The organism is Eubacteriales bacterium (genome assembly GCA_041390245.1).
GTDB lineage: Bacteria > Bacillota > Clostridia > Christensenellales > JAWKQI01 > JAWKQI01.
This window is the reverse complement of record JAWKQI010000001.1, coordinates 461,373-519,043: the sequence shown is the minus strand read 5'-3', so window position 1 is coordinate 519,043 and position 57,671 is coordinate 461,373. Positions and strand designations below refer to the sequence as shown.

The 57,671-nt window shown below is 36.7% G+C and carries 53 protein-coding genes, 2 tRNA genes and 2 pseudogenes (2 of these 57 cut by a window edge); 30 read left to right on the top strand and 27 right to left on the bottom strand.

All coding sequences use genetic code 11. The features are described 5' to 3' along the window. The 6 genes and pseudogenes from R2876_02660 to R2876_02635 form a co-directional block, all read left to right on the top strand. Nucleotides 1-1,049, top strand: partial view of a glutamine synthetase family protein gene (locus R2876_02660; GenBank protein MEZ4357517.1) — the 3' portion only. It extends 211 nt beyond the left edge of the window; 1,049 of the gene's 1,260 nt are visible here — the last part of the coding sequence; its start codon lies off the left edge, out of view; the stop codon is at nucleotides 1,047-1,049. Between the two features lie 35 nt (nucleotides 1,050-1,084). Further along, nucleotides 1,085-1,654, top strand: coding sequence for an ANTAR domain-containing protein (locus R2876_02655; protein ID MEZ4357516.1), 570 nt, complete (start codon nucleotides 1,085-1,087; stop codon nucleotides 1,652-1,654). A gap of 87 nt (nucleotides 1,655-1,741) precedes the next feature. After that, nucleotides 1,742-3,055: pseudogene (locus R2876_02650) on the top strand (pyridine nucleotide-disulfide oxidoreductase). A 66-nt stretch (nucleotides 3,056-3,121) separates the two neighbouring features. Then, the gene (locus tag R2876_02645; protein ID MEZ4357515.1) at nucleotides 3,122-3,625 is read left to right on the top strand and encodes a dUTP diphosphatase; all 504 of its coding nucleotides are present in this window, start codon (nucleotides 3,122-3,124) and stop codon (nucleotides 3,623-3,625) included. Nucleotides 3,626-3,654: 29 nt separating this feature from the next. Continuing rightward, the gene (gene srtB, locus R2876_02640; GenBank protein ID MEZ4357514.1) at nucleotides 3,655-4,500 is read left to right on the top strand and encodes a class B sortase; all 846 of its coding nucleotides are present in this window, start codon (nucleotides 3,655-3,657) and stop codon (nucleotides 4,498-4,500) included. A 126-nt stretch (nucleotides 4,501-4,626) separates the two neighbouring features. Then, nucleotides 4,627-5,991, top strand: coding sequence for an MATE family efflux transporter (locus tag R2876_02635; GenBank protein ID MEZ4357513.1), 1,365 nt, complete (start codon nucleotides 4,627-4,629; stop codon nucleotides 5,989-5,991). A gap of 24 nt (nucleotides 5,992-6,015) precedes the next feature. Here R2876_02635 and R2876_02630 read toward each other — a convergent pair whose 3' ends face one another. The 3 genes from R2876_02630 to R2876_02620 all read right to left on the bottom strand — a co-directional run bounded on the left by R2876_02630 (nucleotide 6,016) and on the right by R2876_02620 (nucleotide 8,611). Continuing rightward, complete coding sequence (locus R2876_02630; GenBank protein MEZ4357512.1) at nucleotides 6,016-6,207, bottom strand: hypothetical protein; 192 nt, start codon at nucleotides 6,205-6,207, stop codon at nucleotides 6,016-6,018. A gap of 11 nt (nucleotides 6,208-6,218) precedes the next feature. Beyond that, nucleotides 6,219-7,301 (bottom strand): phosphodiester glycosidase family protein, encoded by a 1,083-nt coding sequence (locus R2876_02625; GenBank protein ID MEZ4357511.1) that lies wholly within the window; start codon nucleotides 7,299-7,301, stop codon nucleotides 6,219-6,221. Nucleotides 7,302-7,384: 83 nt separating this feature from the next. Next, nucleotides 7,385-8,611, bottom strand: coding sequence for an HAD family hydrolase (locus R2876_02620; GenBank protein ID MEZ4357510.1), 1,227 nt, complete (start codon nucleotides 8,609-8,611; stop codon nucleotides 7,385-7,387). A 589-nt stretch (nucleotides 8,612-9,200) separates the two neighbouring features. Here R2876_02620 and leuS point away from each other — a divergent pair. Then, on the top strand, nucleotides 9,201-11,651 hold the full coding sequence (gene leuS / locus R2876_02615) for a leucine--tRNA ligase (protein MEZ4357509.1): 2,451 nt from the start codon (nucleotides 9,201-9,203) through the stop codon (nucleotides 11,649-11,651). Nucleotides 11,652-11,672: 21 nt separating this feature from the next. On the opposite strand, the gene R2876_02610 is transcribed toward leuS, so the two are convergent. Beyond that, on the bottom strand, nucleotides 11,673-12,191 hold the full coding sequence (locus tag R2876_02610) for a DNA-deoxyinosine glycosylase (protein ID MEZ4357508.1): 519 nt from the start codon (nucleotides 12,189-12,191) through the stop codon (nucleotides 11,673-11,675). 111 nt (nucleotides 12,192-12,302) lie between these two features. On the opposite strand from R2876_02610, the gene R2876_02605 reads away from it, so the two are divergent. Continuing rightward, the gene (locus R2876_02605) at nucleotides 12,303-12,470 is read left to right on the top strand and encodes a DUF1540 domain-containing protein (protein ID MEZ4357507.1); all 168 of its coding nucleotides are present in this window, start codon (nucleotides 12,303-12,305) and stop codon (nucleotides 12,468-12,470) included. Then, the gene (locus tag R2876_02600; GenBank protein ID MEZ4357506.1) at nucleotides 12,470-12,853 is read left to right on the top strand and encodes a DUF1540 domain-containing protein; all 384 of its coding nucleotides are present in this window, start codon (nucleotides 12,470-12,472) and stop codon (nucleotides 12,851-12,853) included. Before R2876_02605 ends, R2876_02600 begins: the two co-directional genes overlap by 1 nt. 119 nt (nucleotides 12,854-12,972) lie before the next feature. Here the strand turns inward: R2876_02600 and pepF are convergent, their stop codons facing one another. The 5 genes from pepF to R2876_02575 form a co-directional block, all read right to left on the bottom strand. Further along, nucleotides 12,973-14,781 carry an oligoendopeptidase F gene (gene pepF, locus R2876_02595; protein ID MEZ4357505.1) on the bottom strand — a complete coding sequence of 603 codons (1,809 nt, stop codon included), beginning with the start codon at nucleotides 14,779-14,781 and terminating at the stop codon, nucleotides 12,973-12,975. A 73-nt stretch (nucleotides 14,782-14,854) separates the two neighbouring features. Continuing rightward, nucleotides 14,855-16,198 carry a PFL family protein gene (locus R2876_02590; GenBank protein MEZ4357504.1) on the bottom strand — a complete coding sequence of 448 codons (1,344 nt, stop codon included), beginning with the start codon at nucleotides 16,196-16,198 and terminating at the stop codon, nucleotides 14,855-14,857. A 19-nt stretch (nucleotides 16,199-16,217) separates the two neighbouring features. Then, a complete protein-coding gene (locus R2876_02585) occupies nucleotides 16,218-16,487 on the bottom strand; it encodes an ACT domain-containing protein (GenBank protein MEZ4357503.1) in 270 nt (89 codons plus the stop codon). A gap of 14 nt (nucleotides 16,488-16,501) precedes the next feature. Then, a complete protein-coding gene (locus R2876_02580; GenBank protein ID MEZ4357502.1) occupies nucleotides 16,502-17,098 on the bottom strand; it encodes a TIGR00730 family Rossman fold protein in 597 nt (198 codons plus the stop codon). 6 nt (nucleotides 17,099-17,104) lie between these two features. After that, nucleotides 17,105-17,581, bottom strand: coding sequence for a QueT transporter family protein (locus R2876_02575; GenBank protein MEZ4357501.1), 477 nt, complete (start codon nucleotides 17,579-17,581; stop codon nucleotides 17,105-17,107). 113 nt (nucleotides 17,582-17,694) lie between these two features. Here R2876_02575 and R2876_02570 point away from each other — a divergent pair. From R2876_02570 to R2876_02560, 3 genes and pseudogenes are all read left to right on the top strand, one after another. Beyond that, nucleotides 17,695-17,770: transfer RNA gene (locus tag R2876_02570), tRNA-Ala, on the top strand. A gap of 513 nt (nucleotides 17,771-18,283) precedes the next feature. Then, nucleotides 18,284-18,769, top strand: coding sequence for a ferritin family protein (locus R2876_02565; GenBank protein MEZ4357500.1), 486 nt, complete (start codon nucleotides 18,284-18,286; stop codon nucleotides 18,767-18,769). 287 nt (nucleotides 18,770-19,056) lie between these two features. Beyond that, a pseudogene (locus tag R2876_02560) lies at nucleotides 19,057-20,144 on the top strand (nitronate monooxygenase family protein). A gap of 214 nt (nucleotides 20,145-20,358) precedes the next feature. On the opposite strand, the gene R2876_02555 reads toward R2876_02560, so the two are convergent. From R2876_02555 to R2876_02525, 7 genes are all read right to left on the bottom strand, one after another. Further along, nucleotides 20,359-22,044 (bottom strand): ammonium transporter, encoded by a 1,686-nt coding sequence (locus tag R2876_02555; protein ID MEZ4357499.1) that lies wholly within the window; start codon nucleotides 22,042-22,044, stop codon nucleotides 20,359-20,361. A gap of 369 nt (nucleotides 22,045-22,413) precedes the next feature. After that, on the bottom strand, nucleotides 22,414-22,869 hold the full coding sequence (locus R2876_02550) for a spore coat protein (GenBank protein ID MEZ4357498.1): 456 nt from the start codon (nucleotides 22,867-22,869) through the stop codon (nucleotides 22,414-22,416). A gap of 305 nt (nucleotides 22,870-23,174) precedes the next feature. After that, complete coding sequence (locus R2876_02545; GenBank protein ID MEZ4357497.1) at nucleotides 23,175-23,465, bottom strand: hypothetical protein; 291 nt, start codon at nucleotides 23,463-23,465, stop codon at nucleotides 23,175-23,177. Between the two features lie 4 nt (nucleotides 23,466-23,469). Beyond that, on the bottom strand, nucleotides 23,470-23,910 hold the full coding sequence (locus tag R2876_02540; GenBank protein MEZ4357496.1) for a hypothetical protein: 441 nt from the start codon (nucleotides 23,908-23,910) through the stop codon (nucleotides 23,470-23,472). Between the two features lie 579 nt (nucleotides 23,911-24,489). Beyond that, nucleotides 24,490-24,963, bottom strand: a complete 474-nt coding sequence (locus R2876_02535) for a hypothetical protein (protein ID MEZ4357495.1) — start codon at nucleotides 24,961-24,963, stop codon at nucleotides 24,490-24,492. A gap of 120 nt (nucleotides 24,964-25,083) precedes the next feature. After that, a complete protein-coding gene (locus R2876_02530) occupies nucleotides 25,084-25,797 on the bottom strand; it encodes a DUF4367 domain-containing protein (protein ID MEZ4357494.1) in 714 nt (237 codons plus the stop codon). Continuing rightward, nucleotides 25,775-26,338, bottom strand: coding sequence for a sigma-70 family RNA polymerase sigma factor (locus R2876_02525; protein ID MEZ4357493.1), 564 nt, complete (start codon nucleotides 26,336-26,338; stop codon nucleotides 25,775-25,777). The genes R2876_02530 and R2876_02525 overlap by 23 nt, the downstream gene beginning before the upstream one ends. Before the next feature lie 272 nt (nucleotides 26,339-26,610). On the opposite strand from R2876_02525, the gene R2876_02520 reads away from it, so the two are divergent. Next, nucleotides 26,611-26,946 (top strand): hypothetical protein, encoded by a 336-nt coding sequence (locus R2876_02520; GenBank protein ID MEZ4357492.1) that lies wholly within the window; start codon nucleotides 26,611-26,613, stop codon nucleotides 26,944-26,946. A gap of 6 nt (nucleotides 26,947-26,952) precedes the next feature. Then, complete coding sequence (locus tag R2876_02515; GenBank protein ID MEZ4357491.1) at nucleotides 26,953-28,194, top strand: cation:proton antiporter; 1,242 nt, start codon at nucleotides 26,953-26,955, stop codon at nucleotides 28,192-28,194. A 141-nt stretch (nucleotides 28,195-28,335) separates the two neighbouring features. Here the strand turns inward: R2876_02515 and R2876_02510 are convergent, their stop codons facing one another. After that, a complete protein-coding gene (locus tag R2876_02510; GenBank protein ID MEZ4357490.1) occupies nucleotides 28,336-28,890 on the bottom strand; it encodes a carboxypeptidase-like regulatory domain-containing protein in 555 nt (184 codons plus the stop codon). Nucleotides 28,891-29,220: 330 nt separating this feature from the next. On the opposite strand from R2876_02510, the gene R2876_02505 reads away from it, so the two are divergent. After that, on the top strand, nucleotides 29,221-29,898 hold the full coding sequence (locus R2876_02505; protein ID MEZ4357489.1) for a response regulator transcription factor: 678 nt from the start codon (nucleotides 29,221-29,223) through the stop codon (nucleotides 29,896-29,898). Next, entirely contained in the window at nucleotides 29,895-31,106 is a 1,212-nt protein-coding gene (locus tag R2876_02500) for a HAMP domain-containing sensor histidine kinase (GenBank protein MEZ4357488.1), read from the top strand. Before R2876_02505 ends, R2876_02500 begins: the two co-directional genes overlap by 4 nt. Nucleotides 31,107-31,255: 149 nt before the next feature. On the opposite strand, the gene R2876_02495 is transcribed toward R2876_02500, so the two are convergent. The 5 genes from R2876_02495 to R2876_02475 all read right to left on the bottom strand — a co-directional run bounded on the left by R2876_02495 (nucleotide 31,256) and on the right by R2876_02475 (nucleotide 36,558). Then, on the bottom strand, nucleotides 31,256-32,416 hold the full coding sequence (locus R2876_02495) for an ABC transporter permease (GenBank protein MEZ4357487.1): 1,161 nt from the start codon (nucleotides 32,414-32,416) through the stop codon (nucleotides 31,256-31,258). 17 nt (nucleotides 32,417-32,433) lie between these two features. Then, a complete protein-coding gene (locus tag R2876_02490; GenBank protein ID MEZ4357486.1) occupies nucleotides 32,434-33,093 on the bottom strand; it encodes an ABC transporter ATP-binding protein in 660 nt (219 codons plus the stop codon). Continuing rightward, on the bottom strand, nucleotides 33,090-34,793 hold the full coding sequence (locus R2876_02485; protein ID MEZ4357485.1) for an HlyD family efflux transporter periplasmic adaptor subunit: 1,704 nt from the start codon (nucleotides 34,791-34,793) through the stop codon (nucleotides 33,090-33,092). Before R2876_02485 ends, R2876_02490 begins: the two co-directional genes overlap by 4 nt. A 217-nt stretch (nucleotides 34,794-35,010) precedes the next feature. Continuing rightward, nucleotides 35,011-35,985: a biotin--[acetyl-CoA-carboxylase] ligase gene (locus R2876_02480; GenBank protein MEZ4357484.1), complete on the bottom strand. Its 975-nt coding sequence runs from the start codon at nucleotides 35,983-35,985 to the stop codon at nucleotides 35,011-35,013. 21 nt (nucleotides 35,986-36,006) lie between these two features. Further along, nucleotides 36,007-36,558: a biotin transporter BioY gene (locus tag R2876_02475; GenBank protein MEZ4357483.1), complete on the bottom strand. Its 552-nt coding sequence runs from the start codon at nucleotides 36,556-36,558 to the stop codon at nucleotides 36,007-36,009. 228 nt (nucleotides 36,559-36,786) lie between these two features. On the opposite strand from R2876_02475, the gene R2876_02470 reads away from it, so the two are divergent. From R2876_02470 to R2876_02460, 3 genes are all read left to right on the top strand, one after another. Continuing rightward, the gene (locus R2876_02470) at nucleotides 36,787-37,293 is read left to right on the top strand and encodes a hypothetical protein (GenBank protein ID MEZ4357482.1); all 507 of its coding nucleotides are present in this window, start codon (nucleotides 36,787-36,789) and stop codon (nucleotides 37,291-37,293) included. Between the two features lie 181 nt (nucleotides 37,294-37,474). Next, nucleotides 37,475-37,963, top strand: a complete 489-nt coding sequence (locus tag R2876_02465) for a hypothetical protein (protein ID MEZ4357481.1) — start codon at nucleotides 37,475-37,477, stop codon at nucleotides 37,961-37,963. Nucleotides 37,964-38,129: 166 nt separating this feature from the next. Beyond that, on the top strand, nucleotides 38,130-38,513 hold the full coding sequence (locus R2876_02460; protein MEZ4357480.1) for a desulfoferrodoxin family protein: 384 nt from the start codon (nucleotides 38,130-38,132) through the stop codon (nucleotides 38,511-38,513). Between the two features lie 44 nt (nucleotides 38,514-38,557). On the opposite strand, the gene R2876_02455 is transcribed toward R2876_02460, so the two are convergent. The 4 genes from R2876_02455 to murA all read right to left on the bottom strand — a co-directional run bounded on the left by R2876_02455 (nucleotide 38,558) and on the right by murA (nucleotide 42,725). Next, on the bottom strand, nucleotides 38,558-39,499 hold the full coding sequence (locus tag R2876_02455; protein ID MEZ4357479.1) for a GtrA family protein: 942 nt from the start codon (nucleotides 39,497-39,499) through the stop codon (nucleotides 38,558-38,560). Nucleotides 39,500-39,616: 117 nt separating this feature from the next. After that, nucleotides 39,617-40,315 (bottom strand): M23 family metallopeptidase, encoded by a 699-nt coding sequence (locus tag R2876_02450; protein ID MEZ4357478.1) that lies wholly within the window; start codon nucleotides 40,313-40,315, stop codon nucleotides 39,617-39,619. An 82-nt stretch (nucleotides 40,316-40,397) separates the two neighbouring features. Then, entirely contained in the window at nucleotides 40,398-41,426 is a 1,029-nt protein-coding gene (gene spoIID / locus R2876_02445) for a stage II sporulation protein D (GenBank protein MEZ4357477.1), read from the bottom strand. Nucleotides 41,427-41,477: 51 nt separating this feature from the next. After that, the gene (gene murA / locus R2876_02440) at nucleotides 41,478-42,725 is read right to left on the bottom strand and encodes a UDP-N-acetylglucosamine 1-carboxyvinyltransferase (GenBank protein MEZ4357476.1); all 1,248 of its coding nucleotides are present in this window, start codon (nucleotides 42,723-42,725) and stop codon (nucleotides 41,478-41,480) included. A gap of 162 nt (nucleotides 42,726-42,887) precedes the next feature. On the opposite strand from murA, the gene R2876_02435 reads away from it, so the two are divergent. The 10 genes from R2876_02435 (at nucleotide 42,888) to R2876_02390 (ending at nucleotide 55,515) form a co-directional block, all read left to right on the top strand. Beyond that, nucleotides 42,888-44,789 carry a hypothetical protein gene (locus R2876_02435; protein ID MEZ4357475.1) on the top strand — a complete coding sequence of 634 codons (1,902 nt, stop codon included), beginning with the start codon at nucleotides 42,888-42,890 and terminating at the stop codon, nucleotides 44,787-44,789. A gap of 284 nt (nucleotides 44,790-45,073) precedes the next feature. Beyond that, nucleotides 45,074-46,048: an SH3 domain-containing protein gene (locus tag R2876_02430; GenBank protein MEZ4357474.1), complete on the top strand. Its 975-nt coding sequence runs from the start codon at nucleotides 45,074-45,076 to the stop codon at nucleotides 46,046-46,048. A 251-nt stretch (nucleotides 46,049-46,299) separates the two neighbouring features. Continuing rightward, nucleotides 46,300-46,374 (top strand) — tRNA-Glu (locus R2876_02425). Between the two features lie 242 nt (nucleotides 46,375-46,616). After that, entirely contained in the window at nucleotides 46,617-48,956 is a 2,340-nt protein-coding gene (spoIIE, locus tag R2876_02420) for a stage II sporulation protein E (protein MEZ4357473.1), read from the top strand. 104 nt (nucleotides 48,957-49,060) lie between these two features. After that, complete coding sequence (gene tilS / locus R2876_02415) at nucleotides 49,061-50,443, top strand: tRNA lysidine(34) synthetase TilS (protein MEZ4357472.1); 1,383 nt, start codon at nucleotides 49,061-49,063, stop codon at nucleotides 50,441-50,443. A 26-nt stretch (nucleotides 50,444-50,469) separates the two neighbouring features. Beyond that, on the top strand, nucleotides 50,470-51,006 hold the full coding sequence (hpt, locus tag R2876_02410) for a hypoxanthine phosphoribosyltransferase (GenBank protein ID MEZ4357471.1): 537 nt from the start codon (nucleotides 50,470-50,472) through the stop codon (nucleotides 51,004-51,006). 16 nt (nucleotides 51,007-51,022) lie between these two features. Next, the gene (gene hpt / locus R2876_02405) at nucleotides 51,023-51,574 is read left to right on the top strand and encodes a hypoxanthine phosphoribosyltransferase (GenBank protein ID MEZ4357470.1); all 552 of its coding nucleotides are present in this window, start codon (nucleotides 51,023-51,025) and stop codon (nucleotides 51,572-51,574) included. Nucleotides 51,575-51,642: 68 nt separating this feature from the next. After that, nucleotides 51,643-53,505: an ATP-dependent zinc metalloprotease FtsH gene (gene ftsH / locus R2876_02400; GenBank protein ID MEZ4357469.1), complete on the top strand. Its 1,863-nt coding sequence runs from the start codon at nucleotides 51,643-51,645 to the stop codon at nucleotides 53,503-53,505. A 63-nt stretch (nucleotides 53,506-53,568) separates the two neighbouring features. Beyond that, nucleotides 53,569-54,393, top strand: a complete 825-nt coding sequence (locus tag R2876_02395; protein ID MEZ4357468.1) for a PHP domain-containing protein — start codon at nucleotides 53,569-53,571, stop codon at nucleotides 54,391-54,393. A gap of 120 nt (nucleotides 54,394-54,513) precedes the next feature. Continuing rightward, a complete protein-coding gene (locus R2876_02390; GenBank protein MEZ4357467.1) occupies nucleotides 54,514-55,515 on the top strand; it encodes a ribose-phosphate diphosphokinase in 1,002 nt (333 codons plus the stop codon). A gap of 50 nt (nucleotides 55,516-55,565) precedes the next feature. Here R2876_02390 and murC read toward each other — a convergent pair whose 3' ends face one another. Further along, nucleotides 55,566-56,945 (bottom strand): UDP-N-acetylmuramate--L-alanine ligase, encoded by a 1,380-nt coding sequence (murC, locus tag R2876_02385; protein ID MEZ4357466.1) that lies wholly within the window; start codon nucleotides 56,943-56,945, stop codon nucleotides 55,566-55,568. A 142-nt stretch (nucleotides 56,946-57,087) separates the two neighbouring features. Between murC and purR the strand changes: the two genes are divergently transcribed. After that, on the top strand, nucleotides 57,088-57,671 hold the 5' portion of the coding sequence (purR, locus tag R2876_02380; GenBank protein MEZ4357465.1) for a pur operon repressor. The gene runs 250 nt beyond the window's last position; the window shows 584 of its 834 coding nt (coding positions 1-584); the start codon lies at nucleotides 57,088-57,090; its stop codon lies beyond the right edge, outside the window.

The following is a 57,671-nucleotide window of genomic DNA, read 5'->3' as shown; positions in this document are numbered from 1 at the left end:
CAGACCCTCAGACGTTGGTAGTTTTACCATGGAGGCCACAGCACGGGCGTGTCGTACGTTTTTACTGTGATGTACGGCTTGCAAACGGGCAGCCGTTTGACGGAGATGGCCGGCATATACTAAAAAAGGTAATAGACCGGTCTTTTGACATGGGGTATAATTGCAAAATAGGCACGGAATGTGAGTTTTATCTGTTTTCCGAAGATGAAAACGGAGTAAAGAAGCCTCATGACAATGCTGGTTATTTAGATGTTGCACCGCTTGACAAAGGTGAAAATGTACGCCGTGAAATATGTCTTACATTAGAGCAGATGGGAATATCGCCCGAATCTTCTGCACACAGGCAGGGCCCCGGGCAAAACGAAATAGATTTTAAGTATAGCGATGCGCTTGGCGCAGCAGATAATTTGATTACTTTTAAAACAGTTGTGGACACCGTTGCCGCAAGGCAGGGCTTAACAGCTTCATTTATGCCATGCCCGATAAAAGGTACAGCGGGAAGCGGGCTGCATGTAAACATGTCACTTTATAAAAACGGATTCAATATATTCAAAAATGACAGCAAAAAGCAAAGTGCCGAAGCAGAGAGTTTTATGGCGGGCATTATGAAACACATTTCCTGTATGACGGTTTTTTTAAATCCCGTAGTAAATTCGTATGAACGCCTTGGGATTTTTAATGCTCCTAAATATATAACGTGGTCTGATCAAAACAGGTCGCAGCTTATACGTATACCTAAAACCTCTTCTGTTGATTATTCACGGATGGAAGTTAGGTCTCCTGATCCTTGCTGCAATCCTTATCTGGCATTTGCGTTGCTTTTAAGCGCAGGCCTTGATGGAATTGAAGAAAACATGAAATTAGACAGTCCTATTGATTTTGATGTTAATAAAGCTTCTGAGAAGGAGCTTGAAAAGATAGAGGTTTTGCCGGGCAATTTAATCGATGCAATAGATGCTGCGGCAAAAAGTGAATTTATAAAAAAAGTTCTCCCACAAAAGACACTGGATAAATATTTGTTTGAAAAGAAAGCAGAGGCGGGGCGATAAAAAACAAGGGAAGTTTATAAGATGGTGGTGTTATAGTGGAGAATATACTGATTGTTTCAAGCTCTGATAAAGAGACTGATGCAATTACAAAGATTATTAAAACAATAGATAGACCGTTGTTTTTTACGTCGAGGAATGGCAAAGAGGCCAGGCACATTTTAACCGAAATTGATTTTGACGTTATAGTGGTAAATACGCCGCTGCAGGATGAGTTTGGGCACGAATTTGCTCTGGTGGCGATGGAAACTACTTCATCCGGGATTGTGATGCTTGTCAGCACTGAGATCTATGATGAAGTGGAGGCAAGGATGCAGCCGGAGGGTATTCTTTTAACGCCTAAACCGATAAACCGTGATAATTTCTTCAGTATGTTAAAGCTGGCGCAAACGATGCATAAACGTATTTCCTCGTTTAAAACGGAAAACGTAAAGCTGCAGAAAAAGCTTGAAGACAACCGTTTGATTGGTAGGGCAAAACTCGTACTTATACAGTCTTTAGGTTTAAATGAGCCTCAGGCGCATAGATACATAGAAAAGCAGGCCATGGATATGCGTATAACGAAGAAAGAAGTTGCTAAGGCAATAATTAAGACATATGAAAATTGACAATAATATCAAAGAGTGAGCGTTCATATAAAACATGCGTTTGCTCTTAAATTATATAAAGATTAAAAAAATAAATTGGAGGGTATTATGCAAGCATTGGAATTAAAAAAAGGATTTTACTGGACGGGCATTTTAGACCCTAACCTTCGCATATTTGACATTATAATGGAAACCGAATTCGGAACGACGTATAATTCATATGTTTTGACCGGAAGCGAAAAAGTAGCATTGTTTGAAACGGCAAAACTTAAGTTTTACGATGAATATATAAAGATTTTAACCGAGATAGTAGACGTAGGGAAAATAGACTACATTATAGTTGACCATACGGAGCCTGACCACGCAGGCAGCATAGAAAACCTGATTGGTTTAAACCCGGATATTGTAGTTGTCGGTACTACCAGCGCAATCAACTTTTTAAAGCAAATAATAAATAAAGATTTTAAGAGCCTTATTGTCAAGGAAAACGATACACTTTCGTTAGGAAATAAGACCCTTCGTTTTATGGCACTGCCTAACCTTCATTGGCCGGATACCATGTTTACATACATTGAAGAAGACAAGGTTCTAGTAACATGCGACTCTTTTGGTGCACATTACAGCCATGAAGGGATATTAAGAAGTAAGGTTACAGATGAAGAAGGGTATCTTCGTGCTGCTAAATACTATTTTGATAATATAATAGGTCCTTTTAAGCAACCATTTATGTTAAATGCGCTTAACCGCATAAAGGATCTTGATATAGACATGATATGTACAGGCCACGGCCCGGTATTAGACAGCCATGTAGACGAAATAATAAAACTTTATACTGAGTGGACTTCAGTTAAAAACCCAAATACCAAAAAGACGGTAATAATACCTTATGTCAGCGCTTATGGCTATACAAAGCAACTTGCTGATTATATAGAAAAAGGGATAAAGGCAGCAGGCGACATAGACGTAAAGAGCTTTGATATGGTGGTAACCGATAAAGGGCAGGTTTTAAACGAAATCACGTTTGCAGACGGTGTTTTATTCGGTACGCCGACTATGGTGGGAGAAGCGCTTTATCCTATATACGATTTGACTATATCGATGTTTGCACAGATCCATGGAGGAAAGCTCGCAAGCGCATTTGGAAGCTACGGCTGGAGCGGAGAAGGCGTTCCGCACATAATAGAGCGTTTAAAACAGCTTAGGTTAAAAGTTATAGATGGGTATCGTATCCGCTTAAAGCCAAGCGAAAGCGAACTTAAAGGTGCATACGACTTTGGATATAATTTTGGGCTTAATTTACTTGGAAAAGAAAACGAGACTAAAGAGGGAAAAAAGAAACTTGTAAAGTGCCCAATTTGTGGCAAAGTTTTTGAAGAAGGCCCGAAGAACTGCCCTGTCTGCGGTGCGCCAAGCGAGTTTTTTAAACCAGTTACAGAGTAAAATACTTAAGAATTTATAATTTATTTACATATAAGTAGCGGGGTAAATATGAAAAGGATAGCTAAGTTTGAAAAGGTATCCAAAAGCCGGTTTGCTTTAGACTGGAAAGATGCCTTTGGTGATAAAAAAAATATTTACGATGAAATAAAAATGCCTAAAAGGGCTACGAGCGGCTCTGCGGGGTATGATTTCTTTTCACCCATTGATTTTATACTAAAACCTGGGGAAACTATAAAGATACCGACTGGTTTAAGGGTTAAGATAGACGATGGGTGGGTACTTAAAATGTACCCGAGGAGCGGGCTTGGATTTAAGTTCAGGCTGCAGCTTAATAATACTGTCGGTATAATTGACAGCGACTATTACTTTTCAGACAATGAGGGACATATATTTATCAAGATAACTAACGATTCTAACGAAGGAAAGACCTTAGATATAAAAAAAGGCGATGGTTTTGCGCAGGGCATTTTTGTCGAGTATGGAATAACTGTCGATGACGATGTCAAAGATATTAGAAACGGCGGCTTTGGAAGCACAGACTCGCCTAAATAAAACTATAAAGTGTTTTTTGGAGAAAAAGTGTGAAGGAAGCAAAAAAAAAGAAAAAGAATATAATTTTAAATGTAATTATAATTATTGCAGTAATCGGTGCGCTTATCAGTGGATATATGATTTATACTGACGTATCTGAATACCAAGAGGGAGACAATGTATATAAAGATATAGCAAGCGATTATGTAACAATTACAGACGAAAACCAGGACAGCGAAACGCAAAGCCCAGAGCCAAGCCAGAGCGCGGACAACGATGGAGAAGACGGCAATGGAAGCAGTGGAAGCAGTGGCTCCTCTTCTAAATACGTAGTGGATTTTAACAAACTGAAGAAGATAAATTCAGATATTATAGCGTGGATAATAAATGACGGCACCGTTATAAATTACCCTATAGTTCAGGGCGATGACAACACTTATTATTTGACTCATCTCCCAAACGGAACAAAAAACAAGCTAGGTTCACTGTTTATGGATTATAGAAACAGCAGTGATTTCAGCATGCGCAATACTATTATTTACGGGCATCATATGAAAAGCGGGGCTATGTTTGCAAGCATTGTCAACTATAAAAAGCAAAGTTATTATGACAAGCACCCGACTATGTATTTAATCACGCCCGACACGAAATATAGGATAGACTTATTCAGCGGGTATGTAAGCAGCGTAGATGAAGACAGTTTTACAATTAATTTTATAGACGACTATGCTTTTGAAACATTTGTTAAGGAAAGAAAAGAAAAATCGGATTTTGAGTCTGATGTTCAAGTAACAGCAAGCGACAGGATAATCACGCTTGCCACGTGCACGTATGAGTTTTCAAATGCAAGATATGTCTTATATGGGAAGCTTACTCCAATAGACAGCTTAAGCTAAACTAAGTTTTAGAATTTTATGATAGAGCATATAAAAATGTCCGCTTTAAAAGTGGATATTTTTTTGACAATTTTATTATAAAAAGATAATATATTTAAAGGTTTAACAACTAAAGGCAGATTTTTAATGAGAGAAAAGATTTTCGAAGAGTATTCAATTCCAAAAGCAATTTTTACACTTGCAGCACCTACGATTTTGGGTATGCTTGTTACTGTCGTTTACAATATGGCGGATACATATTTTGTCGGGAAGACGAATGATCCTAATATGGTAGCCGCGGTCGCGCTAATCCTTCCAATTTATTATGTCATTATGGCTTTAGGAAATATATTCGGCGTTGGCGGCGGGACGCTTATATCGCGTTTGCTGGGATTAAAAGAAGATGAAAAAGTAAAGAATGTATCGGCGTTTTGTTTTTACGGCTCACTTGTAACTGGCATTGCCTTTGCCATAATCCTTTTGACTGTAAAACCGCTTGTTTTGCAAATTTTAGGGACCAGCCAAAATACTTATGATTTCGCAGATGGGTATTTAACTGCATTTACATTAGGGGTCCCGGCTGTAATGCTGCAATTCACTTTAGGGCAAATAATACGTGCAGAAGGGGCTGCCCGCCAATCTATGATCGGAATGATCATAGGTACAGTACTTAATATAATATTAGATCCTATAATGATTTTAAATTTAGGATGGGGCGTTGCCGGCGCAGCAGTTGCAACAGTAATAGGAAATATTTCAAGCGTCATATATTATATATGGTTCCTTTATGGAAAGAATACCGTCCTTTCTATTGAGAGGAAGTTTTTTAAAGCCAGCAGGGAGATAGTTTCGTATGTATTCAAAATAGGGTTTTCTGCATCTCTTAATACTTTTCTTATCTGCGTTTCAAATGTAATTTTAAATAACTATGCTGCATCATACAGTGACAACATAGTTGCAGCAGTTGGTATTTCAAGCCGTATCGCACAGGTGCCGAAACTTTTAATAATCGGGCTTGGGCAGGGGATACAGCCGTTTGTAGGCTATAATTATGCCGCTAAAAACTATTCTAGGATGAATGGCATTTTAAAATTTTCTTCAGTTATCGGGATAGTATTTGGCATAGTCTGTTATGCTTTTATATTCTTAACATCCGGTACGCTTATAAGGGCATTTTTAGATTCAAAGGAAGTTATCGATTTGGGTTCAGCATTTTTAAGGGCATACATATCATCTTTGCCGGTGCTGGTATTCTTATTTATTTTCATGTTTTCTATCCAGGCCTTTGGGAAGGCTATTGCGGCAACGATCCTCTCGGTTTGCAGGGATGCTTTAGCTTTTATACCTTTGATAATCGTTTTAAATACTGTTTTCGGATATGACGGCCTTGCATGGGCACAGCCTATTGCAGACATTGTATCTTGCATTTTAGCTGCTATACTGTTCTTTAAAATCAGGCAAAAAGACAAGAATGAAATGCAGTTAATAAAAGAAGTTGGATTAGGTGAGTAAGAAAAAAAGAGTAAGTGTGTAAGCTTACTCTTTTCTTAATTTTGCTATATATAAAATGCTTAATAGTATAACTAAAATGCACTGTATAAACATAAGTGTTTTAGTTATATTATTATTGACAAACGCCATCGGGGCATTAAATATATCTACTACCAGAAATACTAAAAACATCGTAGACAAGATTATCAAAATATGGGGAAGTACTTTTTTAAACATGGGTTTTTCTCCTAATTATCTGCAATATATATTATATCGCTTGCTTTACGTCCGCCGTTATACGGGCTATTCACCAAAGAATCTGAAAATGTCATGGAAGCTGTCTGGCCGCCATCTAGATTATAGGCGGTTTTACAGCCGAGCTCTTTAAATAGCGCTGATAATTCTTTAAGCGACATACCCGAAGAGTAACCAGGCTGCCTTCCATCTACTAATACGAAACAATAATGCCCTGGTTCAAAGTAACCTATTGCGCTTCGCGGGTTTTTAGGGTTTACTGAGCTGTTGAATTCTTCCATTGCCTCTTCGTTTTCAAGAAGCATCGGGCCAAAGGACCATACCTGCCAGGCGCCCTCGCTTTTGAGTTTCTCAAGGTCAAAACTGCTTGCTTCGTAAGTTTCCATAGTCCCGTCATAATTAATTTTACATACATCTTCGAAAAGCGATTCGCGGTATAAAACGCCATTTCTGACTACGACGCCGTTTGTTAAAAAGCCATAGGAATCTCCTGTTATAGCGGATATCGCATCGTTTTTTTCTGCCATATCAAGTACCCACTCGCTTTGGCCTCTCTCATACTCTCCGCCGGCAAAGGCCGCCTTTAGGTATTTTATATTTTTTACGTATATGTCTTCAACATAATAAGTTATATCGTCTTCTTGATATTTAGTTACTGTGACGTTTACGTTCTTGCCTTTATAGCTATTGTCGGTTATTTCCGGATCCCCGGCAGTAAATTTATCCGCCCACTTTTGGCTGAAATCCCCTTCTTCTAAAGTATTGTCTTCGTCATTGCCAGTATCTGTATTAGAGTTATCACTGTTATCGGCAGTTTGTGAGACGGCAGGGCTTGGTTTAGGCAAGTCTTGTCCGGAGGAGGAAGCATTGAGCGGCCGCACATGATGAAAATAGGCAAAGGTACAAAGAGCTATGCCAAATACGATAACATCTGTAATTATCATTTTTGGTATGCTCATGTGTTTTTTCTTATTTTTAGCGTTTGGCTTATATTTTAATGACTTTTGTTTAGTATTTTCGTTATCATCGCTGAATATGTTGTAGCTGCTATTTGGGGTTCTTCTCTTGCCGTTCATTAAACGCCCTCCGGTTAGATTTTAAATTAGTTTATATCAATTAATATTATAATAAATAGAAGCTTTAGGCAAATAATATTTTTCTAATTCTTTGATGCCATAAATGAAATAAGCATTGTAAATACGACAATGATAGAGTCTAAAAGTATTGCTGCGAAGAGGGGAATATAGCCAAATACGCCAAGTAGTGTAACCAAAGCTTTAAAGAAAAGAGACATGAAAATATTTTGCCATACTATGTTTATAGTTTTATTAGCTATATTTACTGCAGTTTTTATTTTTTTAAGGTCACTATCAAGGATAACAGCATCGGCAGAATTAAGGGCGGTGCCTTTTAATTCTCCTATATATATTCCTACATCTGCGCGTTTTAAAGCTTTTAAATCGTCTTCATTTCCGCTGGCATAGGCTATTTTCCCAAACGTATCACGCTGTTTTAATATGCTCTCTAAAACGCCTGCTTTTTGTTCGGGAAAAATCCCGGAATAGATTTCTCTTACTCTTGTTTGTTCTGCAAGCTCATTAGCTGAAAAGATATTTTCTTCGGTTAGTATTGCGGTTTTTATACCCATATCATTTAACTCATAGATAGCATCGGCGGAAGGCCTTTTTATTTCGTCTTTTATATTTAAGATGCCAGCCAAAATACCATTTACTGCAACGTATATAAGTATTCCGCCGGCTTTAATATCAGGAACTTCGATACTTAATTTTTGCATAAGGCGCATATCCCCAACGGCAACATCTTTACCGTCCACATCGGCAATAAGCCCGAGAGAGGGCAACTTCTTTATATTTAAAGCTTTAGCTATTCTCCCAGAATAAGCGGATGATATGGTATCCGCTATGCGGCCTTTTTCCAGGCTTTCAATAGCTGATACAAAATATAACACTTCTTCTCTTGAGTACCCGTTTTTAAGTATTACATCTTTTAAAACAAGCCTTTTAGTCGTTATTGTACTTGAATAATCGAAGGCGGCTGCTCCGATATTATTAAAAGTGTCTAAGTATTTGGTTCCTTTAAGGATAATGCCGTTTTCAAAAGCAGCTATCATACCGGAATAATAGCTGCTTTTAACAGAATACAAAAGTGCAGCCGGAAAAGAAACAGCTAACAGTATAACTGCCCTATCTATAAACAAAGGGAAATCTTTAGGCCTTCCAATTATATAGGGTAAAAGTGCTATTAATACCGCACCCGCTATTACTGTAAGCATATATATCTTTGAAAAACGGGTTACCCGGATTTCGTTTTTAGACTTATTAAAAGATGTGTTGTCGATAAAATCCTTTAGATTTGTTTCAGTCAAATTGGAATAAATTTTAGTTTGTTTTTTAAATCTTTTAGTAATTAGGGCTCTTAATAACAGCCCAAGATTAAAAAGCAGCATGCCAGAGGCTGCTTCAAAATAGCTACCGACAATAAAAGCACATAATGTGGCAGCAGATATAATTAGGCTTTCATTAAAAAATTGCCCTTTAATTAAACCTTTTATTGAACTAAAAAGAATATCAAAACCACAGATAAGGTAAGCTAATAAAAGTAAAATTAGTTTTAAATCAGTTGGTATATTTAAAATTAAACAGATTAAAAGAATTAAAAATGATATTAATAGCCGGATTATAATAAATACCAAGCTGCTTTTATTATAGTCATACCCATAAAAACAGTTGTTGATTAAATTTAGGTAGTTATGTGAGTTTAACTCTCCCATAAAAACCCCCTTGCCTGAGAAGTTTTTAAAACCTTAAATTATTATATAACTTTGAAATTATGAAAGCAACGTTTAAGGATTTATTAGCTTTATAGCAGAGCAAAATACCGCTTAACATAAGTGGTATATAATTGACTTTTATCAGTAATTAGTATATATTCTTAATTATTGAAAAAAAGAAAAAATGGAGAATTTTAAAGTGGATTTGCTAGCTGTAGAGAAAAAATGGCAGAAAAAATGGGATGAAACACAGATATATAAATTTGACAGAAATAATATGGAAAACAAACAGTATATCCTTGAAATGTTTTCATATCCGTCCGGAGCTAATTTACATATCGGGCATTGGTATAATTATGGTTTAACAGACACCTATGCACGGTTTGTACGTATGAGCGGAAAAAATGTCTTTCACCCGATGGGGTTTGACGCATTTGGGCTTCCGGCGGAAAATTATGCTATAAAAACCGGAATACACCCTTATGATTCCACTATAAAAAATATAGAGACGATGGAGCGCCAGTTAAAAGAGATGGGCGCTACGTTTAATTGGGACTATGAAATAAAAACCTGCATGCCGGATTATTACAGGTGGACGCAGTGGTTCTTTTTAAAGCTCTATGAAAAGGGCCTTGCTTACAGAAAGAAATCTCCGGTAAACTGGTGTCCTAAATGCAATACGGTACTTGCAAACGAGCAGGTACAAGACGGCGGATGCGAACGCTGCGGAACAACGGTAATAAGAAAAAACTTAACGCAGTGGTTCTTTAAGATAACGGATTACGCAGATAGGCTGCTTGAAGGCCTTAATAAGATAGACTGGCCTGAAAAAACAAAGTTAATGCAGAGGAACTGGATAGGCAAGTCCGTTGGCGCACAGGTTAAGTTTAAAATTGTAGGCGGCGGTGATTTTACAGTGTTTACTACCCGTGTAGATACATTGTTCGGATGTACTTACGTTGTATTAGCTCCTGAAAATGAACTTGTCGATAAAATAACGACGGACGAATGCCGCGATGCAGTTAATAAGTATATAGATGATGCTGCTAAAGCGACAGAAATAGACAGATTGTCTACTACGAGGGAAAAAACGGGCGTATTTACGGGGTCTTATGCTATTAACCCTATAAATGGACGCAAGGTTCCTATTTGGATTGCAGACTATGTTTTAAACACATACGGTACCGGATGTGTTATGGCAGTTCCTGCTCATGATGAAAGGGACTTTGAATTTGCAACAAAATACGGCCTTCCGATAGAGAGGGTTATAAAAGCTAAAGAACCAGATGAAGACGATACTCTTCCTTATGTAGGATATGGGGTTTTGGTAAACAGCGGAGAGCTTGACGGGCAAACCGTTGAAAAGGCCAAGGAAGAGATGATAAAGCTGCTTCAGAAAACCGGCTCCGGCGAAGCAAAGATAAACTATCGTTTAAGGGATTGGCTGATTTCCCGCCAGCGTTACTGGGGAGCTCCGATACCAATAGTCTATTGTGAAAAGTGCGGGGAAGTCCCAATACCGGAAGACCAGCTGCCGGTAACGCTTCCATACGACGTTGATTTTTCGCCGCACGGTGATTCACCGCTTTTAAAACACGAAGGATTTATGAACACCACTTGCCCTATATGCGGAGGTAAGGCAAAAAGGGACCCGGATACTATGGATACATTCGTCTGTTCTTCGTGGTACTTTTTAAGATATCCTGATAATAAAAACGACAAGATGGCTTTTAATCCTGAAATAATAAACAAAATGCTTCCGGTAGACGTATATGTTGGCGGCGTAGAGCACGCATGTATGCACCTGCTTTATGCAAGATTTTTCACAAAGGCATTTTACGACATGGGATACTTGAATTTTGAGGAGCCGTTTTTACGATTGATACATCAGGGAGTAATACTGGGGCCAGACGGCGAAAAGATGAGCAAGTCAAGGGGAAATGTCATTTCTCCGGATAAATATATAAGCCAGTATGGGTCGGACGTGCTCCGAATGTATTTAGGGTTTGGGTTTTCTTATATAGAGGGCGGCCCCTGGAACGACGATGGAATAAAGGCTATAAACAGGTTTTTAGAAAGAGTTGAAAGATTCGTTGTCCGCTTTAAAGATTTAAGGCCGGCAGAGAAGCCTTACACAAAAGAGGATAAAGAACTCAATTACGTTTTAAATTACGCAATTAAGAAGGTTTCAGAAGATATAGAGACGTTTTCATTCAACACGGCAATAGCCCGCATAATGGAACTCGTAAACTCAATGTATAAATATGCAGAAGATGAGAGTAAGATAAACGCTGAACTGTTGTTACAAGCGACATCTAAACTGATTTTGATTTTAGCGCCTTTTGCACCGCATTTTGCAGAAGAGCTTTGGGAGAAAACAGGAAAACCTTATTCGGTGTTTAACCAGAGGTTCCCGAAATACAGTGAAGATGCACTTAAAAAAGACACTATAAATATGGCATTTCAGGTTAACGGTAAAGTTAGGCAGACATTTGATATAAATTCGGATGCTACACGTGAGGAAATAGATAAATACGTACGCGGAAATGAAGATTTCAAACAGTATTTAGGCGGAAAAGAAATACGAAAAGTAATTATCGTTCCGGGAAGATTAGTAAACGTAGTAGTAGCTTAAAAGATATGAAATAAAAACAGGCTAATTAGCCTGTTTTTTTATATAGTTTTTTAAAACTATCCATCTATTATATAGATCTTTAAAATTTCTTATATCCTTTCTTGGTATCGGGCTTGTTGAAGGAAGTTTTATATAGGGGATACTTACCTTATCTTTAAAATTTTTTTCAAATAGTTTGGCAGCGGTGGAGCCGTTTAAAACTATTAAGGAAATAGCGGGATAGCTTTTTAAAAGCCCCAAAATATCATTTAGTTCATATTCACGTATATTTAGGTCAAGGCTTCCGTTCCTTAAACAAGAATTTATAACGTCGAATAAAGCGATATGGTTCTTGTGTAAAAAATCTATTTTTTTATCATAGTCTAAAGTTAACTCTTCATCGAATAGGGAAAAGATCACTTTCCAAAACCTGTTTAGAGGGTTTGCATAGTATTCTCTTTTCTCTATAGATTTTACACTGGGCATACTCCCTAATATCAAAATTTTTGAAGTACTGTCTATAATAGGCGGATTGCAATTAATTTTTTCATAGTTTTTCATAAATTAAATTTATTTTCTTTTATAACAAATTTTTGTGTATTTTATTATAGCATATTTGAAGTTTAACGTGGAAAAATAATCTTGTAGTTTTTTAAAAGGAGGCTTTTTAATATGAGTGACAGAAAAAATCCTATTACGTGCTCGGTTGATACGTGTAAATATAATGTGAAAGGTTCTGTCTGCAATCTAGACACGATACAGGTTTCTTCCTGTGCGGATGCACCAAATGTTGATTCGGCAGAACAAAGCATGTGCGCAAGTTTTGAAAAGGGAAAATAATGCCATTACCTACGTTGCACTGTAGTGCTACTAATTGTATACATAACTATTATGAACGTTGTACAGCAACGCATATAAGGGTTTCCGGAGGCGATACAGTTAACGAATATAAGACTAATTGCGAAACATATAGAAAAGGAAAACGCACTAACCCTGAAGATACACATTCAGATACGTGGCTTGATCCGGCTAGGCTGGAACCTCATGTTGAGATGGCTGATTTAAATACGGACAGAGCTGCGCCGCAAATCTTATGTGATGCTCAAAACTGTAATTACAACAATAATTTTATATGCAGAGCAAGGACGGTTATGATACGTTTGCCTAGGAACAAACGCTGTAATTGTATGACGTTTATGACAGGAAATGATACACAAGAATAGAAAATTGATAAATAGGGCCAGCAAAGTGCACATGGTAAGCAAGCGGCCGGGCATTTAAAAAACTATTTATAAAAAGGAGCCACAGGCCAATTGGTCTGCGGCTCCTTTTAAAATATTTTTTAAGAATTTATATTTAGTATATTTTTAAACTCATCTATAGTTTTACTGAAAACATTCATACATATCTCTATTGGAGCACCGGAAGATAGATCTATTCCCGCTTTTTTAAGCTGGTTCAAAGGATAATCTGATCCACCGCTCTTTAAAAAATCTATATACTGGTTTCTTGCCTTTTCACCTCTTGTAAGAAGATTTTCTACTATTGATACGGCACTTGAAAAACCTGTTGCATATTTATACACATAAAATGCATTATAAAAATGCGGAATACGGGACCACTCTAGCTTTATCTGTTCGTCGTTTGTTACTTCGCTGCCATAGTATTTGGCATTTAATTCGCCATATGCGCTGCTTAGGGAATCTGCTGTAAGCGGGGTGCCCAGTTCGCTCATTTTATGAGATATCTTTTCAAATTCTGCAAACATAACTTGCCTGAATACCGTAGTCCTGAACTGATCTAAGTAATGGTTTAAAATGTATTTTTTAAAGTTTAAGTCTTTAACTGTCTTTAAAAGATGAAGCGTCAACAATATTTCGTTTACCGTAGACGCTACCTCGGCCACAAAAATTGTATAGCCGCTCTTTGGATACGCTTGTGTTTTATTGGAGTAAAAAGAGTGCATCGCGTGCCCCATTTCATGTGCTATTGTAAATACGCTGTCTAGGTCGTCTCTATGGTTTAGAAGAACGAACGGATGTACTCCGTAAACACCCCACGAATATGCGCCGGAAGTTTTGCCTTTTGTTTCAACTACATCTATCCAGCCCTCTTTAAACGCACCGTTTAATGTAGACAAGTATTCATCTCCTAAAATAGATAACCCTTCAACAACCATTTTACAGGACTGCTCATAGCTGAATTTTGTTTCAGGGGTTTTAACAAGCGGGGCATATACGTCGTACATATGAAGGGCTGGAACGCTTAAAATTTCCTTTCTTAAAGAGATATACTTATACATTGCCGGCAAGTTTTTATGTATTATCGAAATCAACCGGTCGTATAGTGATACGGGAACGTTATCTGAAAACAAAGAGCGTTCTATTGCAGAATTAAAGTTTTTTGCCTGCGCATAAAACACATCTTTTTTAACGCTTGTCGCGTATGTGGTTGCGAGTGTATTTTTAAATTTTTCAAATGTCTTATAATACGTTTCAAAGGTATTTTTGCGTATAAACCTATTAGAAGAATGCATTAAGGTTATAAAACGCCCGTGAGTTAATTCAATTTCTTCGCCCTTGTCATCTGTGATGCTGCCAAAGCTTAAATCGGCGTTATTGAGCATTGTAAAAATATCTCTTGCTCCGGAAGAAAAATCTGCGCTTTTTGAAAGCAGGAGTTCTTCTTTATCTGAAAGTACATGCTTTTTTCGCCTTATCAAATCCAGGATATAAAAATCGTGTTTTTCTTTGAGTTCGCTATTCTCTTCCAAATAAGATAAAAGAAGCTTTTCATCGGCAGACAAAAGAGTTGGATTGATAAAAGAAGCAGCTCCGGATAGTTTGACATATGTAGAGTATGCCTGATCTGTAAGAGCCTGGAATTTAGGATCTGTATTATCTTCGTCCCTTTTCATTTTGGAATAGGTATATAATCGCTCGGCTAAAAGCGATAGTTCATCTATTTTGCTTAATGCTGCTAGCAGGTCATTTGCGCTATTTAGCATCGTATCTTTGAGTTTGCCAACAGAAGGTATAGAATTTTTTAAAAGCTCTAAATCGCTTTTAAATTTATCGACAGAAGGATAGATGTCTTCAAGTGACCATTTATATTTTTTATCTACATCTTTTCGCATAACTTGTTCTTGCATAAGAAATTTCTAACTCCGTTTCTAAAAAGTATATTGATTAGTATTTATTAAAATCAAAGAAAATATAAGCAAATTAGTTTTTAAGGCTATGTATCGGCGGCGGTATATGGCCGCCTCTTTTTATAAATTCAGCAGGCGAGCTTAAATTATACGGCATAACGGGCGCACGGCCGAGAAGCCCACCAAACTCTACAAAATCGCCAACTTTTTTGCCTATAGCAGGGATTACCCTTACTGCAGTAGTCTTATTATTTATCATTCCTATAGCAGCTTCATCTGCTATTATTGCAGAGATAACTTCTGCTGGTATATCGCCGGGCAATGCTATCATATCAAGGCCGACGGAGCAAACGCATGTCATGGCCTCGAGTTTTTCTAATGTTATAGTGCCTTTTTCTGCCGCTTCTATCATTCCTGCATCTTCACTTACGGGTATAAAAGCACCCGATAAACCGCCTACGTGAGAAGAAGCCATTACACCGCCTTTTTTAACGGCATCGTTTAATATGGCAAGAGCTGCCGTTGTTCCATGCGAACCGCAGGATGAAAGCCCCATCTCCTCAAGTATGTAAGCAACACTGTCTCCTCTTGCCGGGGTTGGTGCCAGGGATAAATCTACTATGCCAAAACGCGTGTTTAGCCTGCTTGCAGCAGTCTGTGCTACTAGCTGGCCTATGCGCGTTATTTTAAATGCTGTTTTTTTAATGGTATCTGCAACGACGTCAAAACTTTCGCCTTTTACTTTTTCAAGAGCTGCTTTAACAACACCGGGGCCGGATACGCCGACATTTATGACGCTTTCACCTTCGCCTACGCCATGAAAAGCGCCCGCCATAAACGGGTTGTCGTTGACTGCATTGCAAAATACGACCAGTTTGGCACAACCGGTTAAGTCCTTCTTTGCAGTTTCAAGTATTATGTTTCCCATAATCTTAACTGCATCCATATTGATACCGGAGCGCGTTGTCCCGATGTTAATTGATGAACAAACTAAATCCGTTGAAGAAAGCGCTTCTGGAATAGAGGATATAAGTTTTTCATCGCCTTTTGTCAAGCCGTTCTCTACTAAGGCGCTAAACCCGCCGATGAAATATACACCGGTTTCTTTGGCTGCTTCGTTTAATGCCTGCGCGAACATAGTGTAATTGCTTGCATCAGTTGCGCTTGCAATTAAGGAAATTGGGGTTACTGCCAGCCTTTTATGTATGATTGGTATGCCGAATTCGCTTTCTATGTCTTCTCCTGTTTTTACAAGGTCTTTTGCCAGGGTGCAAATTTTATTTTTTATATTATCGCACGTTGTTTTCGCATCCGAAGTGATACAATCTATAAGCGAAATACCCATAGTAATAGTCCGAACGTCTAAATGCTCGGATTCTATCATGTTTATGGTTTCAATGATTTCATGTTTATTAATCAAAGAATTCACCCCTCAACTATATTCTATGCATTGCGTTAAAGATCTCTTCACGCTGAATCCTGATTTGAACACCGATTTTTTCGCCTAGAGTTTTAAGTTGTTCTTTAAGCGATTCAAAAGATATATTAAGTTCAGTTAAGTCGACTAACATAATCATTGCAAAATATTCTTCTAGAATAGTTTGGCTTATATCTAGTATATTTACGTTAGATTTAAAAAGCGTATCTGAAACATTAGCTATAATTCCGGCTTTATCAGTACCTAAAACAGTAACGATGGCTCTCATAAAATTCTCTCCTTTTATTGAACTAAATTGTTATTTAAACATTTACTACGCATTTTAAATAATGATTTTTCTTTATAATCTAGTATATATGATATAACTGAGGCGGCATCTGGCGCAAAGTAGAATGTATCTTTAAAAGAAATATCGGCAAACTTTTCTTCAAATATATACGTAAATGCCTCTTTTAATTTGTTATAGTAGCCGCCGGAGTTTAAAATAACTATTGGTTTTCCATGTCTGCACAAAAGTTTTAAAGTTATGACTTCCAAAAGTTCTTCAAATGTGCCGAAACCTCCCGGAAGTGCTATAAACGCATCAGACATATCCTCCATTATCTGTTTTCTTTCATCAATTGTTTTTGTGACGATTGTTTTATCTATATCATTATAACAAACGCCGGGTGCAATTAAAAATTCTGGTATTACGCCAATCAATTTGCCGCCTGCGCTTTTAATTCCTTTTGCACACTGCCCCATAAGGCCAGTACCTCCTGCACCAAATACCATAACCATGCCGTTTTCAGCAAGCTTTGCGCCGAGTTCAAAAGCGTTTTTGTTATAAACTTCATTTTCAGTGTCAAGAGCACTGGCAAAAATACAAACTTTTTTCATAATTTTTTAATTAAGCAAGAATATATGCTTTTCATATTTTTTTAGTAAAAGCAGTAGAGGCAAACCGATTATATAGCAGGAAATAGTTTGCCCCAATGCGATATAACCCATAGTTTCTAAAACGGGGACATTTATAAGATAGTGAAGCATTACTGATATCGTTATGGCATTTACTACTACTGCCGGCAGAGGTGCCAAATATTTGTTCTTTATCTTATATGTAAGCCAAGCCGCAAGTAAAGTCGATAAAGAACCGACTATTACATCAACTAAACCGTTACCCCCGAATACATTTGCTATAGCGCACCCGATGAACAAGCCGGGTACTGCGCTTGGAGTAAAGAACGGAAGCACACAGAGTGCTTCTGATATACGAACTTGTATAGCACCATAGCTTATGGGTGCTAATAAAACTGTTATTGCAAAATAAAGTGCTGCGATTATACCAGCCTCACAGATGTACCTGATTTTTGAAGTCCTCATTTAAAATCTCCTGATAAAAATATATATAAAAGTATAGCATAATTTTTAAATCAAGTACATTTAAAAGGTATTGAAGTTGAAAAAATTTAGTTGTATAATTAACAAAGTAATTTGGGGCATTGGCTCAGCTGGTAGAGCGTCGCGTTCGCAATGCGAAGGCCAGCGGTTCGAATCCGCTATGCTCCACCAAATCAAATACTTAAATAATAAAGATGCATCATTAATGATGCATCTTTTGTCGATTGTATTTTTTTAATTAATATTGTAAAATAAGACATAGTTGCATATACCATAATCATTACAAAGCATAATTGATCTCATGAAAAACAAGCCTTATTCTAAAATTAACCGAACTTGAGATCATTCGTCATATTAAATCGGATAAGCTCATATGAAAAACATGTCTTTCTTTCATTTTAGAAGGAATATGAAATTGAGCTTGTTTAGAACGTAAATATAGCATTATATCTTATTACATCATATCACCATTTTATATAGATACTGATTTTAGCATTAATATTGAAATTATATATGAGTGATTTGCCATGAGTGATTTGCCTTAAGTTCATTGTTATTCTATAGTAATGGGTTTTTAAGATTATTATCTCGATTATCGTTTTGACTAAATCAACCACGTAAACGAAATTTTATGGAAAATTTGAGTGACAAAAGATTTACGGATTTTCAGATAGGGGGTATATTATGAACATTTTGGAATATGCAATTAATATGGAAATTGATGCGGAAAAATATTATACGAAACAAGCAGAAATAAATAGGAATAATAGTTTATATGTAGTTTGTTCTATGCTGGCAAAGGATGAGAATAATCACGCCCGGATACTAAAAAACAGGCTTGGTAACCTTCCATATGAATTAACTGATTCAGACATGCAATTAAACATTAAAAATGTATTTAAGGATATCGATAACTTCAAAAGTGAAATAAAAAAAATACCCAGTCAGTTGGATTTTTACAGAATGGTCTTGGAAAAAGAAAAAGAAAGCATTGATCTATATACAGACTTTTTATCTAAAGCAATTGATGAACCTGAAAAAACATTGTTTTCATATCTAATCAAACAAGAAACGAAGCATTATGAAATTATTTATGAGTTAGTCTTAATGTTACGTCACACTGAAGATTGGGTTGAAAGCGCGGAATTTGGTATTAGAGGGGAATATTAATATAATTCTAAGGGCGTTAAGATAGATAAAATAAAACGAGATAATAGGAGTATTCATATAGTACTAGAACGATTTTATGACTTATAGCATATGATAAATGATTAAATTTGCCCAACTTGTACGTTTTCAAAGATCTTTTCCCGAGATTGTTAATTTTTTAATAAATACCACAGTAAACTATATCCTTAAGTACTGGAGTATGCTATGCTGAAATGAAAAGCTAGTAATACTTTTTAGATAAATTTTGATTACTAAATAAACAAGACAAGGAAGAAAGATTTGTGACTATAAAGATGAAAGACCTTATTATAGGTAATTTAAAAGCAAAGCTACCAATCATACAAGGAGGCATGGGTGTAGGGATATCGCTGTCCGGCCTTGCAGCAGCTGTTGCAAACCAGGGGGAATTGGTGTCATCGCAACCGCTGGTATTGGAATGCATGAGAAAGATTTTAGAAAGAATTTTGAGCAGTCCAATATCAGGGCGCTCATTGAGCAGATAAGAACCGCGAGAAGCATTTCAAAAAAAGGTATCATTGGTGTAAACATCATGGTTGCGCTTTCAAACTTTTCAGACATGGTAAAAACGGCGATCGATGAAAAGATAGATGTTATATTTTCCGGCGCAGGGCTTCCGATAAACCTGCCTGGCTTTTTGAAAGGAAGCAAAAAGACGAAGCTTGTTCCAATAGTGTCTTCAGGCAAGGCAGCAAGGATCATAACGCGTAAATGGATAAGTGACTATAATTACGTTCCCGACGCATTTGTTGTTGAAGGACCGAAGGCGGGTGGGCATTTAGGGTTTAAGCCTGAACAGATCGATGATTCTGATTATGCTTTGGAGAATCTTGTCTCCGATGTTATAAAAGAGGCACAGGCTACCGGAGAGCAGAGCGGCAAGAAGATACCGGTTATAGCCGCAGGGGGAATCTATACTGGAAAAGATATATATAACATAATAAAGCAAGGCGCTGATGGCGTACAAATGGGGACACGCTTTGTAACCACACTGGAATGTGATGCTTCCGAGGCTTTTAAAAAGAGCTATATTGATGCAAAGTTTGAAGATATAGGCATCATTAAAAGCCCAGTGGGGCTTCCTGGACGTGCCATTATAAACGAATTTTTGCGGAGCTCTATGGCGGGCAGTAAAAAGCCGTATAGCTGTCCCTACCATTGTATCAAGACGTGCCAACATAAAGACAGCCCTTACTGTATCGCGCTGGCGCTTATGAACGCAAAAAAAGGCAACTTAAAAAACGGCTTTGCGTTTGCGGGACAAAACGCCTATCGGGCAGATTCAATAGTATCTGTCAAAGAGATGGTCGATACGCTGAAAAATGAGTTTAACGAAGCAAAAACTGATGACGAATAAAAGAGTTTAAATTATATTAATAAAAAGCTCTGGGAATACTATGTTTCCAGAGCTTTTTATATCATGGATACGCCTAGTATTATAAAGTACGCTTAATAAGCTAATTAAATTTGAATATAAATAGGACACCGTATTAAATACGGCGTCCTATTAAATAGATTATAGTTTTTTTTATTAGTGTTTGTTAGATTGGAATATAGGGCTTTACAATTTTTTATTCGTCTTGCAAAGCGTCGTATCCTTCTTCACCAGTTCTAACTTTAATGACGTTTTCAACATCGTATACGAAGATCTTGCCATCACCGATATTACCTGTGTAAAGAGCCTGTTTTGCTGCATCTATAACGGTTCTGACAGGTATTTTGCTGACTATGATTTCTACGCATACCTTAGGCAAGAGGTTGACTTCAACTTCAACGCCTCTATAGAATTCTTTGCCACCTTTCTGCATACCATAGCCCATTACATTTGTGGCCGTCATACCTGTTATTCCGATTTTGTTCATAGCTTCTTTTAGGGCTTCAAACTTATTCGGATTGATGATTATTTCTAACTTAGTCATCTTTGTGTCAGATATTGTTGAAGTAGATTCTTTATGGACAACTGGGATAGCCTCTGTAATAGGAGCAGAACCTTCACTAGCAATAGCACCAGAGAAAGTTGTTCCAGAAACAACAGCAGGCATGAAGTCTGCATAGCTGCTTACTAAGCCATGTTCAGAAATATCAAGACCAGCAAGTTCTTCTTCTTTGGAAACACGTAAACCAACAGTTTTCTTTATAATTCCAAAGACGATCAGCATTGCTACCGTTACCCAAGCGGCTACGGAAACTACACCTAAAGCCTGTACGCCGAGCATGTCAAATCCACCGCCGTAGAATAAACCACCGTCTACTGCAAACAGACCTACCATAAGAGTTCCACCTGCACCGGCTAAACCGTGAACACCAAATGCGCCAACCGGGTCGTCGATTTTAAGAACCTTATCAACAAACTCGATACCAAAGACTACGATGAATCCTGCAATTAAACCAATAAATACTGCACCTACTGGGCTAACAGCATCGCATCCAGCAGTAATGGCAACTAAGCCTGCTAAAGCACCGTTGAGTGTGAGTGATACATCTGGCTTTTTGTACCTTATCCAAGTGATGATCATTACCATTGTTGCACTAGCGGCTGCTGCCAAGTTAGTGGTTACAAAGATATTACCTACTGAATAAAGGATATCGTCGCCAGTCATGGATAATGAAGAACCAGGGTTAAATCCAAACCAGCCGAACCAAAGTATGAATACACCAAGTGCGCCTAGAGTTAAGCTGTGGCCAGGTATAGCCTTGGGCTTTCCATTCTTGCCATACTTTCCAATACGAGGACCAAGGAGAGCTGCGCCAACTAATGCTGCTACACCACCAACCATGTGAACTGCTGTGGAACCAGCAAAGTCGTGGAACCCGAGTTGTGATAGCCAGCCACCACCCCAGATCCAGTGACCTGATATCGGGTATACAATTAAACTAATTACAAAGCTGTATATAACGTATGAAGAGAATTTCGTACGTTCTGCCATTGCTCCAGAGACGATTGTGGCTGCTGTTGCACAGAAAACCGTCTGGAAAATCAGGAATACAGGTGTTGGAATACTACTGGAATAGTCACCCATTACAAAGAAGTCGAACGAGCCGAAAAGCCCTAGTTTGTCAGCCCCGAACATGATGCCGAAGCCTAGGATCCAGAAGGCCAGTGAGCCAATCGAAAAGTCCATAAGATTTTTCATAATAATGTTACCGGCATTTTTTGCCCGTGTGAACCCCGTTTCTACCATAGCAAAGCCTGCCTGCATGAAAAATACAAGTGCTGCTGCTATAAGTACCCAAATTGTGTCAGAAGATGAAAACATATAAATACCTCCTTTATATTATAAAATATTAATAAAATAGCGTGCATCCAGATGACCGGAAACACGCCATTGTGTAAACGATAGATACAAAAAAAGCACCTTTTATAATATAACATCATAAAAAGCGCCCTTGCTAATTTACTGATATTATACATAAATAAAATTAATTAGTCAATACTATATTTAAAAAAAATTCAAAAAAAGTTTTCGGCCTATTAAAATAATACTCAGAGCTGATAATTTCATATAAATTAAAATTGTAAGATAGAAGAAAAAAATTTACTTTATCATTTTCATAAAAATAAAAAAGCGTCCATAAAACGGATTCGCTTTTTTATTTTAAGCAAAGCTTAAAAATTTTTTAGCTAGCTACTGAACATTATACATACCATGTGTGTGCATGTAATTAAAGATCATTTCTCCATGCCGCTGTTCATCTTGCTGTATATGCTGCAACGCCTGCCTAACGCTTGGATTTACCGCTTCAAATATAGCGACGTCATATGTTCCCGATACATATTTTTCTGTAGATAATAAATCACTACATAACATTTTATCGTCTGCATTACCTGCCAAACCCTGGGCGTTTACTTGCGGTACATTTTCCTGCTGCTGTGTCTGGCCCATATTAGGTTCCTGCCCTTGAAGCATTTGATTAACCGTATTAAGATGCTGCTGCTCCTCTGTGGAAAGTGTATTGAATAACTGTTTTAATTGAGAATCTTGTGCTTGCTGCGAGTATTTCTGATATTTTATAACACAAATTTCTTCCTGGCTTTTTTGATCCTGTAATAACATTTTTTCTTTTTGGCTTAATTGTATCATTATTATTCACCTCCAAATAATAGCTTTAGCAAAAAGCGGTTTATTATTCCAAGTTTTAAATTAAATCCCTAAGAGTTTATTTAAATTTATTCTTTTGTATAAAGTTTGCAAGTAACAAGGTTATTTAAGATATGTCACAATATAAAAAAAGCTATGAAACAATGCATAATTATACAGTATTTCATAGCTTTTATTTTTGGTTAACCTAATTTTTTATAACCATTGCAGAATCAAAGACTTTAGTTGATATGCAATGGCTATTTAACCTGCACGACGATAACTTCATGTTTTATGAAGCAGCTTTATTATCTTTTAAATGATGCTAGCACTTTTTTAGGATCGTTAAATAAAAGTATCAAGAGCCAGGCTATGAGGCCAGATAATACTATTACAACGCCTAAAAGGGCATCGTCTACGCTTAAATCAAAGAATGGTTCGCCTTCTATTACACAGAAAATAGAATCAACTAGCCACATCAGAGATGCGCCCCAGTACATTAGGGAGAGTACGCCTAGTTTTAATTCCTTATCATGTGCTTTAAAGTACCAAATAATAGTGGTGATGACCGCTGCAAACGCAGTTATTATTAAACACATAACTTTAACCCTCCGTTGCTTTTGCAACAACCGGTTTTTTAGCTTTTCGTTCAAGCCGGTTCGATACCAGTATCATTACTAGCCAAACTAAAGTTAAAAGAACAGCCATGGAAACCCCTACTGTAGCTATTTCTGTAAGCATTGGCCCGATATCCGCCGGGTTATTCATAGCTGTTAAGAAAGGTGGCCATGGTACGACCTCACCGTGCCATATATGTTCTATGGCCAGAAGAAAGCTGCCGCCCCATAAAAGTTTGGTTAGCCATCCAAGTTTCCTGCTAAAGGGAATGCTGCTTTTTTTACTATCATAGTCAGTATCAGTAATATTAGCGCTAACCCCTGAAGCTAAATTTGCAGACATAGCTGCTTTTTCTTTTTTCTCCATGTTCTTTTTTATTACAGAGACAACAATAGCCTCTGCAACAGGTGCTAAAAAACATGCCATAATTCAGACCCTCCTATAAGTTAATTTGCACAGACAGTGCTTTATTTTGAACCCGTTAACCGGGTTTTAAACAAATTTATATTATGAAGCCAAATATTTTTGCAAATAAAAACCATATTCAAATTCAATGAATATGGTAATCTTCCTGATTACAATGATAAAAATCAGTGATCTGTAATTTATTTAAGGCATGCTAACTTCAGCCAGTTTTCGCTGATTCATTCAGCGGCTATATATAAAGTATATATCCGGGTATCATGTTTGTCAATATATGCTAGTTAACATTGATTGCTATTAAAAACCTTTAAAATTACATAACCAGGCTTGCCCACAGATGCTTTATAAAATATGTCGATACTTAAAGGGCAAGCCTGGTTAGTAGGAAATTATTATGAGGTTAAGATAAGTAGTTTCAAAAATTTGAAACATTCATATGAAAAAAATTTTTAGTAGATAGCTGTTTAAAATATTTAATCAGGCTTGTTCAAGATAGTCCGACATAGATGCTAATGTATGTGAACAAGCCCGATTAATAACAAATTATCCTGGAGGTTTATATTTTATATGGACTTTCTAATATCAATAATAAACCGTTCCTGATGTTAAGGTAGTAACCTCGTAGTCATCGCCTTCATATGCGTAGAAATAAGTTTTTAACCTGTAGTTGTATCCGCTAACTACGTAATATGTTTTAGACCAATAACCATAAGTGCCTGGATAAGTTGCTGACCAGTTTTTTACAGTTTTCCATGCACCGTTGTCATACTTCTGAAGATAATTGTTCATTTTTACCTGGTCTATACCATTGTATGCGGTCATATTAGATACCATTGCTGCCTGACCTGACCCATTTATATCCATCCAATTAAAAGTAGTGAACGTATATACCCACATAGGTTGGATCAAACCGCCGCCGCCAATTAAAGTATCGCCTGAAACGTTGCTTGCGGCTTTAGCTGTGTCATTTGAAGCAGTTGTGTCTGCATATGCTGAGGAGCAAAAACACATCAAGACCAGTATTGTTAATAATAAGGATAAGGATTTTTTAAACATTTTTTCACCTCTTTTGTTTATCTATTAATATAAACACATAAAAATACTATTTTGTTACAAGATTTTACAAAAATTTTAAAAAAATATTTTTTATTTATTATTAATATAATAGTGATATGGTTATTGCCTGTATTCCATGCTCTCAGCCATTTTTATTAATTCCTCTTTTGAAATGGTTGCTTTTAATGAAAATGCTTTTTGATTATATTGAAATATTAACATGTTTATATCGCTTTTTGAGAAAAACTGTGCCTCTGATCCATTTACAGTAATTTGTTCCACTTCAGCACCCTCATTATCAACGCCGGCAGAACTATACTCTAGTAGAGACTGTAGTTCTATTGAATTATTACTATCATTTGCAAATAAAACATTATAATAGGATTCATGAATGCTATTAACACTTTGAACGGAGTAGGAGGGTGATATATAACTAGGCAGATATAATCCGTGAATTTCATCGGCAAAATCATCGTAGTTTGCATTTTGTCCTATGTGTATAGTAGTAGAGTCATCATTTTGCACACTGAAAATATTCAAAATAGATACACGGACTGCATCCACGCTAAAAACGACAGTTGTAAATATAATTAAAACAGCAGCTGCAGAGGCCGCCACTTTAAACATAGTCTTTCTTAACCTCTTATTTTTCTGTTTGCGTTTTAAATGCGCAAAGTATTTAGACATACGGTCAGTAAACTCCGGGCTAAAAGTAACCTCTTTGTCCAGTTCCTCATTAGAAGGCAGTTTGGCTGACATGTCTTCAGCGTTTTGCGCTGCTGCATATTTTAATATCTCATCAAGTATTTTTTCATTTAGCTCTTTTTTGTCCATGGGGTTTTTCCTCGCTTAATTTTGCCATTAACAATTTCTTGGCCCTATGTAGCCTTACCCTGATAACCTGTTCTGTAACATCAAACAACTTCGCAATCTCAGCAATTGAAAAATCCATATAGTATCTCATTTGAATAACGTCAGAATATTTTGCGTCTAAAGAACCCAAAGCTTTTGTAACGTTCATCAAATTTTCGTGACTAATCAATAACTCCAATGGCAAGGACTGGCTATCGGGCATATCATCTAATGTATCCTCGCCGTAACACACGTTCTCTCTTTTCTTTACGTTATACATCCGGATAGATGCATTCCTAGTAATAATAATCACGAAAGCCTTAGTTTTGTTACAAGAAATAGAGTCAATCTTAAAATTACTTTTTTCCAATTTTAGGAATGCAGTCTGAACTGCATCTTCTGCCAAAAAGTGATCTTTCAAAATACTGTAAGCGACATGGTACATAAGTTTACTGTACCGTGTATACAGTTGCTCGAGTATATCACATTTATTTTCAGCAGTCTTTTCGGATTGAATCTTCATAATTGCCTCTTAAAATATAAGCATGGATTAACACACTACTATATATTAAATATACTATTATATTTTAACATGGTCAAATATTTTAATATTAATAAATTAAAGCGATATCTAGTTAATAATCGCTTGGAGTTTTATAAAAAGGTTAAAGTATAAAAAAACGTTGAAAATTATCCCAAATTAATAAAATTATAGTTTATAACATTGAATTTTAAAATAAATAGTGCTAAAATATCTATTTGGGTCTAGAACTAACCATATAGAGGTGATTTAGTATGAAGTTATTCGTATTTGTTTTGAACAAAACAGAAAAACTCGAGGAGTTACTGGCAGAATTCATGCGGGTTGGTATCAGCGGTTCTACCGTAATTTCCAGTATGGGAATGGCTAGAGTATTAAACAACTATAGTGATGAGGACCTTCCTTTTTTAGGGTCAATAAGGATGATTTTGTATCCAGAGAGGGAAAAGAACAATACTATTTTTACCGTACTTAAAGACGACCAAGTTCAAGATGCACTGCACGCTATTGAAAAAGTCGTTGGTGATATCCAAAAAAGCGATACGGGGATTATGTTTACCGTTCCAATAGATTTTGCAAAGGGGTTTTAATGGAAATTGGCGACAAATATTATATTCATCGTGGCAATTTCAGTTTTAGGAGGTTTGCTATTCGGGCGGCTTGCTAAGTTTATGAGATTGCCCAATGTAACAGGTTATTTGATTGCGGGCCTTGTTTTAGGCCCTTGTGTTCTAAATATTATATCCGAAAGTATGGTCAATGATTTTACCGTTGTTTCGGATATGGCACTAGGTTTTATAGCTTTTACAATTGGCATTGGATTTAAGCTAAACTATTTTAAAGAAGTGGGAATGGCGCCTATAATAATTGCCATTACCGAATCTTTTGGTGCCATTATTTTTATTATAGTAACATTGCTTTTACTGGGGTTCGATCCTGCATTGTCGATATTATTAGGCGCAATAGCAGCAGCAACCGCTCCGGCTCAGACAATAATGGTAATTAAACAATACCATGCAAAAGGGCCGGTTACATCTATGCTTTTAAGTGTGGTCGCATTGGATGATGCAGTTGCACTAATCGGATTTGGCTTTGCAGTAACCATTGTTAAAGTTATATCCTCTCATGCTGTTATTACAATACTTTCTGTTTTACAGCCTCTGTATGAAATAGGTGTGTCTTTAGTACTAGGCGTTGCATTGGCTCTTTTTATGAAGCTACTCTTAAGGTGGTTTAAAAAAGCGCGTAACCGGGCCTGCATAACTACGGGAGTTGTACTCTTGGCGATATGGCTGGCAGATTTAATCAACGCTTCTCCACTTCTTACATGTATGGCTCTTGGTGGTGTACTTACTAATATATTTGCAGACATAGAAAGTATTATAGAGGTAACGGATTCCTTTACGCCTCCGATTTACGTAATGTTCTTTTTAATGTCCGGTGCCGGGTTCGATGTAAAGGCGCTTGCAGGTATTGGATTACTCGGAGTCTTATATATCGTCCTGCGTGTAGCTGGTAAGATGGTGGGTGCCTGGTTCGGCGGAAAAATAACTAAGTCTGATCCTAATATATGCAAACATTTAGGCCCAACACTTATGCCTCAGGCCGGTGTGGCGATCGGGCTAATTTTAGTAGCAAGTGAACTTGTTCCGGAATATGCCAAAGTTATAAATGTGGTTATTTTATGTTCAACATTTGTATACTCGATTATAGGCCCCTCTGTTGCTAAATCTGCACTAGTTAAATCCGGAGAAATCGTTCTTCCTGATAAGGAGAAAAAACATCGTAAAGGTTTAAAAGATGTGTTATTACATTTTAAATCTTATAAAAACGCTTAACAATATTAAAGAAACCTCCAAGACAGCGCTTAAGCTGTGTCTTGGAGGTTTCTTTTTTTACATTATGTTTGAAATCACCATTTGTGCGAATAACTCAAGCATAACAAAGAAAAAAATATGAAGGGGGTGTATGCAAAAAAATTACTCTTCAGTTGTTGAATCTTCAAATCCTGTATCTGAAATGTTTGAGCATCCGATATAGGAGTCGTCTGTTATATCAAAAGTAATATATAAGGTTTGGGTGTCTTCTAACATATACATGTAAAGATAACCATATGTGTTTTCATCTGCACTCTGTTCATCTCCGACTTCGACTTTAACGGTAGAAGATGCTACCTGGTCTCCGTCTTCATCATAGACAAGCATCTGAAAGCTTGATTCTACCGGTACGCCGGATAAACTAAAGTATCCTTCATCATCTGTCGTTGCTGTTAAGTCAACATCAGAGCCATCTATAATTTCAACTGTAGCAGATGGGATAACGTCTCCGTCTGCATCGTATAAATAAGCATACCAGCTTGTAGTTTCCTCATCTGTGGAAGAATCGCTTGATTCTTCGTCAGACGAAGTGGATTCATCTGTTGTAGTTGAAGTTTCAGTATCTGTATCTGAATCATCACTTGAAGAGCAGCCTGCGATACTGAACATGCTGGCTATCACTACCAGCGAAAGCATAATTGTAAATATCTTTTTCAATAATTTAATTCTCCTTTCATCATAGCCGAAGTTGGCCCTTTACTATAATGCTAAAACAAATATATGATTTTGTAAATCGGCATCACCTCTTTTTTTAAAATTTGGGTATTGACTACCCTGTTGACAAAACTTTATCACTACTTCATTAAAATTAACTGAAATAAACATTTCAGAGTATTTTAAGGTTTTTAAACTATAACTATAAATGTAATTTTTATGTAGTTTTGTATATTTTTATACAACCTAATGGGGAAATCAATTGCATTATGTTATAATGTATTTAATTTAAATGTTCTCCTGTTTAATACATTTGAGAATGGAGTGTTTGACATAAGAATTCTTATTGTTGAAGATGAAAAACGGCTTGCTCAGTCTTTAGCACAGATACTGATTGAAAACAAGTATATCGTAGATGTAGTGTATGACGGGGTCTCTGGGTTCGATTCTGCCATGAGCATGATTTACGATGTAATAGTGTTAGATGTTATGCTGCCATATATGGATGGTTTTCAAGTAGTAAAGAAATTGAGAAAAGAGAGCAACTTCACACCTGTTTTAATGTTAACAGCCAAGAGAGAAACTACAGATAAGGTAACAGGGTTAGACTGTGGAGCAGATTATTACCTAACCAAGCCGTTTGAGACGGAAGAACTTTTAGCCTGTATCCGTGCGATTTCACGCCGGCAGGGAGAAGTTATTATGGATGAGCTTAGTTTTGGAGATATTAAACTTAATCTGTCTACGTACAATCTTTCCTGCAACACAAGGTCTGTTCGGCTTGGATTTAAGGAATTTGAAGTTATGCGTATGCTGCTTTTAAATGCCAATATAATTGTATCTAAGGAATCCATATTGCTTAAAATATGGGGAACAGAATCAGATGCAGAGGATAACAACGTGGAGGCCTATATTTCATTTTTAAGGAAAAAGCTGTTTTATTTAAAATCCAAGGTAAGTATATTGGCCGTTCGTAAAATTGGATATCACCTGGTGGTAGAAGAACAATGATTAAAAAATTAAAATGGAAATTTGTTTTAATAAATATGGTGTTCGTAACGGTCGTACTGGTGACCGTATTTGTTGTAATGTTTATTTCCACCAAACAGAATCTTCAAAGAGAAAGTATAAACACACTTTACCGTATAACAACAGAGACTAATGATAAACAAAAATGGCAGAACGGAAACGGGAACGTAAAGCTGCCTTATTTCACGATATCTATTGATTCTGAAGGTAATATAACAGACACAGGCGGCTATTACCTTATAGATGATATCGATGTAATAAACGATGTAATTTCGCAAAGCATAAATAACTCATCGGATGTAGGCGTTATTGAAGAATATAGCCTAAGATATTTAAAACAATCAACACTTACCGGCTGGGAAATAGCATGTGTAGACATGTCTATGGAAAATAAGACGCTGTCTAATTTAGTTTTAAATTCTGTTTTAATTGGGATCGCTTGTTTATCGGTATTCTTTGCTATCAGCGTATACCTGGCAATGTGGGCTTTAAAACCAGTCGAAAAGGCATGGGCGCAGCAAAAGCGCTTTGTGGCAGATGCTTCTCATGAGCTAAACACACCTTTAACTGTAATACTGGCTAATATGAGGCTGCTTTTGACGCATAAGGGAGATACTGTCAAGAGCCAGGAAAAATGGATAGATTATGCCAAAATAGAGGCTCTTAGGATGAAAAAACTGATAGAAGATCTCTTATATCTGGCTAAAACTGATAATATTGAAACTAAAAGAGAGTTCTATAAAGTAGATTTAAGTGAACTAGTGCTTCAATATATGCTTATATTTGAGCCGGTAGTTTATGAGCAAAACAAACATCTTAAATACGAATTGGCAGAGAATATATTTGTTCGCGGCGATGAAAATACGTTAAAGCAATTAGTTGTAATATTATTAGACAATGCTTTAAAGTTTGCGCCCCAAAACACTGCAGTAAGCGTGGTGCTAAAAACGCTATCCGATAAAAAGATACTGTTGACAGTACATAATGAAGGAGAACCGATAAGCAAAGATGCACTTTTACATCTGTTTGACAGGTTTTATAGGGCCGACGAGGCAAGGAAAGAAAACGGAGGGTTTGGATTAGGGCTTTCCATAGCACAAAACATCGTAACATTGCATAACGGAAAAATCACTGCGGAAAGCGGGGAAAACGGAACTAAGATATCCGTAATATTACCGCTTATACATTAAAACCGCTTATAAAGTAAACAGGAACAGGAAACGTTCCTGTTTTTTTATTAAAGCTTAAATAACCAGTTTGCAGTTATTAAAATAGATACTTTTGCATATTAAAACCCGCTATTATTAGCGGGTTTTAAAAGCTAGTTATTATTTAATTATTATGTGTGCCTCAGCGCATCTATTGGCATTAACCGTGATGCTTTTGCAGCAGGGTAACATCCAAACAATATTCCGATTATTGCACAGAAGGCAAGGGCTGCAAAGGCTATCCCATAGGACATTGTTATAGAAGTTTGGGCTATTATGTTATATATCTGAATTCCAAGCAGCGAAAGTACAATTCCTATCAATCCTCCTAAAACAGACAGTACGCAAGCTTCTATCAAGAACTGCCACATTATATTTCTGCGTTTTGCACCTACGGCTTTTCTAATCCCTATTTCCTGTGTCCGTTCAATGACGGATACAAGCATGATATTCATGATGCCAATGCCGCCGACGAGAAGCGAGATAGCCGCAATTCCGCCAAGCATTAAGGAGAGCGTGTCTGTTACATCACTCATGGTTTCCAGTACTTCAGATTCATTGTAAACGCTGTATGCATCTTCATCTCGTGTAAAGTTAAGCAAGTAAGACTCCACTATATTTTGGCATCTTGTCACATCGCTCGAAGAATCTGCAGTTACATAAAACTGTGTTATTGAAGTTTCGCCTGTCAGCCGTTCGGCAGAGGTTAAAGGGATTAGCACTACATTATCGTTAGAGCCAAAGGTAGAGCTGCCGCTTTCCTCTAGAAGGCCAACTATTGTATATACATTGCTTCCAACAGTCAATTTTTCACCGACTACATCCCACGTTTCGAATATTTCTGTTGCCACGTCTGTCCCAATGACACATATAGGTGTTCTCCAATCAAGGTCGGATTTTACTATTTTCCGCCCGCTTTGTACATCTACACCGTATACATCGTAGTATGAAGGAGTAATGCCGACGATGCTTGAACTGGTTGTCGTTGAGCCGCTTTTAACTGTTAAAGTGGTGCTGACTACCGGAGCAACTGCATCAATCGTACTGTAGTTACTAAGTTCGTCTAAATCCTCTGTCGTTAGATTTACATCTTCATCGGTTATACTCGCCGTTAAAAGTGTAGATCCCATACTTGAAATTGAGGCGGTTATGTTTTGTTGTGCTCCTTGGCCTATGGAGACCAGTATGACAACGGCCATTACGCCGATTATAATACCCAACATAGTTAAAAATGAGCGTATTTTATTTGATACAATGGCACGCATTGCGATCTTTAAAGTTCTTGATAGCATAAGGTTTGCACCTCCTTTTAAACAATTTTGCCGTCTCTAACATTAATTTGCCATTGTGCCTTTTTGGCAAGGGCGTCACTGTGGGTAATAAGAAGTATCGTATTGCCTGCGGCAGATAAATCTTCTATCAAGCTCATTACTTCGTCACCTGATTTTGAATCCAGGTTACCTGTGGGTTCATCGGCAAGTATTATGGAAGGCCTTGTAACCAATGCCCGGGCTATCGCAACACGTTGCTGCTGCCCGCCGGACAGCTGCGTCGGGCGATGATTAATCCTGTTTTCAAGGCCAACTTTTTTAAGCGCATCTGTAACTCTTTCATGCCGTTGCCCATTGCTTATTTTTTGATATATGAGTGGGAGTTCCACATTTTCATAAGCTGTCATCTTTTGCAGCAAATTAAACTGCTGAAATACGAACCCTATTTTTTCCCCGCGTATGTCGCTTAATTCGTTGTCTGTGCATTCAGACACATCCTGCCCTTCTATATAGTAATTACCGATGTCTGGTACATCCAGGCAACCTACTATATTCATAAGCGTAGATTTGCCGCTCCCGGACGGCCCTACGATAGCGACGAATTCCTGCGGCTTTATATGCAGGGATACATGGTCTATAGCGTGTACGACTTCATCACCCATTTCATAGTATTTGCAAATATTATCTAGCCGTATCATGACTCGCCACCATTTCCGTTTGGCATCTGCCCGTTTTGCTGAGGCATAGAATCTGAGCCGCTAAAACCACCAGAACCGCCAAAATCACTCATATCGCCGCTCATACCTCCAAAGTTGCCCATACGAGTTTCTTCTTCGGTAGAGGAACCGTCTTCAGTTGTAGTGAGAACAGGAACGAGGATTAAGTCTCCTTCGCTTAAGCCTTCTCCTGTTACTACTATATAAATGCCATCTGACATGCCTGTTTCAACTGTTACCTTTGTCAAAGAATCCAGGTCTACATCGTTGCTTTCAAGCTCATCTCCAGAAACAAGGCCTGAGGGGGCAAGGTAAATATAGCTTTCGTCACGTGAAGTATAGACTGCGTCTACCGGCACTAAAAGTGAATCTCCGCTGCTGTCCGTCGTTATTTCACATGACGCACTCATACCAGGCAGAGCGCCTTCTATATCCGGCACTGTTATTGTAACAGAGTATGTGGTTACACTGTTATTAGCAGTACCCTCATATGATATGTAGCTTACTGTACCATCAAATGTACCGTCTATTGAATCTAGCGTAATGGTAGCAGTTTGTCCAACTTCTATAGATGAAATATCAAGTTCATCAACTGTTATGGTCATTTCGTACCCATCATTAGATTCAACTGTCGCAAGGAGCTGTTCTGCTGTAATATCTTCTCCTACTGTAAGCGGGAGCTCTGTAATAACACCGTCAAAATCTACTGATACATACATTTGCTGTTTTAACGAATCAAGTTCGGCTTCAAGAGACTCTTTTTGTTCTAATAATGAAGCGTATGTTGAAGACATTGGGTAATCTTCTAATAGGAATAGGTTACTGTTTTTGCTTACAGTTTCGTTTTCAGAGCAAAGTACGGAACTTATTGTACCGTCGCTTGCTGTAATTTTAACGTAATTGACTAATGAAAGGTTCCCTTCTCCAAGTGAAGTGCCATCTTCGCTATATACTGTAGCCGGGCTACCTACCGTATAAGTATTATTATCGATTTCAATGGCTGCGACACTGCCTGAAATATTAGTTACAGTTCCCTCTTCTTGTTCGCCACCCACTTCAACCGTAACAGTATCGTATTTTTTAATGGAGTCTGTAGCTAATATTGTCAATTTCATTTTTCCGTCTGTAGATATTAAGCAAAGATAACCGTAAGTTCCCATTACATCTTCAACAGAGCTATCTTCGCTAGCCTTGATTAACTTAACTGTTCCGGCAATAGTTGATTTTATGTATTTGCTGGAAGCTTTTGAAGAAGTGTTTGAAATTTTTGTGTAAAGAGTGTTTAAATTGCTTTGAACCTCATCGATTTTAGATTCCAGCTCATCGCTTTCAATAACTGCGATAATCTCATCTGCCTCAACGCTGTCTCCTACGCTTTTCTTGACAGAGACTACACTACCGGTATAAGTTGAGGTTATTGTCTGCGTGTTGACAGGCGTTAAATTACCGCTACCACTTATGCTGGTTGAAACGCTGCCCGTGGTAACCTCGCTGACATCATAGGTAAGTATACTGGCCGATTTTTCTGCATTGGCGTTTTTGATGGCGATAACCCCAAAAACTGCAGCAATTACGGCCACGACTGCAATGCCAGAGATGATGATAATTTTTCTTTTCTTTTTTAACTTTTCTTTTAGTTTTTTGCCTTCAAATGAAACTTTTTTTTCATTCTTTTCATTCATGGATAAAAGCCCTTTCTTTTATAATTTATAATATTTAAGCGAAATTTTACGTGAATTTCCGCTTGAAATATATTGGCAGTCCAATATACCTTAAACTATATTGAAAGTAGCTTAAATTTAACTGAAAAATTAAAAAATTTTTTAGTGGGTTATTAAAAAATAAATTTGGTAAATAACCAGTTTGATTTTAAGTTATATATTTATATAAAGTAGAAGTTTATTTTGCAATGATACTTACTTCTCCGCTAAATAGTTCTTCTAAAGTCCCATCTTCATATTGTACACGAAGGCGGGCATCGTCTGTTATATTAAGAGCGGTAGCAATACGTTTATCACCGCCCTTTAAGACTACAATTTTTTTACCAGTTATAAAGCTTTTTTTTCTATATTCAGCTATGATTTCATTTGATTTGTTAATTAAGATAGCTTCGTTTACCGAATCTATTATATTTGCAGCCATCTGGTTACGTGTAATGGGCGGGGTATCATCTAAATAAACACTTGTCATTATATCAGCCATTTCATAGGGTATAAGGCTTTTTTTAGTGGCAAAATTAAGGCCTATGCCTAAAATGATATATTCTATACTGCCGCTTTCCAAATCCGTTGCCGCTTCGGTCAAAATCCCGCAGACTTTTTTTCCGCCTATGTAGATATCGTTTACCCATTTAATGAAAGGTTTTTTATCAGATATTTTTTCAATGGCACGGCAAACGCCTACACATGCAGCAACAGTATAAAAAATACTTTTATCTACTGTTATCCGCGGCCTTAGTATCATACTCAGATATATCCCCCCAGAAGGGCTTATAAAGCTCCGGCCCATTCGCCCACGCCCAGCGGTCTGGCGTTCAGTGATTACAATTGTTCCGCTTTTGGCGCCGGATTGAGCCAGCTCCTTTGCTATTGTATTGGTAGATGGGACCTCATTAAAAACGTGTATATTTGAAACATCAATTTTAGAATTCAAGTGGTTTAATATACCATAAGCGCTTAGAACATCGCTTTTATTTAAAAGCCGGTATCCTTTGTTTGGCACGGCATCGATTTCATGGCCGTCTTGTTTCAAGGAATTTATGGCCTTCCAAACAGCTGTACGTGTAATGGAAAGTTTTGCCGCTATCCCCTCGCCGGAAATACTCTTTCCACGATTTTTTTCTAAGAGTTCAAGGATATTTTCTTTTGTAGACATAAAAAATCCTCCTATACTTATTTATGGGAGCAGGCCTTTATTTATGAGGGGTTTTCTTAGCCTTAATGTTAAAGATGCAGCTAGTATCATTTTAACAAGGTCTCCCAATACAAATGGAAATACGCAATATGTAAGGCTTGCCCATAGATCAATCTTTGTAACGAACATGAACCATAAAGTTCCAACTAAATAACAAGATAGTGTGCCGATAATCATTGCATACAAAAGCCTTAAAAAAGTAAACCCCCAAAAATTACTTAAAAGCCCTATTAGAAATGCAGCTATAATATAACCTATAATATAACCGCCTGTCTTGCCGAATAAAACACCCAGCCCACCGGCAAATCCTGCAAATACCGGTATACCAAGTGCACCGATGATCACGTATAAAAACATGCTTAAACTTCCATATTTAGCACCTAACAGTGTTCCGGATAAGTATACTGTAATAAGGGCAAGGTTAATAGGCACCATATAAAGAGGTACCTGAATTTGAGCTAATACTGCTGTTAAAGCAGCAAATAAAGCACATGATATCAACATGTATAGTCTATTGTTATGTGTTTTTTTCATTTAGCCCTCTTATTGTAAACTTTTAATTTAAAACTGGTTGACGATAGTATATTATAAATACATGCTATATGTCAATCTAAATTATCATATAACTTTACAATTTATAGAAATAGTAGTATTTTTTTGTAAAATATATAAAATTTAAAAAAATAATACTATTTATAAAATAAATCTGCTATACTTTAGATGTAAATTATTTACAAAGACAAAAAAATTTGGAGGGTATTTATGAAAAAAGTTTTTTTATTAGTGCTAATAGTAGTAACGGTATTGTCTTTTTCAGCATGTTCAATGTTTTCTTTTTTGGATCAGGGGCAGCAAGCCGCGCAGCAGACATATCAATACGAATATGAATCTGCACAGACTACGCAGGCTGCCACTGAAGAACCTGTTCAAAATACATATCCGCAGACCTCACAAAGCACTACTACAACCGGCCAGTACGAAGTAGTTAATGGAAACGTAGTTAAGACGATTTATACTGGGGATATAAAACAGATATTTACGTTTTACTATCAATATGATTCGATAGTAGGGGCAGATATAGTCTCTGTATGTACCAGTACAGTCGAAGCACAGGCAATGTATGATTTATTCTTACAGACAAACGAAGAATCAAATCTCTATGAAGATGTAAGAATGGAAGGTACTACGGTAACAGTTGACTACAGTACTATAGCGATAGCCGCATATTCGGGTATGACCCCGGAGGAACTAAGAGATTATCTCAATTAATAATGAGAAATCTTACTAAAAAATATCTATATTTTTTAAAGTAAAACATAAAGACATTGGTTGTTAAAAATTGTTAAAAAAGTGTACAAAAAAGAAACAATAAGATTTAAAACTTTATTAAAAGTTTTATTAAATAATTCTGATATACTATATTCGTTATTAAAGTATACGGAGGTTATTTATGAAAAAAGTCTTTTTACTTACACTAATAATTATAATGGTAATGTCATTTGCAGCATGTGGCAGCAGTTCTACTTCTGAGGCATCACAAAGCCCGCAGACAACACAGTCAGAAGAACCGTCTGATAGTGAGACGGCTCAAACTTCTGATGATAGTATAACTACGCAGAGCAGCGTCGAAGTATTGAATGGGAATGTAGTTGAAACGAGATATACAGGGGATATAAAACAGGTCTTCACTTACCATTTTCAAAATGACGAAATAGTTTCTGCGGATATAGTTGTAACGTGTTCAGACGCTACTACAGCACAGACTATGTATGATATCTTACAAATGACTAACGACTCTTTTCAGACTTATGATAACTTAAAGATTACAGGGAACACGGTATCAGCAGATTACAGCGATACAGCCCTTGCAGCTTATGAGGGCAAGACTGCAGAAGAATTAAAGACATACCTTGAAGAGACTGCTACGGATACAGAATAGAACTGATAAAAAAGATGAATATGACCTTTAAAAAATAAACTATAAGGCCTTTGCGCAGGCCTTATTTTTATTAAAATTTAATCTACTCATAGATTATTAAGGTACTATATGCTATAATAATTTAAATATAATATTGTTAAACATGATTTGAAAGGAGTGTCTCAAAATGGCTAGTGAACAAAAGTTTTTTCGCTGTAAGCATTGTGGTAATTTAATCGGCATGATTTTTAATTCGGGTGTACCTATTATTTGCTGCGGAGAGCCAATGGAGGAGTTAATTCCAAATACGGTTGAAGCATCTAATGAAAAACATCTTCCGGTAATTACAATCTCTGGAAACGAAGCTATAGTGAATATAGGTAGCGTAGATCATCCTATGATACCCGAACATTACATTCAATGGATCTATATAGAAACAAAGAGTGGGGGGCAAAGGAAGAGTTTGAAACCAGGCGACAAGCCGCAGGCGGTCTTTTCACTTAAAGATGATGAACTATTGGCTGCGTATGCTTATTGTAATATCCATGGTCTTTGGAAAACGCAAGTTTAAAAGTCTTATAAAAATATTAAGAGCCGGTGATTTTTCTCCGGCTCTTAATATATCTTTTCATCTTTAAATGTAAATACTTTTAGAATTATAAAAGTTATGGGCAAGGAAAAGAACGCAGCAAGCACAAATACCAAAAGTTTAGCCCAATGAAAGACATTGAAAAACAACAATACAAATAAGTTTTGTATTATGAAGTTTGGAATATAGGAAATACAAAATCTGATGTATTTATTAAAGGACATCTTTTCTTTGAATGTAATAAAGCTGTTGAGTGTATAGCCAATAAAAAGGGCGGTTATATATCCTACTATAAACGCAATATTTTCCTGCAAGAAAAGCGAATAAAGATATGCGGTAAATATACCGTTAACAGAGTTAATTATACCTATTAAGACAAAAGACAAAAAATCTCTTTTAAAGAATTTTTCTATGGCAGGCGGTTTAAACATAGAAACGGGAATATCTTTATTGTCCTTATATATATAAGCTGCACTGCAGGCCTTTATAAAATTCCTGTCATCAATAGAGCCTAAGTACGCAACATAATCACTATGCAGTTTTTCTATGCTGGATACTTTTTCTTCTCCTATCATATAAGGAGATATAAATATTCCGCTTTTTATATCTACTTTAGTTGAAATAATATCCGTGTTTTTATTGACAGCAGCCTTAATTAAGAATTCCGGCATAGACGAGGCAATTATTGTACTTTCATCTATAAGATCTAAATTTAGTTTATCTTCATTTTTAATATAAAAATCTTTTAAAGTTTTTTCTGGGTCTTTTACATATTTTAAAAAGCTCCAGAATTTTTGCATATAAGCTGCTTTATCATATACACCTAAAATATATAAAAAGGCATATATAGCTTGCGAAAACAGATTAAGTGCTACCTTTTTTGATGAGAATAGGCAAAAGACATAAAAATCAAAGGCCACATTATTTGAATATATAACGTAATTAAAGTCTAAAACTTTTGTTTGCATATAATGATCCTTTTTAATTCGTATAAGAAATATCCTACTTAAACAGATTATACAAATATGTAAGAGCTGTCAATAATTATTGACAGCTCTTACAGGTATATAGTATATGGAGAAAATCTACTCGCTAAAATATTCTTCAGGGTTTAAATATTCTCCGTTTAATAAGACTTCAAAATGTAGGTGAGTATTCAAGTGCTTTTCAAATATTGGGTTTGTAAGTGTACCTATTTGCTGGCCAGCGTTGACTTTACTTCCTTCTTCTATCCCATCCATAGGTTTTGCTCCAATATAAACGGTTTCAATATCGGAATCGTGTTTGATTTTAATAACATATCCGTATAGATCATCTTGGGAAACAGACTCTACGGTTCCGTTCATTGCCGCTAAGACCTCGGCACCTTCATCACCTTTAATATCTATTCCATTATGCGTAGACCATTGGTTTAAAGTCTCGTTAAATACGAGTTTTTCAGTGGACATTTGGTTTATTATCTCTCCATTAACAGGAATCGTTAAGGTAAATGACGGAGTAGTAGAAGTAGATTCGCTGTTGTCAGTAGCCGAGCTGCTTGGCGAAGGAGAAGGCGACGGTGAAGTCGCGTTAGCCAAATCTTCTGATTCTATGTTTTGCACACTTTGATCAGTCGGCGACGCATCTTTCTCTTGATTTTCCCAATTTATCGCTAAAAGCGCAGTTAATCCTATCAGGGCAATACAAACAAATAATGCTACGTAAAAACCTTGCTTTCTAAAAAAATCTTTTACTTTTCCTTTATTATGTTTGGGTACTTTCTCATTATTATCGTAAATATTCATAAATACACCTCCAAAATTATTCTTCCCGTTTTTTAGTAAAATAACCGGAGTGCGTATTTTAATTTTTAAAATTATAAAGGAATTATTTTGTATTTACAATTGAAACACCCGTATAATAATGTGTTAATATTTCTTTATAAGTACTTCCAGATTTTGCCATAACGTCTGCACCTGATTGGCTCATGCCAACGCCGTGGCCATAACCTATGGTTTTAAAGGTAACATCATCTCCATTTACACTTATAGTAAAATTAGTGGAATTTAAGCTAAACATGCTTCTAACTTGTTTACCTGTAAATTCTTTTCCGCCTATTTTTATAGTATTTACTCTTCCGCTATTAAAACGCATTATGTCTTCGATTGAGTCCATAATTTTATTAACATCAGATATTTTACCGCCGTTTTTTTCAATTATGGATTTAAATTTTTCAGTAGATACGGTTACACTTCCATAGAAGTTAGACGATACGCTTTGCTCATTTTCGCTGACTACGCTTTTAAGATACGGACGCGCTGCATAAAACACGTTTTGGGAGTCTTCAGTCATTCCGCCTGAGGAGGCATGATACAAGACTTCGATAGGTTCTCCGTTATACGTTATTATTTCGCCGGCAGTTGAGTAAACACATCCTTTTATCTTATTATAATATTCGTCATATTTATCTCCCCATTTTTCATGAAGTTTTTCGTTGTTGGCATATGCCTGGCAGTGGTTACTTCTGGAACAGACATCTGCACCTGTTTCACTGCATCCTCCTAATTTTACTTTGTAATAGTAAAACGTCCTTGCAGCAACTGCTTGCGCTTTTAAAGCCTCCTCTTCATAAGATGCCGGCATTTCTGCGGCCACAACTCCGATAACATACTCTTCTAGTGGTAAAGACACTATTTTATCAATGCTCGCGTCATAAAGTGAAACCATAACGTCTTTTTCGTCAAGATCTATTGAAATGCCTGTCCCATCTTTTGTGCCAGTACTGGTTGAATTTAGATTGCAAAAGATGCAAATAAAAAGCAAGATAAAAACGGCAACCAATATTATCTTTAAGTTTTTATTCAAAGCTATTTTTTTATGTATGCAGTTTTTGTTTTTACTTTTATAACGCCGCAAAATATCACCCTCTGTTCATGCTATGCGGCGCCTTTTTAAATTATGATTTTATTAAACGCATCTTATACGTGCACCTAAAGACCTTAGTTTTACGTCAAAATTTTCATATCCCCTGGTCAGAAATTGGGCATTGCTAATTTCGGTGACGCCAGAGGCATAAAGACCAGCAATAGTAAGAGCAGATGCTGCACGTAAATCTGTTGCAGCCACTTTTTGCCCAAAAAGCTTTCCGCCTTTTATCGTTGCGATGCGTCCGTTAATACTTATATCTGCCTTCATTTTGCAAAGTTCGAAGGCATGCATGAAGCGGTTTTCAAAGACAGTTTCGCATATAGTGCTTACACCGTTTGCAGCGCACGCGAGGGACATAAATATTGGCTGCATATCCGTTGGAAACTCAGGATACGGCATACAGCGGACATCTACCGGCCGCAAATCTTCCCGCATACTTATGGTAAGGGAATTATCAGGATTTTCTACTAGGTTGGCACCCATTTTATAAAATGTGTCAAGAGTAGCTTTCATGTCGCCCGAATGTACATTTTTTACAGTGATGTGCCCATTAGTTATCATGGAGGCGGCTACGAAAGTTCCTGCTTCTATCCTATCTGGTATCGGCGTATAAATAGCAGATTCAAGAGACTTAACTCCGTTTATAGTAATAGTAGAAGTACCTGCACCTGAAATATCTGCACCTAAAGCAATTAAAAAATTGGAGAGATCTACTATTTCAGGTTCCCTTGCCGCGTTTTTTATGGTTGTCTTTCCTTTTGCGAGAACCGAGGCACAAAGGATGTTTTCCGTTGCTCCTACGCTGGCGTAAGGTAGAGATATATCGGCACCGCAAAGCCTGGCTGCACGGGCGTCTAAAAAGCTTTCTTTAAAAACGTAACGCATACCAAGACATGAAAGCCCATTTAAATGCATATCTATAGGGCGTTTCCCTATCGGGCAGCCCCCGGGCATCTTTATACGGACGCTACCAAACCTCGATATGGCCGGCCCCAAGATTAAAATAGAGGCTCTAAGCGCCCCAGTGCTTTTATAGTATGGTTCATATATATTTATTTTCGAGTTATCTATAGTAAAATCACGCCCGGACATATAGATTTTAGAACCCATACCAGAGAGGATGTTAAACATTGCGTTAACGTCATCTAAGAGAGGGATATTTTTTATGGTAACAGGCCTATCTGTTAAAAGAGTTGCTGCTAAAATAGGTAAAATTGCATTTTTAGATGCACTTATAAAAACATCTCCGCAAAGAGCTGGACTTTTACGCACAAATATCTTTTTCATAATTTCTCTTTTCAAAAATAAATTTTTAATTTAAAATTAGTTTGTATCTTTTTTTTACATAAATTCAACAAACCTAAAATTACAAGTTCACAGCGTGAGTATAAATAACGGTATTATATTCATAAAGATATAAAATAGTATTAATAGTGAAGGAGAAATGCATTGGCGAAAAAAAATAGAGTAATACTAAATATCGTTTTTATAATTGCACTGGTTTTTAATTTACTTTTTTATAATTTGTCTCCAGCTTTAGCGAAACAAACGGACGTTTTTAATGATATAGAGCATTCCGACGTTGATTTTTCAGATATGAAATACGTTCACTATGATACCACGGATTTTTACAATAATTTAGAAGAAATAAATTCTCTTTGCACTGAAAACGGAAAAACTACAAAAGTAACTAACTTATACGAAGAACTTTTGGCTATGTTAGACGATATAGCGACGCAATATAATATTTGCCAAATCTATTATTATAAAGATGTAAATTCTGAGTATTATGCGACCGAGCTTGAATATAGCTACGGGATCTATTTAGATACAGTAGATGACCTTGCACAAACGACAAAGGCACTTCTTAATTCTGAATATTCCGATGTTATAGCAGAGAAAGTTGGGGAAGACATGATTGAAGAAATCACTCAATATGAGCCGTTGACAGATGAGCAGGAAGAACTTTTAGAGAAGATACATCAGCTCCAGCAGGATTATAACAAAGCAATAACCAAGGATTACACGTTTATAGTTGACGGCGAGGAATATACTCTGCAAAAATACTATGAGGAAGCCGACAGCATCACAAGGGAACAGGCTTTAAAGATAGTAAATTCATATTACAAAACAGTCAATGAAGAAACCGGAGAGATATATATAGAATTGGTAGACAGCGAAACTCAGTATGCAAAAACGTACGGTTATGACAGTTATGCGGATTATGCCTATGAAAATATATATTATAGAGATTATGACACTACCCAGATAAAGGCTTTTTACGACAGCGTAAAAAAATATATAGTTCCCTTATATAAAGAACTAGATGAAGATTGGGACTATGATAAAATAGAAGAGCTTTATTCATTTTCATATGATAAGGAACAATTACTCAGCTTAATAAAAGACCATATAGGAGATATTTCTTCTGAGATGGAAGAAGCTTTTAATTATATGGAGGATTATAATCTGTATGATTTTGATTACAGCGATACCAAAAGCGATATAGGTTTTACTGTTGAACTTAACTCATATAATGAACCTTTTATCTTTTATTCACCAAGCGGATCTTATTATGATGTCAAAACGCTCATTCATGAGTTCGGGCATTATAACAGTGCTTATTACAATATGACTCATGTGCTATGCGAAAAATTAAATTACGATTTATCAGAAGTTCATTCGCAGGGCCTTGAAATGCTTTACCTTTATTATTATGACGATATGTTCGGAGAGAATGCTGATATTGTCAGAGACAGGCTTATATACGATATGATTTCATCCATTGTAGAGGGATGCATGTTCGATGAATTCCAGGTTGCGGTATATAACGCCCCTGATATGACTCTTGACGAAATAAACTTGCTGTATGAAGATATTTCATCGGAATACGGAATTGACTATACTTCGGATAACGAGTATTTAAAATATATCTGGGTAGACGTTTCACATAACTTTGAAAGCCCTATGTATTATATAAGTTACGCAACTTCTGCTGTAGCTGCATTTAATATATGGGAAAAATCTTTAGACGATAGGGATGGGGCAATTGATACCTATTTGAAATTAGTATCATCCGGTGAAGGAGAAGATTATCTAGATGTCTTAGAGGAATGTTCTTTAAATAATATGCTTGACGACAATAATATTAAATGTATAAGCGAGACCGTGGCTGAATACCTTGGCAAGACACCGGAACAGAAGAGAGAGAACATATTTGAAGCGATATTCTCCGGAGACAATTTAATTATAATAAGAATTGTCCTGGTATCGGCGGCGCTTATAGTAATGCTTATAATATTAACTAAGATATTATTTAAAAATAAAAATAACGATAATGAAAATATGTAAATTTAAAAGGCTATTTTAAGTTATAGCATGCTTTTTAAAGGGTATGTTGTATTTTTATACATTTTTATATATATTTACCTTGCCATTTTCATGAAAAATAACCATAATTTATAACCGTTTTTAATCAAATTTAGTTATTTTGCCTTATATTTTATCAAATAAGTTCCAATTCCATTAAGTATTACCAATTTATTTTTTATTTACATAATTTGTCTTAGCAAAAGCAATATTTCGTATGTTAGAATGAAAATTACCTTGTGTATTATAATGAAAGGAGAAAGGTAATGAGGAAATTAGTTTCTTTAATTCTTTGCGTGCTTATGATTGTATCTGTATTTACCGTATTTGCATCTAGTGCAAATGCAGCGACATCGGCGTCTACAGCGGGCATAGTTTCAACTCAGTATACTTCATTGACAGTACGCAGCAGCAATTCAACTTCATCAGCAGTTTTAACTACGTTACCTAAAGGTTCGTATGTCACTTTGATATCGAAATCGGGTTCATGGTGGTATGTTGAATATGCAGCAGGAAAATATGGATATTGTTATGCCAGCTATATAGCACAAGATACTGATAGTTTCGCTGCTTATGTGAATACATCATACAGCAACTTAAACGTTAGAAGCGGAGCGGGAACATCGTATAGCATTCAAGGCTCTCTTCCAAAGAATACTTGCATAGTGGTTATATCCCAGTCTGGAGGATGGAGCAAAATACTTTATTATGGCAGAAATATCGGATATGTCAGCAGCAGCTTTATAAAGGCATATACATCTAGCTCTGTTACTTATCCCGCAATCAGCCTATCTGTTCCTAAATATAGCCAGTTAGACAGCAGATGGAGCAGCTACCCTATAGCAAATTCTACAATAGGGGTAATAGGCTGTGCGACTACATCGCTTGCCATGACAGAATCGTACCGCACTGGAACAACAATATACCCAAACGAGATGGCATCGAAACTTACGTATACGTCCGGCGGAGCTGTTTATTGGCCGAGCAATTATGTATGGTCTACGAGTTCAAACTATCTGCAGAATATATACTCGCAGTTAAAGCTTGGCAAACCAGTTATCGTTGCTGCAAGTAAATCGTCTGGCGGAACGCACTTTGTGGTTGTAACCGGTTATACCGGCGGCAGTTATTTAAGTGCATCTGGGTTTACGATTAACGATGCCGGTTCTAGATACAGAACCGATTTACAGGATCTTTTTAACGATTATCCTACATTTTATAAAATAATATATTATAATTGATATATTATAGCCGTAAACTAAAGAAGCTGCCAAGATTGGCAGCTTCTTTAAATCCTGGTTTCTACATATATACGTTCAAAAATATGGAGTAAAAATAAGGTTTTAAATACTAGCAATTATAAAAATATTTTTAAGTAATGATTTTTTTGTATAATTATGAAAAAAGATAGAATATAAATCATTAGGTTATTGTCAAAACTATTGACAGAAGGCGTTTTAACATATATTATATCTAGTGTCTCAAAAAAAATGGCCCCTTGGTCAAGCGGTTAAGACATCGCCCTTTCACGGCGGTAACAGGAGTTCGAGTCTCCTAGGGGTCACCAGTTTTAGTTTTGGGTATTTGCCCAGATATTTAAAGGATACCATTTGTAATTTGTTACGGGTGGTATTTTTTGATTGCTTAAAATCATATTCTTTTAAAGATTTTGTAAGCAAAGAGAATTTTTTGCCGTTATAAGAGGAAAAATTATTATGTATCACATACATTAAAACGACAATTGTTTAGGGCTTAAATTACGTATAATTTTACTATATCTTAAGATTATATGTGAGGATTAAGAAAATTATGCAAGCTTTAAAATCGGCGGAGAAGAAATCCAGCATAGAGATTGCGGCCCGCTTGGTATTACTGTCTGGAATTTCATTTATTATCTCATTTATTATTACTAACACTGTTTTTTTAGATACAATAGCACCATCTGGTATTTGCCTGATAGCTGCTTCGCGGAAAAATTCTAAAATAAATCTATATGGCGTAATACTGGGCGCTTTATTAGGTGCCTTAACTTTAAAATCTCAGTTAATAGGCGTATACAGTTCTGCTGCCGTTATAATGGGTGGGTTGACTATATTGCAAAAGTATACGCTCAAAAATAACAGCAGGTTGGTTTCGTATTTGATGGTTGCAGTTTCTTTTTTGTCTGCATTTTTATTGTTTAAAAACAAAACCCCGTATGATTTTATAGTTACTATATTCGAGATATTCTTAAGTTTCGTACTTATATACATATTTGAAAAAGCATTAAGCGTATTTTTTGCGTCTGCTAAAAAAAATATTTTATCTGAAGAGGAAATAGTATGTTCGGCATTTTTGGCATTAAGCGTATTACTTAGCTTTGGCTGGGTCAAGCTGGCCGGGATATCACCTGTAAATATAATATGTATGTTTGCTGTCTTAACCGTATCGTATATCGGCGGGGCAGGCCTAGGCGCCATACTCGGCGCAACTCTTGGGATGCTTTCTTCACTTACTTTAGGTACAGGTGTTGGGCTTATTGCCAGTATGTCGTTTATGGCACTCATAGCAGGGCTGTTTAAAAGGTCTAATAAATATTTTGCGGCACTTTCATTTACAATGATAAACATAGTTTTTGTGATACTTACATTAACGGCTACGTCTAACGAGCTTGTACCGATACTTGAAAGTATAATTGCAGCTGCTATCTTTTTGACGCTTCCGAATAAAATGCTTAAGAGCATGGCAAGGTTCGTGGATATAAACGTACTTAGAACCTATGAGCAGGAGATACATTTCAACCGCTTTAAAAAAGCTACGGTAGGCAGGTTGAAAGAGATAGCAAACGTATTTTTTACGACAGGAGAGCTTTTTAAAACGACCGCCGAGGAAAATGCGAATATAGACAGCGACGTATCCGGAGTAATAGAAGAAGTGGCGGCAAGGACTTGTGAATCGTGTGTATTTTGCAGGACTTGCTGGGGAACAGATTTTATAAATACCTATTCTATACTACAAAAGATGTATGTAAGCCACGAGAAATACGGCAGAATAGACAGGACAAAAATACCGCTAAACTTTCAAAAAAAGTGTATGGACATAAACACGCTTATAAAAAATGCACAGAATGTATTTGCCGGATTTTTGATAAATGCCAGGTGGAAGAAAAAAGTTGAGGAAAGCCGCCTTGTAACAGGGGAGCAGCTTGTTGGTGTTTCTAGGATAATAGGAGCACTTGGATATGAAATGGACTTAGGGCTGTCTTTTTTAGACGAGGCAGAAGAAGATATAAGAAACCGGCTTGTTAAAAATGGTATCGCCGTTAAAGAAGTGGCAGTTGAAAGCTTTAATTCCTCTGTAAGTGTATACGTAAAAACGCCGGCCTGCAAAGGCAACCATGTGTGCCATACGATTATATTAAAGGAGATAAACGAAAGCCTAGGTAAAAAGATGATGCTTAGGGAATACGAATGTTACCCCGGGAAAAAAGTTTGCGATTTAAGGTATGAGGAGAAAAAGAAATTAAGTGTTATGACCGGCGTAGCATCTCTTCCTAAAAAGAAGGTAAGCGGAGATACCCATTCATTTTTAACTTTAAAGGACGGAAGGTATCTTTCAATACTATGCGACGGCATGGGCAGCGGGGAAAAAGCAAGAAAAGAGAGCGATGCAGCAGTGTCGCTTATAGAAAACTTTTATAAAGCAGGATTCGACGATAAAACGGTATTCGATACCATAAACCGCCTTATGATATTAAAAGGGCCAAACGATATGTTTTCTACTGTAGACGTGTGTATGCTAGATTTGGTCAAGTGCAGCGCACAGTTTACCAAGATAGGTGCGGAAAGGTCATATATACTCCATGAGGGAGAGGTATCCAAGGTGGAAGCAGGTGCATTGCCGATAGGCATTTTGGATGAAGTCACGCCGGCTACAAGCTTTAAAACGATAGCCCCAGACGACTATATCGTAATGGTAACAGACGGCATCTCGGACCTTTTTGAAGAGGAAGAAATGAGCGAGATAATTGAAGGCACTATATTAGAAGATTCTTCTCCGCAGACGGCGGCAGAAAATATTTTAAGGCTGGCATTGTCGAGAATCGAAGATAAAATGAAAGACGACATGACAGTTATGGTGACGAAAGCTTACGGGGAACAGGAAAATTAGGCATAATTAATAAAAAAGAGACTATTTAGTCTCTTTTTTATTGCTAACAAAAAGCTAATTGTATAGAATATAGTTAGTTCTTGATTTTAAACTGGGGTTTTGTAATGTTTAATTCAGTAAGAGAATTTTTGAAAACTACAGAATGTAATGGTAAGAAAGTAGCTGTAGCATGCTCCGGCGGCCCGGATTCTATGGCGCTTTTGCATGCCATAAATAGCTTGAAAAAAGACTTTTCGCTATCTCTTGTCTGCTTGCATTATGATCATGGCATAAGAGAAGAGTCTAACTTAGACGCTATCTTTGTCAAAAGATTTTGCGATATAAATGGTATACCCTTTATAATGGAAAAAGGAAACGTTCCTTTACTGGCCTTCAAAAACGGACAAACCCTTGAAATGGCAGCACGGGAGGCCAGATATGCCTTTTTTGAAAGGGCAAGCCGTGAAAATGATATTTATGCCGTGATGGTAGCACATCATTTGGAGGATAATATAGAGAGTATTTTGCTTCATTTTATCAGGGGAAGCGGTATTTCAGGGCTAATAGGCATGAGCGAAATACGCAATCCTAATATCTGGCGCCCTATGCTAGATGTGAAAAAGGAAGATATACTAAATTATATTGAAGAAAATGCCATTGAGTACAGGGAGGACGTAACAAATCAAGATATAAAATATACGAGAAATTTTTTAAGGAAGGATATAATACCTAAACTTCTTAAAATAAACCCAAATTTATATTCGGCGCTTAGAAGGACGAGCGATATATTACGTGCTGAAAATGAATTTATGGATACTATAGCTAACAGGCTTTTAGATTCTTTTGTTGATCTAAGCGACGGTGTTATAACTATAAAGACAAAAGATTTAAATGAATTACATATAAGTATCAGGCGAAGGGTTTTAAGAAATTCCATAAGTGCTTTATTTGGTTTAACTGATATATCGCTTAAAAATATAGAAGATATAATTGTTTTGTGTGAAAAGTCTATAACAAATAAAGAAGTAAGCATAAAAAGGGCGCTTATAGCTCAAATTGAATATGGCGAACTTAAGATATATAAAAATACAAGTGGAAAAAAGAAATTATTTACAGAAAGTTTAAACGAAATTATTGAATTCGACAAGGCACATGATAAGATAATAGAAATAAAAGATTTTTGTATAGAAATAAAGAAATCTTTTGATAAGGACTTATCATGTAAAGATGAAAACGAAGAATATTTAGATTTAGACAAACTTCCTAGAAGCATGGTTTTTAGAGGCAGGCAAACGGGAGATTTTATATATCCTTTGAATCTTGGCGGCAAGAAAAAACTTAAAGATTATCTATCGGATAAAAAAATACCGCTTGAAAAACGGAATGAACTAGTAGTTTTAGCACATGGGCCGGAGGTGTTTTGGGTGTCTGGCATAGGTATTTCGCAAAGAGTTGCGTTAAGTGAAGAGACTAAAAATATTTTGCTTATAAGGCTTTTTAAAATATAAAAAAGTAGGGGTACTGGGGATTTATTATGTTAAATGATATTGAAAGAGTCTGTATTACAAAAGAGCAAATCGAGAATCGCCTTAATGAACTTGCCGAAAAGATAAATGAAGATTTTGGTGCCGAAAAGCTCATAGTTATATGCGTTTTACGAGGCGCGATAATGTTTTTTGCAGATATTTTCCGCCGGCTTAATATGGATGCAAGAATGGCATTTTTAGATGTCTCGTCTTATGGAAGCAAAACTGAGTCTGAAGGAAACGTACATTTACGGTATGACCTCGATGCAGATATAGAAGGTGAAAACGTACTTATTGTAGAGGATATAATCGATAGTGGAAATACGCTTAAATATGTTTTGGACCTATTAAAGATAAGGCAACCTAAAACGATAAAAACGTGCTGCCTTTTAGATAAAATATCGAGGCGCAAGGTCAATATAGTCCCAGATTATACGGGATTTGTTATTAAAGATGAGTTTGTTGTCGGCTATGGACTTGATTACAGCGAAGTTTATAGGAACATGAACTTGGTAGGAGTATTAAAAAAAGAGATTTACAGTTAAGTGGAGTATTAAAGATATGGGGAAAATTTTAGAGAAAGATATAAAAAACGTATTACTAACAAAAGAACAGATAGAAAAAAGAGTTGCGGAGATGGGGAAACAGATAAGTGAAGACTACGCAGGTAAAGATATAATTATGGTTGGAATACTCCGTGGAGCGGCAATTTTCTATGCTGACTTGGCAAGGGAAATAAGCTTGCCGGTACATATGAATTTTATGGCTATATCCTCTTACGACTTAAGCTCTATATCATCTGGCGCTGTCAGGATAAACTACGATTTAGAAGAGGATATAACAGGCAAAGACGTCATTATTGTTGAGGACATAATAGATACCGGTCTTACACTTAAATATCTTTATGAAAACTTAGAGGCCAGAGGCCCTAAGTCTTTAAAGACATGCTGTTGCCTTGACAAACCGTCGAGGAGGAAAGTTGAATTCAAGCCAGATTATGTAGGATTTGAAGTACCGGATGAATTTATCGTTGGCTATGGTCTTGACTATGCTCAAAAATACAGGAATTTGGAATATTTAGGAGCACTAAAAGAGGAAATTTATAGGTGTTAGCATTGCTAAAAAAAATGAATAATGATAAAATGTTTTATTAAGAGTAAATTTAAGGAGGAATTTATATAGTGAAGAAATCAATTCGCGGACCGCTTGTTTATCTTATTGCTATCGTTTGTGTGATATTGATTATCAGTTATTTAGGAATTGGCGGAAACGCGAAAGATAAAAAAATTGAATATTCTCAATTTTTGGAGCATGTAAAAGAGGGTAATATAAAGGAAATTGCTATTATTAACGACCAAGTAGACCTTCAAATAGTTGGTATTTATAATGATACAGAAATAGAAGATAAAAATTTCCCCAGTGATTACGACTTTTATGCATATATATCAAGTGAAGAAGTTTTAAGAAATGATATACAGGCCATAACAGGACAAACAGATCCTGAAAAATATGGATTTAATATAAGATATACAGCTACTATAAGGCCGGGGCTTTTAGAGAGTATTTTGCCATACCTTATCATATTGGGTGCTGCAGGAATATTTATGTATTTCTTATTGAAGCAAACCCAGGGAGGAAACAACAAGGCTATAGCTTTTGGCAAGAGCAGGGCAAGGCTAGCGGATAACGAAAAGAGCAAAAAGACATTTGCTGATGTTGCAGGTGCAGACGAGGAAAAAGAGGAACTGCGAGAAATAGTAGACTTTTTGAGGAGCCCTGATAAGTTTACTAAACTCGGTGCAAGGATACCAAAAGGCGTATTGTTGATTGGACCTCCTGGAAGTGGTAAAACACTGCTTGCCAAGGCTGTTGCCGGAGAGGCAAATGTTCCTTTCTTCAGCATAAGCGGCTCTGACTTCGTGGAACTTTTTGTCGGTGTTGGCGCTTCGCGTGTACGTGATTTGTTTGAAACCGCTAAGAAAAGCATGCCGTGCATAGTATTTATAGATGAAATCGATGCTGTCGGGCGGCACAGAGGAGCTGGCATGGGCGGAGGCAACGATGAAAGAGAGCAGACTTTGAACCAGTTGCTGGTCGAGATGGATGGATTTAATGCCAACGACGGAATAATTATAATGGCTGCTACAAACAGGGTAGATACATTAGACCCGGCATTGATGAGACCGGGCAGATTTGACAGGCAGATAATCGTCAATTATCCGGATATAAAGGGCAGAGAGGATATTTTAAAAGTCCATTCGCGCGGCAAACCGTTAAACCCTGAAGTTGATTTAGGAGTTATAGCAAAGAGGACTGTTGGCTTTACAGGTGCGGATCTAGAAAACGTACTAAACGAGGCCGCAATACTCACTGCACGCAGAAATAAAAAAGATATAGGCATGAGTGAAATCGAAGAAGCAATAACGAGAGTTATTGCCGGCCTTGAAAAGAAGAGCCATGTAGTTACGGAAGAAGATAAGAGGATAACTGCCATCCATGAGGTTGGGCACGCCATTTGCGCAAAGGTACTTCCGCATGGAGACCCTGTCCATGAGATATCTATAATACAACGCGGTATGGCCGCAGGATATACTATGACCCTTCCTGAAAAGGAGAAGTCGCATGTACTTAAAAATAAGATTTTAGACGACATAGTTATGATGCTTGGCGGCAGGGCTGCTGAAAGTATTTTATTAAGTGATATTTCGACAGGTGCGATAAACGACTTGCAGCGTGCAACAGAACTTGCGAAAAACATGGTCATTAAATATGGAATGAGCGATTCAATAGGGCCAGTTTATCTGGCGGACAACGAGGAGATATTCCTAGGTAAAGAATTTGGCCATATCAAGGGTTATAGTGATAAAACCGCATCAGTTGTAGACAGCGAGGTAAAACGTATCTTGGAGGAATGCTTTGAAAAGGCAAAAAGCATATTAAGAGAGAACGTTACTAAGTTAAATAAGATATCCATAATTTTAATGGAAAAAGAAAAATTATACGGAGAAGAATTTGAAACACTTTTCTCCGGGGAAACTATATAATTATAACAATAAAAATGCACCGATTGAGGTGCATTTTTATTTAAAGTCTTAAGGGAAAACATTATGATTTGGGATTTACATATTCATACAAGTATGTCTGATGGAACGATGGCACCTAGGGAAGTAGTAAATTATGCTAATAAAAAGGGAGTGGGAACGCTTGCCATAACAGACCACGATTGTATAAGCGGGGTAGCCGATGCCAAAGACGAGGGGGAAAAGTGCGGAATTAGAGTTATCCCCGGAATCGAGCTAAGTATTGAGACTTCGCGTGAGATACATATATTAGGCTATAATATAGATTTTAAAAATGATGAGTTAAACAATAGTTTATTAAATCTTCAGCAGTCCCGCGAAGGGCGTGTTAAAAAAATAGTTGATAAACTTAAGTTAAAAGGTATTAATATCAGTTTAGATGATATATACGGGTATTCTATGGGCAAGTCTGTTGGGAGGCTGCATATAGCAAAAGTACTTAAGGACAAGGGCTACGCGGATAGTATTGATGATGCTTTTAATAAGTACTTAAAGGTAGGGGCTTTAGCTTATGTGCCAAGGCAGAGGCTAACATCTAAACAGGCTATAGATATGATAAAATCATCCGGCGGTTTTGCATGCCTTGCACATCCGTTATTGTTCGGAAGCGGAATAAGAAGGCTTGTAAAAAACTTAACCGAAATGGGAATAACTGCAATTGAAGCATATTATCCTTCTCATAATAAGCAAATGACGGAGTTTTATGTTTCGCTGGCTAAAAAAAGCGGGCTTTTTGTTACATGCGGCAGTGATTTTCACGGAGTTAACCGGGTGGGATTTGACATTGGATCGACTTACAAAGAAGACAATTATTTGCTTAAAAGCTTAGATGAGCTTTTTGAAAAATCATAATACTTTTTGCAATATTAGAGTTTCAAATGTTGTAATATATACTCTTAAATGGTATTATGTATATGATAATAATTATCATATCAGTTTTATAAAATAACACCTATAGAAGGGACGCGACATATGTTATCAAAAGATGGTGATATCAAGATTTTTGCCGGATCCTCGGGGTTGTCTTTTGCACAAAAGATGTGCAAATATATCGGGGCAAAAATCGGGGATTCGGAAGTAATTACATTTTCAGATGGAAACATATTTATAAGAATCAAGGAAACAGTAAGAGATAAAGACGTATATTTAGTACAGCCAATCGGTATGAACCCAAATGATGAATTTGTAGAAATATTGTTCTGGATGGACGCATTTAAGCGCGCAAGTTGTAATTCGGTTACTGCGATTATACCATATTTCGGTTATGCTAAAGGAGATAAAAAAGACGAACCGAGGGTTTCTATCAGGGCACGCATATGTGCAGACTGCATCGAGGTCGCAGGAGCAGACAGGGTTATAACCATGGATCTTCACAGCGTGCAAGTTCAAGGATTTTTTAAAAAGCCAGTAGACCACTTATATGCTATGCCAATACTTTGTGAGTATGTACGTAGCATGGATATCATGGATAATTTAGTTGTCGTATCACCGGATGCAGGGTATGCTAAATCGGCAAGAAAATTTGCAGACTATTTAAATACACCCGTTGCAATAGGGGATAAAACCAGGGTCGCACATGACGAAAATGCAAAAATTTTAGATATCATCGGAGATGTTAAAGGCAAGAACTGTCTCATAGTCGATGATTTTTCAATTTCAGGCGGAACTTTGATAGACCTGTCAAAACGTTTAAAACAGCTTGGCGCAAAGCGTATTATCGCATGCCTTTCACATATGATTTTACGGGAAAAAGGTGTTAAAGCGATAGAAGAAAGCCCTATAGAACATGTAATAGGTACGGATACAGTCGATAATCCGTGGATACTTAAGAGCAAGAAGATTTCTATAGTTTCGGTGGCGCCGCTTTTCGCAGAAACAGTTATGCGCGTTCATAACCGTGAGTCTGTAAGCCCTTTGTTTTCATCGCTTCCAGTACGTATTAAGGATTCTATATGTACTAAAGGGGAAAAATAATTAACTTAAATAAAAAAAGCGGATGTACCGCTTTTTTTATTTAAGTTAAATTATTGTAATAATTTTAAAGACAATTTATTTACATTACCTGGCCCTAACGTCAGAACTACGTCTCCGCTTTTAGCATGCTTTTTAATGTATTCGTTTATTTCGTCAAAGCATTTTAGATATATCGCAGGTGTATTTTCAGATATTGCCTTAACTAAATCCGTTGCATGAATAGTCCCGTCGTCCTTTTCACGGGCACCGCAGATATCTGGCACTAGGACTATGTCGGCACCGACAAATGCGGTTGCATATTTATCTTTTAATGTCTTAGCGCGTGAAAACAAGTGACACTGGAATACGACGAACAGTTTCTTTTTAGGATAATTCCGGCATGCATCTATACACACTTTTATTTCTGTAGGATGGTGTGCATAATCGTGGATTACGGTGACGCCGTTTCTTACGCCCAGCACCTCAAACCGGCGTTTGGTAAGGGTGTAGGTCAAAAGTGAAGCCGCTATTTGTTCTATGCTTAAGTTAAACAATTCATGTGCAACCGATATAGCTGCAAGTGAATTGACTACGTTATAAGTACCGGGGATGTTCAATATTACTTTCCCAGAAAAAGCCCCTTTAATAAACAGATCGTAACTTACATTACCCATTTTATCAAAAGTGATATTTTTTGCGTAATAATCGTTAGATTCTTTTAATCCATATGTTATATTCGGTGCTGTCAACTCACCTAAAAGCTTTACTACCATAGGTTCATCGCCACAGCCGAACACTATGCCAGTTTCATCTACTTTTAAGGCAAATTGTTTGAATGTCTGGTAGATATGGTCAATATCCCTATAACAATCAAGGTGGTCATCGTCTATATTGTTTATCAAAACATGGGATGGCTTTAATTTCAAGAAGCTCTGGACATACTCGCAGGCCTCGGTTAAAAAGATATCCGAGTTTCCTATTTTGATGCCCCCGTTTAATTGCTTGACAAGGCCGCCGACATGGACTGTTGCATCTATATTGCAATAAGATAATATTATCGCCAGCATAGACGTTATAGTGGTTTTACCATGGCAGCCGGATATACCGATAACAGTCTTATAAAGCTCGCTTATATGGCCTAAAAGAGTAGATCTTTTCATCAATGGTATGTTTTTTTCTTCGGCACGCATATATTCACAATTATCGGGTTTAACGGCAGCAGTATAAACAACCAAGTCAACTCCATCAACATTATCAGGAGAATGGCCTATTTTAAAATTTATACCTGCATTTGAGAGAAGCTTGGTATAAGATGATTCACTTATGTCGGATCCAGTTACATGAAACCCCATATTATGTAAAATAAGAGCCAAACCAGACATGCTGCACCCGCCTATACCTATGAAGTGGACGCGTTTTGTCGGCAGATTTAATAGTTTGTTGTTTGACATATATTAAAAAGTACCTCATAATAATAAATTTTAACAATTCATTATATGTCAAATGCATATCAAATATCAAGTAAAATAAATTATAACTTTTATTTAAGGCAAAAGTTTTGTATAATTTAGGAGAAAGTATGAGGGGATTTTTATGGATAAGTTAACGAGAAAAGAACGGATTGTGTTTTTGACTACAGAATTTATAAAAAATGCAGGACGGGTTTATTCTCTAAGTGAATTTTGCCAATTATTTTCTTGTGCTAAATCTACTTTAAGCGAAGACCTTCAAATAATTAAAAACGCATTTTCAAAAGGCGGACAAGGCGAATTGTTAATCAAGCCGGGCAAAAATGGCGGCGTTAAGTATATGCCGTTCATGAATATGGATTTTGAAAAAGAATTTTTGGAAAATACTGCTAAGGTCTTCTGCGATAAAAACCGCATACTTCCAGGCGGGTTCATCTATATTACAGATGTATTGCTAAATACAGATACACTAAAGCCTATTGGTGAAATATTGGCTTCCCGTTTTAGACATTTACATATAGATTATATTGTAACGGCAGAGACAAACGGGATCTCTGTTGCGCTTTCCGTCGCACAAGTATTGAAAAAGCCTGTGGTAATAGCCAGAAGGTTAAGCAAGATAATAGAGGGTTCTATAGTTACGATAAATTATTTAAGCGGAACAACGAGAAAATTGCAAACTATCTCGATAGCTAAAAGGGCTATGCT

What these genes read in the sequence shown, in the direction of transcription:
- R2876_02605 (MEZ4357507.1), top strand. Translation starts at nt 12,303, where the DNA reads ATGAGTGACAGAAAAAATCCTATTACGTGCTCGGTTGATACGTGTAAA.
- murA (MEZ4357476.1), bottom strand. Translation starts at nt 42,725, where the DNA reads ATGAAAAAGATATTTGTGCGTAAAAGTCCAGCTCTTTGCGGAGATGTT.
- R2876_02625 (MEZ4357511.1), bottom strand. Translation starts at nt 7,301, where the DNA reads ATGAACGGCAAGAGAAGAACCCCAAATAGCAGCTACAACATATTCAGC.
- hpt (MEZ4357471.1), top strand. Translation starts at nt 50,470, where the DNA reads ATGTTAAATGATATTGAAAGAGTCTGTATTACAAAAGAGCAAATCGAG.
- R2876_02500 (MEZ4357488.1), top strand. Translation starts at nt 29,895, where the DNA reads ATGATTAAAAAATTAAAATGGAAATTTGTTTTAATAAATATGGTGTTC.
- hpt (MEZ4357470.1), top strand. Translation starts at nt 51,023, where the DNA reads ATGGGGAAAATTTTAGAGAAAGATATAAAAAACGTATTACTAACAAAA.
- R2876_02490 (MEZ4357486.1), bottom strand. Translation starts at nt 33,093, where the DNA reads ATGATACGGCTAGATAATATTTGCAAATACTATGAAATGGGTGATGAA.
- R2876_02600 (MEZ4357506.1), top strand. Translation starts at nt 12,470, where the DNA reads ATGCCATTACCTACGTTGCACTGTAGTGCTACTAATTGTATACATAAC.
- R2876_02630 (MEZ4357512.1), bottom strand. Translation starts at nt 6,207, where the DNA reads ATGTTTAAAAAAGTACTTCCCCATATTTTGATAATCTTGTCTACGATG.
- R2876_02470 (MEZ4357482.1), top strand. Translation starts at nt 36,787, where the DNA reads ATGAAAAAAGTTTTTTTATTAGTGCTAATAGTAGTAACGGTATTGTCT.
- R2876_02545 (MEZ4357497.1), bottom strand. Translation starts at nt 23,465, where the DNA reads ATGTGTTTAATAATAACTGCGTTTGCAGCGGTCATCACCACTATTATT.
- R2876_02525 (MEZ4357493.1), bottom strand. Translation starts at nt 26,338, where the DNA reads ATGAAGATTCAATCCGAAAAGACTGCTGAAAATAAATGTGATATACTC.
- R2876_02530 (MEZ4357494.1), bottom strand. Translation starts at nt 25,797, where the DNA reads ATGGACAAAAAAGAGCTAAATGAAAAAATACTTGATGAGATATTAAAA.
- R2876_02480 (MEZ4357484.1), bottom strand. Translation starts at nt 35,985, where the DNA reads ATGTCTACAAAAGAAAATATCCTTGAACTCTTAGAAAAAAATCGTGGA.
- R2876_02565 (MEZ4357500.1), top strand. Translation starts at nt 18,284, where the DNA reads ATGAACATTTTGGAATATGCAATTAATATGGAAATTGATGCGGAAAAA.
- R2876_02645 (MEZ4357515.1), top strand. Translation starts at nt 3,122, where the DNA reads ATGAAAAGGATAGCTAAGTTTGAAAAGGTATCCAAAAGCCGGTTTGCT.
- tilS (MEZ4357472.1), top strand. Translation starts at nt 49,061, where the DNA reads ATGTTTAATTCAGTAAGAGAATTTTTGAAAACTACAGAATGTAATGGT.
- R2876_02540 (MEZ4357496.1), bottom strand. Translation starts at nt 23,910, where the DNA reads ATGGCATGTTTTTTAGCACCTGTTGCAGAGGCTATTGTTGTCTCTGTA.
- R2876_02610 (MEZ4357508.1), bottom strand. Translation starts at nt 12,191, where the DNA reads ATGAAAAACTATGAAAAAATTAATTGCAATCCGCCTATTATAGACAGT.
- R2876_02575 (MEZ4357501.1), bottom strand. Translation starts at nt 17,581, where the DNA reads ATGAGGACTTCAAAAATCAGGTACATCTGTGAGGCTGGTATAATCGCA.
- R2876_02580 (MEZ4357502.1), bottom strand. Translation starts at nt 17,098, where the DNA reads ATGAAAAAAGTTTGTATTTTTGCCAGTGCTCTTGACACTGAAAATGAA.
- murC (MEZ4357466.1), bottom strand. Translation starts at nt 56,945, where the DNA reads ATGTCAAACAACAAACTATTAAATCTGCCGACAAAACGCGTCCACTTC.
- pepF (MEZ4357505.1), bottom strand. Translation starts at nt 14,781, where the DNA reads ATGCAAGAACAAGTTATGCGAAAAGATGTAGATAAAAAATATAAATGG.
- R2876_02495 (MEZ4357487.1), bottom strand. Translation starts at nt 32,416, where the DNA reads ATGCTATCAAGAACTTTAAAGATCGCAATGCGTGCCATTGTATCAAAT.
- R2876_02635 (MEZ4357513.1), top strand. Translation starts at nt 4,627, where the DNA reads ATGAGAGAAAAGATTTTCGAAGAGTATTCAATTCCAAAAGCAATTTTT.
- leuS (MEZ4357509.1), top strand. Translation starts at nt 9,201, where the DNA reads ATGGAGAATTTTAAAGTGGATTTGCTAGCTGTAGAGAAAAAATGGCAG.
- R2876_02520 (MEZ4357492.1), top strand. Translation starts at nt 26,611, where the DNA reads ATGAAGTTATTCGTATTTGTTTTGAACAAAACAGAAAAACTCGAGGAG.
- R2876_02430 (MEZ4357474.1), top strand. Translation starts at nt 45,074, where the DNA reads ATGAGGAAATTAGTTTCTTTAATTCTTTGCGTGCTTATGATTGTATCT.
- R2876_02455 (MEZ4357479.1), bottom strand. Translation starts at nt 39,499, where the DNA reads ATGCAAACAAAAGTTTTAGACTTTAATTACGTTATATATTCAAATAAT.
- R2876_02395 (MEZ4357468.1), top strand. Translation starts at nt 53,569, where the DNA reads ATGATTTGGGATTTACATATTCATACAAGTATGTCTGATGGAACGATG.
- R2876_02585 (MEZ4357503.1), bottom strand. Translation starts at nt 16,487, where the DNA reads ATGAGAGCCATCGTTACTGTTTTAGGTACTGATAAAGCCGGAATTATA.
- R2876_02465 (MEZ4357481.1), top strand. Translation starts at nt 37,475, where the DNA reads ATGAAAAAAGTCTTTTTACTTACACTAATAATTATAATGGTAATGTCA.
- spoIIE (MEZ4357473.1), top strand. Translation starts at nt 46,617, where the DNA reads ATGCAAGCTTTAAAATCGGCGGAGAAGAAATCCAGCATAGAGATTGCG.
- R2876_02485 (MEZ4357485.1), bottom strand. Translation starts at nt 34,793, where the DNA reads ATGAATGAAAAGAATGAAAAAAAAGTTTCATTTGAAGGCAAAAAACTA.
- R2876_02475 (MEZ4357483.1), bottom strand. Translation starts at nt 36,558, where the DNA reads ATGAAAAAAACACATAACAATAGACTATACATGTTGATATCATGTGCT.
- R2876_02460 (MEZ4357480.1), top strand. Translation starts at nt 38,130, where the DNA reads ATGGCTAGTGAACAAAAGTTTTTTCGCTGTAAGCATTGTGGTAATTTA.
- R2876_02450 (MEZ4357478.1), bottom strand. Translation starts at nt 40,315, where the DNA reads ATGAATATTTACGATAATAATGAGAAAGTACCCAAACATAATAAAGGA.
- R2876_02555 (MEZ4357499.1), bottom strand. Translation starts at nt 22,044, where the DNA reads ATGTTTTCATCTTCTGACACAATTTGGGTACTTATAGCAGCAGCACTT.
- R2876_02550 (MEZ4357498.1), bottom strand. Translation starts at nt 22,869, where the DNA reads ATGATACAATTAAGCCAAAAAGAAAAAATGTTATTACAGGATCAAAAA.
- R2876_02535 (MEZ4357495.1), bottom strand. Translation starts at nt 24,963, where the DNA reads ATGTTTAAAAAATCCTTATCCTTATTATTAACAATACTGGTCTTGATG.
- R2876_02390 (MEZ4357467.1), top strand. Translation starts at nt 54,514, where the DNA reads ATGTTATCAAAAGATGGTGATATCAAGATTTTTGCCGGATCCTCGGGG.